The organism is Flavobacterium sp. N1719 (assembly GCF_025947045.1).
Classification (GTDB): Bacteria; Bacteroidota; Bacteroidia; order Flavobacteriales; family Flavobacteriaceae; genus Flavobacterium; species Flavobacterium stagni.
In genome coordinates this window covers 461,373-519,043 of sequence record NZ_CP109993.1, presented here as the reverse complement: position 1 = coordinate 519,043, position 57,671 = coordinate 461,373, and the positions used below count along the sequence as shown (strand labels likewise).

Sequence of the window (57,671 nt, the reverse complement as noted above, 5' to 3'; positions counted from 1 at the left end):
TAACCTATTAAACAAAAAAAACCGCTTGTTTAAGGCGGTTTCTGTAATTAATAAATTTAGTAAAGCGTGTAAAATTAATTTTAGTTTGGCATGAGTTCAAAGCTACTCTGCAAACGAATGTCTTGCGAAGAACTTCCAATCATAATATCAAAAGTTCCCGGTTCAGAAATCCATTGCAATTGATCGTTGTAAAACGACAGCAGTTCGTTGTCAATAGTAAATGTTATCGTCTTTTGTTCTCCTGGATTTAGTTTTACTTTCTGAAATCCTTTTAACTCTTTTACTGGACGTACAACGGATCCAAATCGATCTTTTAAATACAATTGAACCACTTCTTCACCCATGTATTTTCCTGAATTAGTCAATGTAAAACTAATGCTTAATTGTTCATTGGATTTCATTTTATCCGATGATAATTTTAAATCAGTATAGGAAAATGTCGTATAGCTTAAACCATATCCAAAAGCAAACTTTGGAGAGCTGGGTAGGTCAATGTAGGTGGATTTATACACCACATCATTATCATCTTTAGATGGGCGACCCGTACTAAAATGGTTGTAATACAACGGAATCTGACCTTCGTCTCTCGGAAAGGTCATTGGTAATTTCCCTGAGGGATTATAATCCCCAAACAAGATATCGGCAATGGCATTTCCGGCCTCTGAACCCAACCACCACGTATACACAATAGTAGGCATATTGTCGGCAATCCAATTGAAAATCAAAGGACGACCGGCATTAATTAAAATAACAATGGGTTTACCTGTTTTTTGTAATTCTTGAATAAATTCTTCTTGAATCCCAGGTAAATGAATGTTGCTGCGACTCTTGGCTTCACCACTCATATCATGGCGTTCTCCAATACTAACAATCACTACATCCGATTGCTTAGCAACAGCAATGGCCTCCTCAAAACCAGAACGGTTGTTTCCTTCAATGTCGCATCCTTTGGCATATAATAATTTAGTGTTTTTACCAACTTTCCGCTCCAAACCTTCCCATTGTGAAACAATGTAACTGGAATCCACTTCTTTTAAATCTACAGCCCAAAAACCGTGATTGTTGCGTTTGGGTTTGACCATCGGACCGATGAAAGCAATGGTTTTGAGATCCTTGGAAAGGGGAAGAATGTTTTGTTCATTCTTCAACAAAACAATACTTTTTGCAGCCATTTCACGCGCAACTTTTGCGTGTTCTAGATTGTTAAGTGCTTTTTCTTGTCGTTTTAGATCACAGTATTTATATGGATTATCAAATAATCCCAATTCAAATTTCTTGCGCAGGATACGTCGAACAGCATCATCAACTACCGTTTCGGGTACTTTCCCTTCGCGAACCAATTCGACCAAATAATTGCGATAGGCACTACTTTCCATGTCCATATCATTACCTGCTAGTAGGGCTTTGGCGGCAGCATCTTTACTGTCTTTAGCATAACCATGAGCAATCATTTCGTTTATCGAACTCCAATCGGATACGATAAAACCATCAAATTTCCATTTTCCTTTTAAAATATCGCGCTGTAAGTAAGCATTTGCAGTGGCTGGAATTCCGTTCAAATCATTAAATGAATTCATGAATGTGGCCACACCTGCATCAACAGTTGCTTTAAATGGCGGTAAATAAGTTTCCCACAACATACGGTTGCTCATGTCAACCGAGTTATAATCACGACCACCTACGGCCGCACCATATCCTACAAAATGTTTCGCGCAGGCCATTACGGACGTCACATCACCAAGTTGGTTACCTTGAAATCCTTTCACACGAGCATAGGCTATTTTAGAACCTAAAAAAGTATCTTCTCCCGCACCTTCCATTACGCGTCCCCAACGTGGATCACGAGCAATATCTACCATAGGAGCAAAGGTCCAATGCACCCCACTTGCTGCCGCTTCTGTAGCGGCTATTCGAGCAGATTGCTCAATCAAAGGCAAATCCCAACTCGCCGCTTCTGCTAACGGTAGGGGAAATGTAATTTTATAACCATGAATCACATCTAAACCAAATAAAAGCGGAATTTTCATGCGCGATTGCATGGCTAATTCTTGGTATTTTCGCGTACGGTCGGCTCCCATAACATTGAGCATAGAGCCCAATTTCCCTTCTTTGATTTCTTTTTCTTTGTTGGGATTAATAACCAAAGGTCCGGTAGGATTGGCATCATTGGTGTATTGATTCAACTGACCCACTTTTTCTTCTAAGGTCATTTTTTGTAGCAATGCGTCAATCTTCTGCTCCGTATTTTTTTGAGCATAGGAAAGACTCGCTAGAAGTAATCCTAGGGTGATGAAACATTTTTTCATAAATAATTAAAAAAGAACCGGCTTTTACACCGGTTCTAATACGATTTATCGAACAATGAGTTTTTTAATTTGGGTAGTACCGTTCTCCATTTCAAACTGTAAGAAGTAAATTCCAGTTTGTAAATCAGCTGTGATTGCTGTTGACTCGGTTACTTTTTTGATTTTTTGTCCATTGATAGCATATACTGTTACTGCTTCAAAGTTTTCAGAAACCTGAAGGTTTTCTCCTTGTCCAATTGGATTGGGAGCAATAGCCAAAGTAGTGCTGGTTGTAAATTCGTTAGCACTCAAGGCATTGGTTGTAAAATATACATTGTCCACGAAAAGTGTACCTGAACCAAAAGGAGTACTTACTAAAATGTATTGGTTGATGTCGTTCAAACTTGTCATACCGGCAGCTGTAAAATCAGCCAAAGGGATATGTAATTGATTCCATGAACCTGAAGTTAGCGGCAAATTGATTTGTGCTTCGGTATCGCCATTGGCTCCTTGGAAACCATCACCTAAGAAACTCACCAATTTTACGCCTAATGTGGTAATGTTTGGTGTCCATACATCCAAGTGTAAGTAAGTCATGCCACTCGCATTCACAGGAGTTGTAGTTGTTTCAATACCATTAAAACCTAAATTGAAATAACGTTTGGTGTCATTTCCTTGAATGGTTGTTTGCTCATATCCAGACTGACTCCAACCGGTATTCCAAGTGTCCACATTAACGTTTGTATACGCATTACTAAATAATGAAATTACGTTGGTGTGCGTTGGAGTAGGAGCTGCTGTCAATGGTGTGTCGTTGGTTAATGGATTTGTAGTGAAGTAGAAATTATCTACAAATAAGATTCCTGAACCAAAAGGTGTACTTACCAAAATAAATTGGTTAATGTCATTTAAACTTGTCATACCCGCCGCAGTGAAATCTGCCAATGGAATATGCAATTGATTCCATCCACCAGAAGATAAAGGAATGTTCAATTGTGCTTCTGTATCTCCGTTTGCTCCTTGAAAACCGTCTCCTAAGAAACTTACTAATTTGATGCCTAAGGTTGTAATATTTGGCGTCCAAACATCAATGTGTAAATAAGTCATTGTCCCTGCATTTATTGGAGAAGAAGTAGCTTCAATACCATTAAATCCTAAGTTGAAATAACGTTTTGTATTGTTTCCTTGAATAGTCGTTTGTTCATATCCTGATTGACTCCAGCCCGTATTCCATGTATCTACATTTACATTCGTGTATACATCACTAAAAAGTGAAATTACATTGGTGCTGGTTGGGTCTGGTGCGGCAGTGCTCGGACTGTTATAAAAATAATTAATAGTATATGTTGCGGTTGTTGAACCATTAGCTGCTGTAACTAGTACTGTCGCAGTTCCTGGAACTGCAGTGGCTTGCACAATTGAGGTTACCGTTGCATTAGGGTCAGATTTGGTTGTACTCGTAATTTGAGGTACGGCACTTCCACCAGGGATTCCATAATTGTAAGTAAAGGCACTTGGATTAAAAGAAGGTAAAGTTGTCCCGTCTACTTTTAAATCACTTAAAGTTGCATCATTTCCAGCGGCTACGGCTGTTTTCCAAAAATAAATGTTATCCAAGTAAATGTTACTTGGAGAAACTCCAGCTTGGCCATCAAATTTTAATTGAAATACAGAATTCCAAGACATGCCTGTAAAAGCAGCTTTCGGTAAATCAACACTGCTCCAACCTCCACTAACAATAGGAATAGATACCAATGTCTCTGGGGCACCTGAGCCACTATTATCAATTGGAGAAACTTTAACGACAGTAGCATTACTTGTCCAAATGTCAATATGCAAGTACTCCATAGCAGAGGCGTTTTGCGGGTTTGATGCAAAGTCTGTTCCTTGGTAATTGAAATTGGTATAAGCCAAAACTAAATTACCAGTACCTGGGTCATACGAAGTATTTACACTTCCTGATTGGCCCCAAAAGGGATTGTAATTAATACCTGAAATATTGGTGTAAGCATCACCAAAAATTGAAATCACGTCTCCTGGATTTCTACTAGGAGGTGTAGGGGCGTTATTTGTAGGCTGGGCAAAAGCCACACTACAAATGAAACAAATCAATAGCGTAGTAATTTTTTTCATATCCTTAAATTAATTTATTGTTGTTTATAAACTCGTACGTAATCAATAGTCATTTTTTGTGGGAAAGGGGTTTGGTTGGTAGGGAATCCCACATAATTTCCACCAACGGCTATGTTGAATATCAAGAAAAATGATTGGTCAAAAACCCATTCTCCTGTCACTTTGCTTCGATCAATCCGTTGGTACATATAATCATCAACAAAAAAGTCAATGGATGATTCATTCCATTCCACGGCAAAAAGATGAAAGTCGTTATCAAATCTTCCATTTTGTAATCCATACGATTTTGTAATCGCGTTACCGGCAGAATATCCAGGTCCATGAAGTGTACCGCTGATGATTGAAGGTAACTGACCTTTAAGTTCCATGATGTCAATTTCACCACATTGCGGCCATGAAACAGTATTAATATTGGAACCCAACATCCAAAAGGCTGGCCAAATACCTGGTCCGTATGGCGTTTTTAATCGGGCTTCAACACGTCCATACTTGAATTCTTGTAACCCTTGTGATTTCAAACGTGCAGAAGTAAAAGGCGCACCATTGTAACTTTCTTTTCGGGCTGTAATTACCAAGTTCCCGTTTCCATCTTGTTGAATATTTTCAGGGCGACTGGTATAGTACTGCAGTTCTTGATTACCCCAGCCAGAAGCTCCAATATCATAGGTCCAGTTGGCAGCATTGGGTGCCTCACCAGAATTACCATTGAATTCATCACTCCACACCATTTGCCAATTTTTTTTCTCCAATTGTTGTGATTTGTCGGTTTCACAACTCCAAAGTACAACTGCTGTTAGGCTAAGCACCAAAAAGGATAAAATATTATTTTTCATAGATTTTTATTAATTGTGAAATAGAATATTGTCAAGGTAGATATCACCGTTTCCGTCAAACTTTAATTGAATTACATTCGAGAGATTGACAGGGCTGAATGCACTCAAAGGAATATCTACCGTATTCCATCCTGATGTTGGAACAGTTAAAGTGTAGGCGGTTTCCACAGGCCCAGGACTGATTAGGTACACTTTCAATGAAGTTGAATTTGCTGTCCAATAATTCAGTCGTAAGAAACCCATACTGCTTACGTTTTGATTACTGCCCAATTGAATGCCTTGGTAGTTCAATCCTGTATATTTAAGTGTATTATTCCCACTTATTTGTTGTTGGGAAACGATGGTGCTTTGACCCCAGTTCGGATTCAAATTAGTGCCAGCAATGTTAGTATAAGTATCACTAAATACCGAGATTACATTTCCTGCACTAAACGTTGGAACAGGCGCTGAAGTATTCGGCACTGTTGCATTTTGGAAGAAATAAACATTATCTACTAAGACGTTAGGTAAAGTTCCTGAGAAAATAAGTTGGGCTAAATGCGCACGACTCGTTAAACCAGTAAACGATGATAAAGGGATGTTTAAGCTGATCCAGTTTTGAGAACTCAATGAGCTTGCTGGTACAGTGATTTCATGTTCAGAGTCATCACCACCAGAATACACGCCATTCGCACCAAAATCAACCAATTTAATTTTAAATTGAGTTCCAGCATTCACCGCATCAGGTGTCCAAATATCCAAGTGGAACGTCGTCATCGCGGTGGCATTGATTACAGGAGAGGTAAATTCAACTCCTACAAAATTTAAACTTTTATAACGAATCGTATTGTTTCCTGCGATTTGGATAAAACTTTGTTGTGCTGTAGAGAATTGCCAACCTGTATTCCAAGTATTAATAGGTACATTGGTGTAGGCGTCGCTATACATGGATATTACGTTTGCACTGTTCACAGTTGGCGTAGGTGCAGGACTTGTTGGTAAAATAGCGGGTCCAGTAACCGTAATCTGTAAACTTCCATTGGTGTTTAAATTACCTAAAGATGCACTTACAGTAGCAGAACCAGTTCCTAAAGCGGTTACTTTTCCAAAAGCATCAACGCTGGCAATAGTTGAAGCTGAAGAAGAGAAGGTAAAATAGTTTGAAGTACATCCTACTGTGGTGTCCGTACCATTGGGTAAGTTAAAAGTTGCCGCCATATTTTGGATGGTATACACATCGTTGGTTTCTATGCTTAAGGTTTTGTTTTGACCGTTTTCGATAGAACCATAACCTTGACCCAGTGTTCCAAGATTTTCAAATTTTACTTCATCAATCCAAATGGTATAGCCAAACCCATTTTCAGGACCTTCTGAGTAATAAAACATCCCTCGTTCTGCTTTTAATTTAGCAGCATCCGGAATTGGAATGTATACTTTTCGCCAATTAGTATTCACAATAACATTGTTCAGACTTACCATGTATTTGTTTTCGCCCAAATCATTTCCAAAGCCCAAAACATCGATTGTGGCAGGCTGTGAAGCTTTTATCCAACAGGATAATACATTATATCCAGACAAATCCCGAGGTGTTGAGGTGAAATACGTTCCGCCTGCATAAGCGCCTTGTGGATCGTTTACGTTTGGAACTTCAATGCGCATGGAGGCTGCGCTATTATTATACGTTACATCGCTGTCTACCTGAAAAGCATCCAATTTAGATCCGCCAAATGCTGCATAATTTAGACCCGCACTGAACGTGTCTCGAAATACATCGGGGTTATTGGAATAGGTTGCTTCACTAAGTTCATTGATGTCTCTTTCACATGCAGTGAATAGCATCAATAATGCTCCGAGATAAATTGATTTCGTTCGCATACTATTTTTTATAAGTTAATTTGGATGTAAGTTCTAATTTCCCATTCTTTTCCATTATCAAATCCAATAGCCGTTGGGTCAGGCACAAAGTTGCCATTGGCATCCACAACAGTTGTTGGATTGTATCGAGGAGAATATTGGTTTAAAGTACGGTAGGTGCCACGAATTCCGATTTTGGTACCGGGTAAGCTAAACCAATTGTTTTTACCTAATTCAGTAGATAAATCAACTATTTGCTGAACTGGATACGTCAAGTTAAAGTCACGATGGTAGTCAAATGGCCCCCAATCGTTCCATTTTGAGATATAGTTGAGTTTCACTTTTTTATAGATCACGCGAATATCCATACCTACGCGTTTAAGTGTTCTTGCGTCACTTCCGTTGGATTGAGCCGTTCCTCCGTACATATTGCTGATTATTCCTAAAGAGGGATTTAATTTGGAAACGATTCTAACTTTGGCTTCCCATAAATCCTTTGCCGGTGGTGCTCCGTTAAACACAAATGTAGTTCGTCCATTAGCTAATATTCCGATTGCAGCATCTTGTGTAGTGGGTAAATGACGGTAAACGAAGCCTGCACTACACGCAAATTTTGCATCTTCTTGAATATCATTGTCCCATTCATACATCCATGTACCCGGAGTTGGGTCATAAGTGAGTAAAAGTTCTCCCGCTACGGTTTCACGGTTAACGCGCACTACGAATGGGTCTTCTAATATGTTTCTTGGACGAGCAGGAGCAGGTGTGTCGGCGGAAATCGGACCCTCAATTGGTTTTTGCCATAAAAAGTTGGGTGCAATTTGTAATTTTCCGATGGAATACGTAAATCCGCTCAAGAAATTATATTGGTTTCCGCTGCCACTGTCTTTAAGGGTCCAACCCGTAAATGTTTTAGTGTAATCGGCACCACCATTAGCTACTAATCCCATAATGGCACCTTGTCCATACCAATTAAAACGCCCTCCTGTATAGGTAAGCTTAATTTTACCGCCCCAATTATCTTTACTGTTTATCTGGTCTTGGTAAACAGAAGTAACACCATTAACTTCACGTGTGAGTTGGAAACTTCTATTGTTTAAAGGTTGGCCTGCCCAAATTCCTCCCAAATCCACACTGATTTTACCAATTTTTCGGTTAATATGTAAAGTTGCTTTACGAGTTTTGGGTTGAGGAACTGCAAAGGAGCTATTCACATTTGTCGCTTGCTCTAAATCCTCATGAAACATTCCTGAAAAATTGAAATTGGCAATCGATTTTGAATATTTAACTAACAATGCTGGGTTAGCTCCCCACCATAATTGTGGACCGTAAGCCACTTTTAATCCACTCATAAATTTTTTACCTTCAATTTCAAATCCAGATGGAGCTAAGCCATTATAGATGTCTATATTTGGACCGTAATTCGCCTCAGGGTATAGTCCGAAGAAATCGCCTTCATAGCCCCAGTGGTAATGACCTGTACGATAAAATCCATTTAAATTAAAATACTTTTCGTTCCAGCTAAATTTAGCTCGGTACACTTGTACACGTTCTGGGTCGCTTACCAATTTTTCACCATCTGTAGTTTCTACAGTCATTTTTCGACCTCTATTTTCGTAAAAAATCTCATCAATTGGATTTTCAGCAACATTTCCTAAAATATTCAATTCTACATTGGCAGATATATTAGAAGCAGGTTTCGCTTCGACACCCACAAAGAACGACTCCATATGGTCAAATCCAAGTTTATTTGGGTAAGTATTGGTTTGTGGGTCATCTTGTTTAGGAGTTGTAATCAAACTACCGCCGGTGTTGAATGTGGTGAAATTTGCTGTAAATCGGCTCAAACGTATTTTTTGATCACCCTCTTCCTTTGGTTTTGTTATTTGGTATTTTAATCCGGCATCTGTCAAGGATATCGATTTAATATTTTGATCGAGTTCAGTGGCGTTTTTAGAAACCGATTTAGATTGTAAACTGTACAATTCTTTTAATGCATAATAAGCACTTCTTGGATATAACGTATACAATCCGTTTTCATCGGCCACTCCTTTGGCACAAATACCAAACCATTCTTCATTCATGTTATTTTCACCTTTTACAAAATCGAAAGCATAAGCACCATTCGACCAAGATGCATTGGTGTCATGGGTGTCTAAGCCTGTGGTTTGACCGAATTTCCACCATCCGTCACTAAATTGGAAGGTACAGCCTCCAATACAATTATTGCTTTTACCGTAGCCATAAGTATTGTTAAAGATTTCTTGCCAATTGGAGAGTAGTACATCGGCTTGTGCTTTATCATCTTCTTTGTTTTGAATTGTGTTGTAGGCATCCGAGCCAAATTCAGTAAAAAGAATTGGTTTTTTTAATTTGGATTTGACTTCTTCAAAAGCATTGCCAAACGATTTGCCACGGTACATATTGGTGCCGAATATATCTACTGCACCACATTTAGAGGCAATGATATCCAAAAACTGTAAATCACCATTACACATTGCAACGGGATGGTTGGTGTCCAATTTTTTCATTGCTAAAGCAGCTTGATTGAACAGTTCATACATCGCTATTGCTTTTCTAGTTGATTTGCGGTTTTCAAATGGAATATTTTCCGTTTCAGCACCTTCCCAAAACAAGCCGTAGTTATTTTCATTACCTAAAAGATAGCAAAGAAGTCCGGGTGTTTGTTTGTTTTCATTCACCATAGCTACAACTTCAGCTAATAATTGTTTTTGTACTGCTGCATTGGCATAATCGGTATTGGCTTGCCAAGCGCCACCTACTGTAAGCCCATATCGGCCAAAAGAATGATTTAGAATGGTATAAATTCCGTATTTTTCATAGATATAGGTAATCCATTTTGGTGGGACACCTGTGTATTGACGAATGGTGTTCACTCCCATATCGCGTAACAATGACATTTCACTATCAAGCGCTTTTATAATGATGTCATCAGGTTGTTTCCATAGACTGTAATTGTAATTGGTTCCTGTTGGAAAATAATCCCAATTCATCCCTTTGATTACAAAATCAGTTCCATTGACAGTTAGTTTATCTCCAGATGCATCAGAAACAATTCGCACATTCTTTTGTTGGGCAAATCCAGTTACACATGAAATACATAGGGCTAGAAATACGATTTTTTTTACCATAACTAATACGTTGCTTTTTTCATCTGTTCGATACTAAATGATTGGTTTTGTATTTGACTAAATTATTTCAAAAAATTATTGCAGATTCGAAAAATACCACTACAAAAAATATACATTTTGTGTTTTTTTTGTGAAAGCTTGGTAAAAGCCCGTATTTACGGCTATTTAAGAAAACGTTGTAGTTAAATTGAGTGATGAAATTGGTTTAAAATTCATCAAACTTTACAGAAAAATGTCGTTTTGATGTGGTAATGTTGAGTTTTTATGACCATTAAAAGCTCAAAATATAATTAACTAAACCATCATCATGAAGCAAATTGAGTTTTTTACGCAAACGATATCGTTTAATTTCCACACTTCGAATGGAAATATTTAACATGGGGGCAATTTCTTTTGAAGATAAATTCAAACGCAAATAAGCACACAATTTAAGATCACTGGGAGTTAATACAGGATGTAACGCTTTTATCTTTTTCAAAAAATCTTTATCTACATTATCAAAAGCTTCTTTGAATGTATTCCAAGAATCGTCTTTCGAAAGGGAATTGTTGATGGTTGAAATAACCGATTTCAAATTTTTAGAATCAGCTACTTCTGCTGTTTTTTTCAAATCCTCTTGAATGATTTTCAAAAGCTCATCCTTTTTAATTAAAGACAAAGTTGAAACTGCTAGTTCTCTATTTTTTGCATCTACATCATTACTCAATTGTTCGTTTCGTAATTGCATCAATTGTTTTTCATTTTCAAGTGCTGCGATTTCGAGTAAACGGTTGTTCTCTTCAATCAATTTTTCGCGTTGTTTTTGATAATAACGCTGATAAGATTTGTTGATGTTGAAGGAAAGAATAAGAAATAAAACAATATAAATCACTAGTGCTAGATTGGTAGCATACCAAGGTTTTAAAATGGTAAAAGAATATGTTGCACTGTTTTCAGAGAGAGTATTGGCAATTTTAGCTCTTACTTTAAAAGTATAGTCTCCTGGTTCTAAGTTTTTAAATACAACGGAAGTTTTGGCATTCCATTCACTCCAATTTTTTTGTAACCCCTCTAACTTATATTGGTAGGCGACATCAATAAATCGATTGTATTGCGGAACAGTATAATTAAATACGATATTATTTTCATCATGATCAATTTCGCCTTCTTCAGTTAGTATTAAATGGGTATCTATTTTTTTGTTTTCAACGGTATTTACAGTAACTGAAGTTAACGTGATGGGATGTGATTTTACTTTAAAATCATTTAAATTAATGATAAAATATCCTTCTGTTTTACCAACCAAATACCTATTATTTGCGATTGGACTGATATTTTCATAACCTGCCATTGGATTTGTAATCACTGATGGAATGGGAATGCGGTGGTGTTTCAATTGGGTATTGAAATTGCCCGCTGTAAAGTAATAGATATAACTTTTTGTAAAAAGCCACATTTTATCACCTTCTACGGTGAGTTTACCGGATGTATAGTCGTTATTTGTGAAAACAGCACTAAGTTCTACATTCTTAACAAACTTTCCATTCGTTTCATTAAGGGTGAAAATACCTTGCTTTCCTGCAAAATATAGGATGTTATTAAATTTTGCAAGCCCCATATTTTTCCCCTTTTTTGGAGTATTTAATATGGTAACTTTTGAAATCTTTGAAAAGTCGGGTTGGATAACCACTTTGATAATCCCTTTGTATTCGTGTCCAACATAAACCGTATTCTTTCGATCACTTTCGAAATAACGCGATGAAATATTAAAACCTTCAATTTTATTTCTGAATACCCAAGTAGTGCCTTTTTTTTCTAAAATTGAAAGTCCGTCATAATTACCTTGCATCAACCAATTGGGATGGCCATTAACAGTATTAAAGCGCCATGTGCCCGAGCCTCGGTAAATACTTTCTACATTTCCTCCATTTACGAGAAAAGTTCCCTGATTATGTCCGCAAAAGAGTTGATTATTATAAGCGAATAAAGTCCAAACTTGTCCGTTTGTCCCACGAACCATTTGAAAATTACCCCCTGTAGCATGATTTCGGTAGAATAATCCTTGATTTGTACCCAGATAAATATAATCTCCAAAACGAATAGAAGCATACACTGTTCCCAAGTAGCCAGAATCGTCTTTGTAACTTCGTATAGGTGATTGAAGATTGATACAATCGATGCCATTGTCAAGTCCTAACCAAAGATTATTGTCTTTGTCTTCGTTTAACGACAAAACGGTGTTGTTGCTCAGGCCTAAATTTTGGATAATATGATGGCGAATTTTTCCATTCCGGTCTAAAATATAGATTCCGTTTGAAATCGTGCCCAGAGCAAATCCTCCATCTGATAGCTTTTTGGCCGAGAAAATCGAATGGGCATTCAGTTCGGCTTGAGACTCAAAATTATAGGATTGTAATGTGCCGTCCTTTAATTTAAAAACACCTGCTCTTTCGGTTTGCAATAGAAGGCCGTCATCAGCGGAATAAATTTCAACAATTCTATTGTTAAGAATACGTTCATCTTTACAAACTAATTTACTTTGCCCGTGAACAATTTCATATAAACCTTCACCTATTCCTTGAAAATAAATGGAGTTGTTAATTTTGAAACAACGAAAAATAAACGGGTGTTTTTCTATAAATTGAAAAGTCCCTTTTTGAGTATCATAAACATAAATGCGATTGAAGGATTGAAATAGTACCCGGTCATCCATTTGGATAATATTCCAAAATTGTTCATCTTCAATCAGTTTTTTTTTAATTGTATTGGAAAGAGAGGTGTAACGTAATTGGCCGCTACTTTGTCGACTCCAATAGCCAAATTCCATGTAACATCCTGTGTAAATTCGCTCTCCAACTACCTTTACAGAGCGCATTATGGTTTCGTTGGGCGAGGGATAAAGGGTCCATTCAGCACCATTAAACTCGAGTAATCCTTCGTTATTTGCAAAATAGATAAAGGCATTCTGACCTTGTGCAACCATCCAGTTTTGGTTGCCTGCTTTGTAAAGTGTTGAAGGATATTTTATTATTGGTGGCAACTCTTGCGCCCATAGCGCGGTAGCCACGACGGACAAAAGAGAAAAAAATGCGACCAATCTAATTTTCATAACTTTAGTTTTGATTCCATAAAGATATAATTTCCTAAGGAATGTCAGAATGGATTTTAAATTCCATTAATTAAGGTAAAAAAGAGAGCGTACTAACAACAGGAAAATGGTCTGAGGGGAATCGGCCGTTTTTCAGTTTGACGAGAATCGAACTTTCAAGAATTTTGAAGTGATCTCGTGTAACCCAGATATAGTCAATATAGGCAGTAGCTGGACGTTTAGGGTCAAATGCATTGAACGTGCCGTCGGGATTATTGGAATGAAGCGAATGCCAGGTATCTATCCATTCATTTTTTAGAAGTTGCCAACGCTCATGATCAGGAGTACTATTAAAATCTCCAATATAAATCACGGGTTCTTTTTGTAGATTGAGTTGTTGTATCTGTTCTAAAGTTAGTTTCAAACTTTCTGTTCGGGCTTTTTCACCTACATGATCCCAATGGGTGTTAAAGATCCAACATCTTTTTCCAGTCGTTCGATCTTCCAAATGCGCGAAAGTGCAAACCCGATTACAGGCGGCATCCCAGCCCCGAGAGACTTTTTCTGGGGTTTCTGATAGCCAAAACGTACCGCTATCTTTGACCATAAAACGTTCTGTTTTGATGTACAAGCAACTGGCTTCACCGGTTAAATTTTCTTCTCTTCCCACACCAATTTTTAGATATTTTTTCAACCCTTTTTGAAGGTATTCTACTTGATTGGGTAGCGCCTCTTGAACTCCGAGCACATCCGGATTTGTTGTTTGAATTTGTTCCAACAAAAATGCTTTTCGATAATCCCAGCGGTTTAGGCTATCCGAAGCTACATCCAAACGGATGTTGTAAGTCATGATTTTCACTTTCGTTCCTTGAGCAAGGCCAATTTGCGAATGGATAATAGGTAAACACCAAATGAAACGGAGTAGCCATCGCATCATACTTTTGGATTTAAGTTGGGAATCATTATACACTCTTAATCACATAAGTCACAATCCCCCAAATGATCAATTCATTTTCTTCGGTAATTTTTATGGGAGGAAAAACCGGGTTTTCGGGCATTAAGTAGACCGCATCTTTTTCCTTATGGATCCGTTTTACCGTAAACTCACCGTCGATAAAACAAACGGCAATTTTATTATTCGTCGGTTCCAAACTACGGTCAATAACCATAATGTCACCATCATCAATACCCGCACCAATCATTGACGTCCCACTGGCTTTCGCGTAAAATGTAGCTTCACGGTTGCGCACCAGTACATGGTCCAAACTGATTTTCGCTTCATCAAAGTCAGCAGCCGGTGAAGGAAATCCCGCTTTGATCCCGCCTGCAAAATACGAAACGCCTTCACTGGCGGTGAAGTCCGGAATAAAAAACGTAAGCTTGGTTGGTTCTAGCGACATTGTACGGTGATGATATCGTTAATATTGGTTGTAAATTTAGGCGATAAATAGTTCTGTTTCATCTTCCAGGTCCGATTCAAGTCGTGCATCCCCAACCGAATTTTTCGTTCGCCCGTTTTTTTGAAATACGTATCCATGACTTTCATCAAGGCTTCATGCTTCGGATTCTCGTCTTGAAACAAATTGTATTGTTTCTGATTTTCTGGGGTAATCGCCGAAACAATCACGCCCGTTTTTTTATATTCTTCACCCTCACGATAGAGCTGTTCAATCATTTTTGTCGCCACTTTTCCCAAGGTTATACTGGAATTCGTCGGGAAGGGCAGCGTTTCTTGCGCATAAAAGTTGTACCGTCCGTTGTCTGGATTGTGAAATTTGTCTTTTCGTAAATACACGGTCACCACTTGACAATTGGAATGTTGCTTGCGTAATTTTTCACCACAAACCGAGGCAAAGGTAGAAACGCGTTCTTTGAGTTCGTTTAGATTGGCAATGCGTCCTTCAAAGCTTCGGGTCACGGCAATGTGTTTTTTGTCTTTGGCTTCTTCCATTTCCAATACCGATTGGCCGAGAAGTTCTAACCGTAAGCGATTCCCTACAACACCCATTTCCTTTTGGATAAAGACTTCGTGCTGCGGTAGCGTAAAGTCATAGGCCGTCAGAATGTTTTTTGCCTTCATCTTTTTCGTTAGGCGAAAGCCAATTCCCCAAACGTCTTCAATTTTGGTCCACTTCAGTGCTTTGATTCGTTTTTCTTCGGTATCGATAACATACGAACCACCCGTGCGGTCTGGGTATTTTTTGGCAATTTTATTGGCGATTTTGGATAACGCTTTCGATGGGGCAAACCCGACACAGATGGGAATGCTCAACCATTTTTGAACGCGTTTGCGCATTTGGATGCCATACTCCTGAAAATCGGTTATGGGCATTCCGTCAAAATTGAGAAAGGCTTCGTCAATGCTGTACACTTCGACATGGGGCGTAAAACCTTCTAAAATTTTCATCACCCGACTACTCATGTCGCCATAGAGCGCATAATTGGAAGAAAATACATGAATACCGTGTTTTTTGATTAAATCCCGACATTCAAATTCGGGAGCACCCATGGGTATGCCCAAGTCTTTTGCTTCATAACTGCGCGCAATCACGCAACCGTCGTTATTCGACAAAACCACGATAGGTTTCCCGATTAACTGCGGCTGGAACACCCGTTCACACGAAGCGTAAAAGTTATTGCAATCCACTAATGCATACATGGGATAAAATTAGGAATTCGATCCCAAAAGTGAAGTTGGAACAAGCGTTAAATTTCACGATTGTTCATAAAAAAAGGCTGCCCTTTAGAGACAGCCTTGTATAGAGAGTTTTGTGTTTTATTTTAATAAATCAAACATGCAGCCTGGGTAAATTCCCATCCCGATGTTTAATGCGATTGCCAAAACAGCCACAACGGTGTACACCCATGGGAACGTAGTCGTTTCTGCATCTGCGTCTTTGTTGTACATCGCCAAAATCAATTTGAAATAGTAGCCAATACTAATGATCGAACTGATAACTCCGGCAATAACCGCTACTAAATAACCCGCTTCAATCGTTTGTGTGAACAAAGAAAACTTCGCGAAGAATCCAGCAAAAATCGGAATACCCGCCATCGATAACAATGACATGGTTAACACCGCTGCCAAAACAGGATTCGTTTTTCCTAAGCCATTAAAGTCGGATACATTTTGAGTCGCTTTATTTTTAGTCACCGAAGTAATCACGGCAAACGAAGCAATTCCGGCAAAGGCATAAGCTGCGGTATAGTAAAATAAAGTACCTGCTGCGGTAGTCAAACTTAACAATGCCAACAACATAAAGCCTGCGTGTGAAATCCCTGAAAAGGCCATCATACGTTTTACGTTTTCTTGACGAAGTGCCAACAAGTTACCTACAGCCATCGTTAAGATCGCAATGGCCACAATTACAACTTGGAACAAATGCGGCATATTGGCATTCAAAGACGTAACTAATTTATAAAGCGTAGCCACAGCAACTACCTTGGCTAAGGTACTCATCGTGGCGGTAACTAAGGTAGGCGAACCTTCGTACACGTCTGGAGCCCAGAAATGGAAAGGTGCCGCTGCAATTTTAAACAACATCCCAATCAAGATCATGGCGATACCAAAGTAGAACCAAACAGGTAAACCCGCACCTTGAGATAAAGCATAAATTTCAGCCACATCAAAATAGCCGGTAGCTCCGTAAACCAAACAGATCCCGAAAAGAATAAATCCAGAGGCAAATGAACCCAATAGGAAATATTTCATCCCCGCTTCGTTACTTAAAATGCTCAAACGGTCACTTCCCGCCAAGATATATAAGGAGATAGAAAGGATTTCGATACCCAAGAAAAACATCGATAAATTTCCGAAAGAAACCATAGCTACGGCTCCTGCTAGTAAGAAAATTTTAATAGCAATAAAATCTGAAAACTTTGACGGTTTATCTTTATAAAAATCACCGCTCATCGCAAGGATGAAAATCGTCAATACGATAAATAAGCTGGAAAATGCAACCGAGAAATTGTTCACAATTACCATGTTGTTGTACCACGCAGAAGGATGGTCAAACTCGGAAACCGTGATTCCAAGAATGGCGATTAGTCCCAATACTGCAACGGGAACGATGGCTTTTCTCAGATTGATGATTTCAGCAAAAAGACAGAAGATGCCTAAACCTGATATAGCAATTAATGTATTCATTCGTATGACGTAATTAAGAACGGTTTATTTGAGTTAGAATTTCCTGAATACTTGGATTCACTAAATCCAAGAGGGGTTTTGGATACAATCCAAAGAACAAAAGGAAGGCAATAAGCGCAACCATTACCACAGTTTCACCCACAGTTACATCGGCAAAAAGTTTAGCGTTGGTTTCACCCAGCATCACATTTTGGAACATTTTCAACATATAATACGCTCCTAAAATGATAGTAGTACCTCCAATAACCGCATACCAAACATTGATTTGCGATAAGCTATACAATACGGTGAATTCCCCAACGAAGTTGTAAGTTCCTGGTAAAGCAACAGAAGCCAACACCAAAATCATGAATAAGGAAGTGAATTTCGGCGTTTGTGTGCGAATACCACCCATATCGGCAATTGTGCGTGTTTCATAACGACGGTAGATGATTTCAGCCGCATAGAACAAACCAACGATGACAAAACCGTGCGCAATCATTTGAGAAACGGCACCGCTTAATCCATCATAGGTAAGTGTATAACAACCTGCGGCAATTAAACCAACGTGTGCTAAAGACGAATACGCCAATAATTTCTTCAAATCCTTTTGGCGTAAAGCCACAATAGATCCGTAGATAACACCTGCAATGCTCAAACCTAATACCAATGGCATATACGTTTTAGCCGCTTCAGGGGCAATGGGTAACTGCCAACGCATTACGCTGTACAATCCCATTTTAAGCATAATACCCGAAAGTAACATGGTACCTACAGTCGGTGCTTTTTGATACACCTCGGCCTGCCAAGTATGGAAAGGAATAACCGGAATTTTAATCGCATAGGCTAAAAAGAACGCGAAGAAAATCCAAGTTTGTTCACAAGAACTTAATTTCAATTGGTACAAATCGGTCAATAAGAAACTTCCCGCTTTGTGGTACAAATACGCAAAAGCCACCAACATGAACAACGAACCTCCTAGTGTATAAATAAAGAATTTTAAAACCGCTTTTTTACGTTCTTCGATAGCATCATTACCCCACAATAAAGCGATGAAGTAAATCGGAATCAAAGCCAATTCCCAGAAGATATAGTATAACAACCCATCCGCAGCCAAGAAGGTTCCAGCCATAGCAAAAGCCATGAAAAGAACTAGCGCATAAAAGTTTTTGGCACTTTTGAATTGATTAGCAAACGAGGATAAAATAATTAACGGCGTTAGTGCTGTGGTCAATAAGACCATGGCCAAAGATAATCCGTCCACTTTTAAAGCAAAATAGGCTTTGGGAGCGGATATCCAAGGATACGAAACATTCAGCGAACTAAACTGTTGTACGGTGGTTAATAGGTAAACGGTCACTCCTAAAGCAGCTGCACTGAATAGCAAAGCGACTTTGGAAGCCAATTTATCTCCCGCAATAAAAGTAATTACGGCACCTACGAAAAGTAATAATAATAGTGTAGTAACGTCCATCAGTTAATTATTTATTAGCTAAAAACAAATAGATGAAAATCGCGCTGAATCCAATCACAAAAGCAAAAAGATACAAACCGATACTTCCATTTTGTACTCGACTTCCCAAACTTCCTAAGCCATTAGCTAAAGATCCTAAACCATAAACCAAACGGGATAAAGCAGGTTCTAAGGTTTCACTGAAGAAGTTGGACAATCCATTAATAGGTTTTACGATTAACGCCATATACGCTTCATCGACATAATATTTATGGTATACTGTTTTGGCAAAACCATCGATATCTTGGTCTTCTTTAGGTACATAACCTCCTTTAAGGTATTTGTTGTACGCTAAGCCAATACCAATCAATCCACCCGCAACTGCAATGGCCATCAATATATATTCTGTGGTACCTAAATGGTGTTCGGCATGATGCGCTTCACTGAATAAAGGAGCGAGGTAATGGTTCAACCAACTGTTTCCAAACGGTAAGCTGATTAATCCACCCACTAATGATAGAATAGCTAAAACAATCAATGGGAACGTGATTAAGCCCGGACTCTCGTGTAAATGATGTTTCTGTTCTTCGGTACCGCGGAAATCTTTGTAAAAGGTAAGGTACATCAAACGGAACATATAGAAAGCCGTCATGATAGAAGCTAACGAAGCAATCATCCACAAAGGAATGTTGGCGTGGAAAGCCGTCATCAAAATTTCATCCTTAGAGAAGAAACCAGAAAACGGTGGAATTCCTGAAATAGCCAAGGTAGCAATCAACATCGTCATAAAGGTGATGGGCATAATTTTACGCAATCCACCCATTCTTCGCATATCTTGTTCGTGATGCATGGCGTGAATCACCGAACCCGAACCCAAGAACAAACACGCTTTGAAGAAGGCATGTGTGATTACGTGGAATACCGCTACGTTGTACGCTCCTAAACCTAAGGCTAAGAACATTAAACCTAATTGTGAAACGGTTGAATACGCCAATACTTTTTTAATGTCATTTTGTAAAAGTCCGATCGAAGCAGCTACTAAAGCCGTTACCGCACCAACAATTGCAATGATATTTTGAACAAAAGGTGTAAGATCAAATAAGAAATTCAAGCGTGTAATCATAAAGATACCTGCTGTTACCATCGTCGCTGCGTGAATCAACGCCGAAACAGGAGTTGGTCCTGCCATCGCATCCGGTAACCACGTATATAAAGGTAATTGAGCTGATTTTCCAGTTGCTCCAATGAATAAACACAAAGCGGCTACGGTTAATTTAGCGGTATCTGCATTACCTGCAGTGATGGCTGCTTTTAATTGGCCATAATCCAATGTAGAGAACATCGATCCTAAAATGAAAATCCCTATTAGAAACCCTAAATCCCCAATACGGTTCATAATAAAGGCTTTCTTTGCCGCATCGTTGTAATCTTGGTTTTTATACCAGAATCCGATTAATAGGTAAGAACAAAGTCCAACACCTTCCCAACCAATAAACATGATTAAGATGTTGCTCCCCACAACCAAAGTGATCATGAAAAATACAAACAAATTCAAGTACGAAAAGAACTTGTGCATGTTTTCATCATCGTGCATATAGCTGATGGAGTAGAGGTGAATCAACGAACCAATTCCGGTAACAAACAATAGCCACAAAAGCGACAATTGGTCCAATAGAATACCAAAATCCAATTTGAAATTACTCACGGATATCCAATCAAACAATTTCACCGCAATCGGTTTTGCTGTTTGATTTACTTGTAAAAAGAAGTAAACGCTCAGTACAAAAGACAAGGCAACTGCAACTGTACCTAAAGCACCGGCCATTCCTTTTCCTGCTTTTTTACCGAAAAAAACATTTACTAAGAACCCAACAAATGGGGCAAGCAATACTACTAATACTAAATTCTTCTCCATTAGGGCTTATCCTTTTAAGTTCTTCAAATTAGCGATATCAATCGAACCGATATTTCTGAAAATAGCAACCAAAATTGCTAATCCAACGGCAACTTCTGCAGCGGCCACGGCCATTGAGAAGAATACAAATACTTGTCCTTCGGCATCTTGGTGATACGTGGAGAAGGCAACAAATAATAGGTTAACTGCATTCAACATGATTTCAATCGACATGAAAACAATGATGGCATTACGACGGTACAACACTCCGAATACGCCGATACAAAATAGAATCACCGACAGGAAGATGTAGTTTTCGATACCAATATGATTTAAAATATTCTCCATGATTAGTTCGCGTCTTTTTCTTTTTTAGATACTAATACAACTCCCAACATGGCTGCTAATAATAAGATAGAAGCGAATTCGAAAGGAACCATATATTCGTTTAACAATACTTTACCCAATGTTTTGATGGATTGGAAGTCTTCACCTGTATAATCGTATTCACCCATAATTGGTTTGGTATCGGTGAATACATAAACCAATACAGCACTCAATACAATAAACACGATAATGGCTGCATAGCGCGTCATACGTGGCTTGTGCACTTCATCCTCTTTGTTCAAATTCATCAACATCAGGGTGAAGAGGAAGAGTACCATAATGGCTCCCGCATAGACTATGAGTTGGACCAAAGCCAAAAATTGGGCATTGAATAACAAATAATGACCCATAATCGAAACCATACAAATTACTAAGTAGATGGCACTGTGAATTGGGTTTTTGGTGTAAATGGTCAAGAAAGCTGTGGCTAATGTTACTGCCGACAGAATGTAGAAAATAAGTAATACTGTTGACATGATTAATTTAATTTTTGAGTGTTAGCCATCGCCACTTCAAGCGGCATTACCAATTTATCCTTACCATAGATAAAGTCTTCACGATCGTACTGTGCGGGAACGAGTTCTTTTGAAATCGTCAAATAAATCGCGTCTTTTGGACACGCCTCTTCACACAAACCACAGAAAATGCAACGCAACATGTTGATTTCATAGATTTCTGCATACTTTTCTTCACGGTACAAATGTTCTTCGCCTTTTTTGCGTTCTGCTGCTTTCATTGTGATGGCTTCAGCAGGGCAAGTTAGTGCACATAAACCACAAGCCGTACAATTTTCACGACCCTGTTCGTCACGCTTTAAAGTATGTTTTCCACGGTAAACCGGACTGAATTCGCGAACTTGCTCCGGGTAGTGAATTGTTGCTTTTTTACGGAAAAAGTGTTTAATCGTGATCAACAATCCTTTGATGATTGCAACCAGATACAAGCGCTCCCAAAAGGTCATTTCCTTATTGGAAACTTGCTTTTTCTTTCCAGAAAGCGATATGTTTTGAATGGATGTAGCCATATTTTGTTTCTTATTTAAAAGCCAGAATACAAACTCCTGTAATCATGATGTTAATAATCGAAAGCGGGATTAAAATCTTCCAACCCAAATTCATCAATTGGTCATAACGGAAACGCGGAATCGTCCAACGCACCCACATATAGAAGAAAATGAAGAAACAGATTTTAGCGAAAAGGACCCCAATTCCTACTAATGTAGCGGCATTGGTCCCCCAATTCGCGCCTACCCAATCCATGCCTGGGTAGTTGTAACCTCCAAAGTATAAAACTGAAATTAAGGTAGAAGAGATGAACATGTTAGCGTATTCAGCAAACAAATAGAATCCCATTTTCATCGAAGAATATTCCGTGTGGTATCCACCAATAAGCTCACTTTCACATTCTGCTAAGTCAAAAGGTGTACGGTTTGTTTCTGCAAAGGCACAAATTAAGAAAATCAAGAAACCAACAGGTTGGTACCAAATGTTCCAATTCATTCCGTGTTGTTGTACCGTAATATCGTGTAAGCTTAACGATCCACTCATCATCAACAAAGCAATGATGGATAGTCCCATAGCTACTTCGTAAGAAACCATTTGAGAGGCCGCACGTACAGCTCCCATTAAGGAGAACTTATTATTTGAAGCCCAACCCCCAATCATGATTCCGTAAACTCCCACTGAAACAACACCAAAAACATACAAAATCGAAACATCGATGTCTGTGGCTTGTAATTGGATAGTGCGTCCGAACAATTCTAATTTGTCTCCCCAAGGAATTACAGCACTTGTAATTAAAGCTGTCGCCATCGCGATTCCAGGCCCGACAAAGAATAAAAATTTGTTGGGTGTATTGGGTTCGAATTCTTCTTTAGCAAATAACTTCAAACCATCGGCAAGCGGTTGTAATAATCCACCCCATCCTGCACGGTTGGGTCCGACACGGTCTTGTAAAAAGGCCGCTACCTTACGCTCTGCCCAAGTAGAATACATAGCCATCAACATGGTAACCGCAAAAACGACTACGATGAAAATACTTTTTTCAATAATTAATGCACTGTCCATGTTATTTCTTTACTTGAGTTCCGTCAATCTTTTCATTATAATCAATGTCGGCCATACTGATTTTTTTGCGGTCTTCATCGCGACCCATCAAAATACCTTTTTCCGTATTAATCACAACTTTATCCATTTTACGGGTATAGTTGTTGACATTGATTACCGAATCTTTTTCGAATTTACGAGGTCCTTCAATGGTCCAATCCGAAACTTCTTTTTTGTCATAACGACAGGTGTTACAGATGAAATCTTCCACTTCATGGAATTCATCTTTGCGTGCCGTTACCCGTTGAATTTCGTTACCAAACATCCAAACTGTTACCTTACCACAACAACCTGGAGTGGTACATTCACGGTGTGCATTGAAAGGTTTGTTAAACCAAACACGTGATTTGAAACGGAAAGTTTTATCAGTTAAAGCACCCACAGGACAAACGTCAATCATGTTTCCTGAGAATTCATTGTCGATAGCTGCAGAAACCATGGTCGAAATTTGAGCGTGATCACCACGATTTAAAACTCCATGAACGCGATAGTCGGTCAATTGTTCAGCCACTTGAACACAACGTTGACATAAAATACAACGGTTCATGTGCAACTGAATTTTATCACCAATATTTTCAGGTTCGAAGGTGCGTTTTTCTTCAATGAATCGCGTTTGTGCTTTTCCGTGTTCGAAACTCAAATTTTGCAAATCACATTCCCCTGCTTGGTCACAAACGGGACAATCGAGCGGGTGATTGATTAATAAAAATTCAGTTACGGCTTTGCGTGCTTCGGTTACACGTTCTGAAGATTTACTATTTACTTCCATGCCGTCCATACAACCCGTCACACAAGAAGCGACTAGTTTTGGCATTGGAGTAGGATTAGCGTCACTACCTTTGGTTACTTCCACTAAACAACAACGGCATTTACCGCCTGTGCCTTTTAGTTTGGAATAGTAACACATGGCTGGAGGAACGACATCGCCTCCAATCATTCGGGCAGCCTGAAGAATGGTGGTCCCAGCTTCTACCTCGATTTCGTGTCCGTCTATTGTTACTTTCATCTTTTGTAGGTTGTCTATTGGAATCCGATAAACTCGTTTTCCATTTTATACAATACTAATTATACGTTTTGTGGAGCCACTAAATGACGCACCTTATCAAAGGGTTCGTGAGTAAAGTGATCTCTGTTTTTGATTTTTTCAGGGAAACGAACATGGTATTCAAATTCTTCTCTGAAGTGACGAATCGCAGCAGCTACAGGCCATGAGGCAGCATCTCCTAAAGGACAAATGGTATTTCCTTCAATTTTGGATTGGATGCTCCACAATAACTCAATATCTTCTTCACGACCTTGGCCGTTTTCGATACGCCATAATACTTTTTCTAACCAACCGGTTCCTTCGCGGCAAGGCGTACATTGACCACAACTTTCATGGTGGTAGAAACGTGCAAAATTCCAAGTGTTGCGAACGATACAAGCGCGGTCATCGTATACGATAAATCCACCCGAACCCAACATGGATCCCGTGGCAAATCCACCGTCTGACAAACTTTCGTAAGTCATCAAACGATCGTCCCCGTTGGCTGTTTTATAAATTAAATGAGCGGGTAAAATTGGCACCGAACTACCTCCAGGTACTAAAGCCTTTAAAGGTCGGTCGGTTTCCATACCGCCACAATATTCGTCTGAATTGATAAATTCTTCAACAGAAATCCCCAATTCAATTTCGTAAACCCCTGGTTTTTTGATATTTCCTGAAGCTGAAATTAATTTGGTTCCTGTTGAACGTCCGATTCCGATAGCGGCATAATCCGCACCTGAATTATTGATGATCCATGGCACAGCGGCAATGGATTCTACATTGTTAACTACGGTTGGGTTAGCCCACAAACCGCTAATCGCAGGGAATGGTGGTTTCAAACGTGGATTTCCGCGTTTTCCTTCCAACGATTCAATCAATGCCGTCTCTTCCCCACAGATATAAGCACCTGCGCCACAATGTACGTGTAAATCCAAGTCGTAACCCGAACCTTGAATATTCTTTCCTAACCAACCTGCAGCATACGCTTCTTTAATCGCACGCTCTAAGGTTTTGAACACCCACATGTATTCTCCACGGATGTAGATATAGGATAGATTTGCTTCCAAGGCAATACTTGATGTAATCATTCCTTCAATTAACAAGTGCGGAATGTATTCCATTAAGTAACGGTCCTTGAATGTTCCCGGTTCCGATTCGTCTGCATTACAAACCAAGTGACGTGGTTTACCCGACTTTTTATCGATAAAGCTCCACTTCATTCCTACAGGGAATCCAGCACCTCCACGACCACGTAATCCCGAAGTTTTTACTTCTTCGATGATGGCTTCTGGAGTCATTTTCAAGGCTTTTTCCACGGAGGCATAACCGCCTTCACGACGATATACTTCATAGGATTTAATTCCCGGAACATTGATTTTGTCCAATAATATCTTTCTTCCCATGCTCTTATTTATCGTAAAAAGTTATATCACCGGTTTTACAGTCGTCGATAAGCTGATCGATTTTTTCTTTGGTCAAATGTTCGTGGTAATAGTCGCCCAACTGTAACATCGGCGCATAGCCACAAGCACCCAAACATTCCACACCTCGAACTTCAAACAATCCGTCAGCGGTAGGTTCAGCGATGCCTACATTTAATTTTTGACAGGTGTAATCCATCAAATCTTCTACACCGCGTTGACAACAAGGTGAGGTTTGACAGAATTCCAACATATATTTTCCTACTGGTCTTTGGTTGAACATGGTGTAAAAAGTCACCACTTCATAGACTTCGATAGGTTTAATTTCTAATAGTTCGGCTACTTTGTTTTGTAGCTCGATACTCAGCCAATTGTCATGGGCATCCTGAACTTCGTGTAAAACCGGAATCAAAGCCGATTTCTTTTTGTCTGCAGGATAATGACTGACCAACTCGTTGATACGAGCCATCAAGGCATCGGTAATATTTATTTCCTGAGTATAATGGTGTTTTTCCATAGTTGTTAAGCGTCTAATTCGCCCGCAATTACATTTAAACTGGATAAAATCACAATCGCATCCGAAAGCATTGCGCCTTTAATCATTTCCGGATAAGCTTGATAATAGATATAACAAGGTCTTCTGAATTTTAAACGATACGGCGTACGACTACCGTCAGCGATTAAATAAAAACCTAATTCACCGTTTCCGGCTTCTACCGAATGGTAAATTTCTTCCACAGGTACAGGAACTTCACCCATCACAATTTTAAAGTGATAAATTAAGCTTTCCATATTGTGGTATACGTCTTCTTTTGGAGGAAGGTAATAGTCTGGAACGTCAGCGTGGTACGGACCTTCAGGTAATTTGGCCAAGGCTTGACGAATAATCGACAAACTTTCCCAAACTTCGGCGTTACGCACACAAAAACGATCGTAAGTATCACCCGATTGTCCAACAGGGATATCAAATTCAAAATCTTCGTAAGAAGAATACGGTGCTGCTTTACGTACATCATAATCGATACCTGCTGCACGTAGGTTCGGACCTGTAAATCCGTATTGCATAGCACGTTCAGCAGAAATCGGACCCACATTTACTGTACGATCAATGAAAATACGATTGCGTTCAAAAAGGTTTTCGAATTCTTTCCAAACGGCTGGGAACTCTTCCAAAAATGCATTTAATTTTTTGAAAGCCTCTTCGGACCATTCGCGTTCAAATCCGCCAATACGTCCCATATTGGTGGTCAAACGTGCACCACAAATTTCCTCATAAATCTCATAGATTTTTTCACGGAATTGGAACACATACAAGAAACCTGTATAGGCACCTGTATCAACACCAAGAATCGAGTTGCAAATAATATGGTCAGCAATACGCGCCAATTCCATTACGATAACACGTAAATATTGGGCACGTTTTGGGACTTCTATATTAAGGAGTTTTTCAACCGTCATCCACCAAGCCATGTTGTTGATCGGCGACGAACAATAGTTCATACGGTCTGTCAATACATTGATTTGGTAAAAAGCACGGTTTTCGGCAATTTTTTCAAAAGCACGGTGGATGTAACCAATAGTAGGTTCGGCATCCAAAATACGCTCCCCGTCCATCAACAAGATGTTTTGGAAAATCCCGTGGGTGGCAGGGTGGGTCGGACCTAAGTTCAAGATCGAAAGTTCGCTACCGTCTTCATTACGGCGACTTTCAATGATCTTGGCATAACGATGCTCCGGGGTTAATAATAAATCGGACATGTATATGTGTGAGTTATATTAGCAATTAACTGGTGTTCTTCCGAAGAAACGGTCGTCTTTATCGGTACGGCCTCCGTCTTCCATGGGGAATTCCTTACGCAACGGGAAGGATTCCATTTCATCCATATTCAAAATACGCTTCAATTGGGGATGACCTTTGAAATCAACACCATAAAAGTCAAACGCTTCACGTTCCATCCAATTGGCAGATAAAAATAAATCCGTGATGGTGTCAATTACAGGGTTTTCATTCAAATAGGCACGCACACGAATACGTGTATTCTCTACCCAATTGTGCAATTGATATACCACCGCAAATTGATGGTCAGCATCGTTGTCTGGGTAATGTACCGCGGCTAAATCAGTTAAGAAATGGAAATTCAACTCTTCCTCTTCTTTCAGGAATTGAATAACCGCATGAATAGTAGAAGCGTTGGCTTCAAATGAAAAAATATCACGTTGCATTTCAAAACGAAATACATTTTCGCCGAATTGTTGTGTGAGTTTTTCCTGAATGTGTACGGTTTCTAAAGCCATAATTACAGGTTATAAGAAGCTAATAATTCTTTATATTCCGGTGAGTTTCTGCGACGAACGGATTCGTTTTTCACCAATTCTTGCAATTGCATTACACCCTGAACAATTTGTTCTGGACGCGGTGGACAACCGGGTACGTATACGTCAACCGGGATTACTTTGTCGATTCCTTGTAAAACAGAATAGGTGTCAAAAATACCGCCTGAAGTGGCACACGCGCCAACAGCAATCACCCAACGGGGTTCGCTCATTTGCTCGTATACTTGACGTAAAATTGGCGCCATTTTTTTGGAAATCGTACCCATTACTAACAACATATCGGCCTGACGAGGAGAAAAACTCACACGCTCAGAACCGAATCGCGCTAAATCATAATGGGATGCCATGGTGGCCATAAATTCGATACCACAACAAGATGTAGCAAAAGGAAGCGGCCATAAGGAATTGGCTCTTGCTAAACCTACCACATCATTTAATTTGGTTGCGAAGAATCCTTCGCCTGTAACTCCATCCGGTGGAGCAACCATTTTTGTTTTATTTTCTTCCATAGCTTTTCAAAATTATTCCCATTCTAAGGCTTTCTTCTTGATGATGTAGAAGAAACCTACCAATAAAAGGGACATGAAAATTACCATTTTAATCATTCCGTCATAACCCAACTCTTTGAAGTTCACTGCCCAAGGGTACAAGAAAATAACTTCAACGTCGAATAAAACGAAAAGAATGGCAACCAAGAAATATTTTACAGAGAAAGGAATACGTGCATTTCCAATCGATTCAATACCACATTCGAAGTTCTTGTCTTTGCTTTGAGAATGGCGTTTTGGCCCTAAAAAGTTGGACCCAATAATCGTTAAAGCCACGAAGGCAACGGAAATCCCGACCTGAATCAGAATCGGTAAAAAGTCAGTTTGTGTAGACTGCATACTGCTACGTTTTTAGACGTTTTTAAAATAGCCACAAATATACATCGCAATATTGAAAACGCAAAGGTGTAAGGGGTGTGATTACCGATAAAATGACCTTTTTCGTTTATTTAAATTAATTCTAAATAACTGAAGTTGAGTCCAAAAAAAAACACCCCAAAAAATGAGGTGTTTTCATACGGTAATCAGAAATCTATATATTTTAGTTTTCAAGAATTACTACATTGGTGGCTAATTTTCCTTTGCGTCCGTCTTCTTCTTCATAAGATACTCGATCGCCTTCTTTTAAGCCTTCTCCTTTTAAACCGCTTGCGTGAACAAAAATGTCTTTGCCGGTTTCGTCATTCACAATAAATCCAAATCCCTTGGATTCATTAAAAAATTTAACTTTTCCTGTTTGCATTGTAATGGGTAATAATTATTTAATAATGCTAAAGTTAAAATTAATAATTGGACCAACAAATTTTTAATGTTAAAAAAATAAAAACTTTACAAAAAAATATTTTTAGAATTGAAAAGTGCTATAAAGTTTGTGGTTTATTTTTAATAATTTAACAATAAAAAATCGCGCCTTTTAAAAATATGCTAAAAGACACGATTCAATTGTATATCTATTTTGGATTTAAGCTAATCGAATATGTAATTCTTCTAACTGACCATTGTCTATTACTGAAGGAGCATCGATCATAACATCACGACCTGAATTGTTTTTTGGGAAAGCAATAAAATCACGAATGGTTTCTTGGCCCCCTAGAATAGCCACTAATCGATCCAAACCAAATGCTAATCCACCGTGTGGTGGTGCGCCAAATTGGAAGGCATTCATCAAGAAACCAAATTGGGACTCGGCTTGTTCTTTCGTAAATCCGAGTAATTCAAACATGCGTGCTTGTAATTCCTTATCGTGGATACGAATCGATCCGCCGCCAATTTCATTCCCGTTTAACACCATGTCGTAGGCATTAGCACGCACTTTTCCAGGTGCTGTGGCGATTAATTCAAAATCTTCAGGTTTGGGTGAGGTGAAAGGGTGGTGCATCGCGTGGTAACGGCCACTTTCTTCGTCCCATTCTAACAATGGAAAATCAACAACCCATAAAGGAGCAAATTCGTCCGGTTTGCGTAAGCCCAAACGTGTCGCCATTTCCATACGTAATGCCGATAATTGGGTACGGGTTTTGTGAGCAGCTCCCGACAATACCAAAATAAGGTCGCCCGGTTTCGCTCCCGTTGCTTCCGCCCATTTTTTCAAATCGTCTTGATCATAGAATTTGTCAACGGAAGATTTTAAAGAGCCATCGGCTTCGTATTTCACATAAACCATTCCGAGCGCGCCAATTTGTGGACGTTTTACCCAATCAATCAACGCGTCAATTTCCTTCCGCGAATAGCCTGCGCAGCCTGGTACCGCAATTCCAACTACCATTTCTGCATTGTTAAATACCGCAAAGTCTTTGTGTTGGGCTACGGCATTCAATTCGCCAAATTTCATTTCAAAACGAATGTCGGGTTTATCATTGCCATACGTTTTCATCGCATAATCATAGGTCATGCGCGGAAACTCAGCAACATCAATACCGCGTAACGTTTTTAATAAATGACGGGTTAATCCTTCAAATACATTAAGAATATCTTCTTGTTCCACAAAAGCCATTTCACAATCGATTTGTGTAAACTCAGGTTGACGGTCTGCACGTAAATCTTCATCGCGGAAACATTTTACAATTTGAAAATATTTATCCATGCCGCCCACCATCAATAATTGTTTGAAGGTTTGTGGTGATTGGGGTAGGGCATAAAACTGTCCCTCGTTCATACGGCTTGGCACTACGAAATCACGAGCGCCTTCTGGAGTTGATTTGATCAAATAAGGGGTTTCCACTTCGCAAAAATCCAAATCTGATAAGTATTTTCGGACTTCCATTGCGACTTTGTGGCGGAACAATAATGCGTTTTTTACAGGGTTACGACGAATATCCAAATAGCGGTATTTCATTCGTAAATCTTCGCCACCGTCGGTTTCGTCTTCAATTGTAAAGGGCGGCAATTGCGCTTCATTGAGCACGGTCAATTCGTTTACTAAAATCTCAATATCACCCGTAGCCATATTTGGGTTTTTTGACTCGCGTTCGATCACAGTTCCTTTTACTTGAACCACAAATTCGCGTCCTAAGGATTTTGCCATTTGAATTACAGCTGCATCCGTGCGTTGTTCGTCAAAAATTAACTGGGTAATTCCGTAACGGTCACGTAAATCGGCCCAAATCATAAATCCTTTATCACGTGTTTTTTGAACCCAACCGGCCAAAGTTACTTCTTGTGCAATATGTGTAGCGTTCAATTCGCCACAGTGATGACTTCTGTACATGGTAATTTTATTTAGTAAAAAACGAATTCTTGGGTGCAAAAGTAACGAAAACTAAACGAATTGCCTGAGAAAAAATTGGCAGTAAAAAGTGATTTTGTATTGCAAGATTTAAATCGCCTCACACGACAAAACTTTGTTAAATTCTATTTGAGGTGGGATATTTCATTATATTTGGGTAACTAATTTTGAAATAAAAACCATGAAAAAAATGATGACTCTACTTGCTCTGACTTTTACGGTCCTGACTTGGGCGCAAGAGCAAGTAAAATTTACAGCGGATATTCGAAACAAAACCGCGGATGTGATTACCATTAAAAACAATATGGGAAAGGATATCCAACAAATTAAAGCCAACGACAAAGGGATTTTTGAAGCAACATTTGGAGTAGCTGAAGGAATGTATTATTTGTTTGATGGTCAAGAATATGCTTCATTGTATTTGAAAAATGGCTTTGATTTAACCGTGAAATTAGATGCTAAAAATTTTGATGAAACCCTATTGTTTTCGGGTAAAGGAGCTTTAGAAAATAATTATTTAGCCGACAAAATGCGTTCCAGTGAACAAATGGAGGAAACATTCATGAAGTTAACTACAGACGCTGAAGTGGATAAATTTTGTGAAGATCAAAAGAACGAAGGTTTTAAAAAATTAGAATCGGGAAGTTACGATGCCAAATTTGTCTCTCTGTCCAAGTTAATGTTGGTCCAAGAATTAATGCAATTAAAAAAGTATTACAAAGAAAACAAAGAGAAAGCCAAATTGAACGGTTCTCAAGCACCAGCCTTTGAATATGTTGATGTGAATGGGAAGAAGGTGAAGTTGGATGATTTTAAAGGAAAGTATGTTTATATTGATATATGGGCAACTTGGTGCGGACCTTGTCGTGCAGAAATTCCCCATTTGAAAAAAGCAGAAGAGAAATACCATGGCAAAAATTTAGCTTTCGTAAGTATCTCTGTGGATGTGGATAAAGATTTTGAAAAATGGAAAAAATTTGTGGCCGATAAAGAATTAGGAGGCACACAATTATTTGCAGACAAAAACTGGGAATCTGATTTTATGAAGCATTTTGGAGTTACTTCAATTCCACGATTTTTGTTGATTGACCCACAAGGGAAAGTGCTTTATGCCGATGCTAATCGCCCATCTGATCCAAAATTGGTTGAAATTTTAGATAATTTGCTGAAATAAGTAATTTTATAAAAATCTTTGAAACCGTCAGTATTTACAAGTGCTGACGGTTTTTTTATGGGTTATCCAATGTTAAGTTTTACTTCAATGTTACCAAATTGTTATGTAATTGTTTGGTTTGTGTAAAAGAGTTCGATACATTTGTGTATCAATAATTTGTAAATCCTACTAAAATGAAAAGATATATCGCAATGGCAGCTTTGTTAATCGGTGGATTAGCTACTGCGCAACAAAACAAACCGGTGTTGGAAGAAGTGAATGGTATGGTGAAAGTAACCTACTATTATGAAAACGGAAAAGTTCAACAAGAAGGTTTTTATAAAGAGGGTAAATTAGAAGGCAAATGGATTTCTTACGATGAAAACGGAAATAAAACCGCCATCGCTGAATATACAGACGGAAATAAAACCGGTAAATGGTTTTTCTGGTCGGATAAGAATTTATCAGAAGTAGATTATACACAAGGCGCAGTTGCTGAAGTTAAGGTATGGAACCGTGAAGCTTTAGCAGGTAAAAACTAAAAGGAAATTTAATTCAATAAAAAAGGGACGTTAGCAATAACGTCCCTTTTTTATTTAGGCTTCTGATTGTAAGCGCGCTGCTCTGCGATCGCGCAAACGGTATTTAATGCGTTTCACTAAGAAGAACATTACCGGAACAATCACCAAGGTTAAAATGGTAGCATAGGTTAATCCAAAGATAATGGTCCACGCTAACGGTCCCCAGAAAATTACGTTGTCCCCACCAATAAAGATATGTGGATTCAAGTCGGTAATTAACGAGAAGAAGTCAAAGTTTAATCCAATGGCCAACGGAATCAAACCGAGTACTGCGGTTAATGCCGTTAACAATACAGGACGTAGACGCGATTTCCCTGATTCAATGATGACTTCTTTAATTTCATCTAAAGTCAAATCATCGTGCGTCTCAGCACCTTTTTCTTCAACTTTTCGATCCATTAATAAAACAAAGAAGTCCATTAATACGATACCGTTTTTCACTACAATACCCGCCAGTGAGATAATTCCCATCATGGTCATTAAAATCACGAAGTCCATATTGGCGATTACATAACCGTAGAACACCCCGCTAAAACTCAATAGTACCGTAAAGAGGATTACCAATGTCTTCGAAATCGAGTTAAACTGCAATACAATAATGATGGTAATACCTGCAATGGCAAGCAAGAAAGCAATATTCAAGAACGTTTGGTTTTTACCTTGTTCTTCTTGAACTCCTGAGAAGCCATAGGTGATGTTTTTAGGCAACTTATAGCTTTCCATTTGTTGTTTGATTTCTTTGGTAATCGCATCACCATTGAAACCGGTCAACACATTCGAGTAAATCGTCATTACGCGTTTGTGGTTCTTACGCTTAATCATATTAAACGTCTCCGTTTTCTTGGTATGCGATACCGCAGCGATAGGCACTTGCATGATTTGTCCGTTGTTCGGATTACGGAACGTCATCGATTGATTGAACAAGATGTTTTCGTTTTTACGTTGGTCATCTTGCATACGCATCACGATGTTGTAATCGTCATCACCTTCTTTGTAGGTCGAAATTTCTTGACCGTAAACCGAACGGCGTAAAGTGAAACCCACTTGACCCGTTGAAATCCCTAAACTTCCTGCATTGGCGCGGTCCACTTGAACTTCAAGCTCCGGACTGTTTTTATTGATATCTACTTGAAGTTTTTCAATTCCTTCAATGTTTTTCGAATTGATGTAAGCAATAATCTTTTGAGATTCTGCCAACATTTCATTGTAATCTTCACCTTTCAATTCTAAACTGATTGGGTATCCTGCTGGAGGGCCGTTGGAATCTTTTTCAACCGTAACCGTTGCACCCGGAATTCCTTTTACCAAACCGCGGATTTCTTCCAATAGATTAGCTGTATTCACACCGCGTCTGAATTTAAACTCACGGAAATTTACGGTTACTTTTCCTTTGTAAGGGGTTTCATTGGCAGAACCAGCATCCACATTGGGATTACCTGCGCCCACACCTACTTGAGAAACGATAGATTCAGCAAGATAATTTTCATTATCCGATTTGTCAATGTATTTGTCTAGAATCTTAATAATTTGTTTTTCAACAAACAGCGTTGCTTTGTTGGTTTTGTCAATGTCCGTTCCCTGAGGATATTCAATGTAAGTAATGACCTGATTCGGAATATTATCTGGGAAGAATAAAACTTTTCTCGGGAATACTCCCACCAATACAAAGGATAAAATCAACATTCCGATGATACCGAAAAAGGCATACCACGCTTTTCTTCCGGTAAGGATTTTAGCTAAAAACACTTTGTATTTTTCTTCCATTCTTGGGAAGAAGCTGTGTTGGAAATCTTGTGTCCATTGGTAAATTTTCACATGATACGCCCACATCATACCCAAAACCAAAACAGCAATGTGTCCCATAGATTTCAAGAAAACACCACCTGTAGTGTAACCAGCTACTAAGAAAATTACGGCAGCTACTCCTATATATAGGGTGTTTCTTCGAATGCTCTTTTTGGAAACATTTCGGTCTTCAATATCCATCGAACCACCCGTCATGGCAGCATTCACAACCATAGCCACAAACAAAGAGGCACCTAAAGTTACCGATAACGTCATTGGGAAGTAAATCATGAATTTACCCATAGTGCCCGGCCATAAGGCAAAAGGCAAGAACGCCATTAAGGTGGTTGCTGTTGAGGAAATTACGGGCCATGCAATTTCGCCAATCCCCAATTTTGAGGCTTGGATTCGCGACATTCCTTTCTTCATGTTGGCAAAAACGTTGTCAACCACCACAATACCGTCGTCTACCAACATTCCCAGTCCCATTACCAAACCAAACAATACCATCGTATTTAAGGTTTTACCCATCGAAGCCAACAATGCAAAAGCAATGAACATTGACAACGGAATGGCTGCTCCTACGAATAACGAGTTGCGTAATCCCATGGTAAACATCAACACAATCATTACCAAGATAATCCCGAAGATAATGTGGTTGGATAATTCATTCACTTGGTGTTCTACGCGTGACGATTGGTCACTCGTAAACTCAATCGATAAGTTTTTTGGCAAATAATTGACCTGGGCTTCTTTTACCTTTTCACGGGCTTGTTCGATCGCCGAAATCATGTTTTGTCCAGAGCGTTTTTTCACATTCAACATCACCACTTCTTTACCGCGTTCACGGGCATAGGTGGTACGTTCTTTTTCTTTAAAACTAATAGTAGCGATGTCTTTCAAATAAACAGAACCTCCGAAAGATTTTACAATGATGTTGTTCAATTCCGCTGGATCTTTCATTTCCCCGATGATACGGATGTTGTTACGGGAACCTTGCGAAATCAAATTTCCTCCAGAAAGCGTCATGTTTTCGTTGCGAACAGTATTTTGAATGTCGTCAAAACTCACTTGAGCCGCCGTCATTTTGAAGATATCTACCGCAATTTCCACTTCTTTATTGTCCACACCCAAGATGTCCACCTTTTTTACTTCGGGAACTTCTTCGATATCGTCTTGAAGTTTTTCTCCAAATTTCTTCAACTGTTGGGCCGTGTAATCGCCTTTTAAGTTGATGTTTAGAATCGGCACTTCTTCAGAAATGTTCAATTCAAATACATTGGGTTCCACTTTACTTCCGTTATCCAAATTGGGCCAGTCGGTATCCGCTTTGGCATTGTCAACTTTGTCTTTGATTTTTTGTTTGGCCAATTCGATGCCAATTTTATCATCAAATTCAACAATGATCATCCCGTAATCCTGGAACGAACTCGACGTAATTTTATTAACCCCACTAATGTTTTTAAATTCTTTTTCCAGTGGTTTAATGACTAATTTCTCTACATCTTCTGCGGAATTCCCGGGGAATACAGAGGAGACATAGACTTTGTTTTCAATGATTTCAGGGAAATCTTCTCGAGGCATCGAGATGTAGGAGTAAATTCCTGCCACCACGATGATGAAGGTTAGGATGTACACCGTAACTCGGTTGTCCACAGCCCAACTGGAGATGCTAAATTCTTTGTTATGTTTGCTCATTTTTCTTTTATGAGTTTATGTTAATGTTTCTTAGTTTAAGAGTGTAATCGTTTAAGAGTGTAAATGTTTAGTTTATGAACTTTTGAGTTTAGCGGAATGTAAATGATTAATCATTAATGAAAGTTCTCTGATTTTAACTCGAATATCAGTGTAACTATCTTCCGTTATCCAACTAAAATCTTTGGATATAATTATTAAATTCAAAAGTTCAATGGCTGAACTGTAAGCAATTTCATAAAATCGAGCGGCATCTTTTGAATGTAATCGCGAACTTCCTTCAGCAAGATTACAAGCAATTGAGACGGCACTTCTCCGAATTTGTGAGGTTATTGCATAAAGTTCCTCTTTTGGAAAATCATGTGTCAATAGGTACATTTCTTTACTTAATACTCGAGCTTTTTGCCAAGCTATTAATCGTTCAAAATTAAATTCTTTCATTTTTATGGCATTTATTAGGTTTAATTGGCTTTTATACTTTTTTGATTTTAAACAAATACACTTATACACATTTACACTTTTCCACTAAAAATTCAATTTCATTCCTTCTGAAATCGTATTCACACCGTCTGTTACAATCAATTCCTCAGCAGCTAAACCACTTAAGATTTCAGTGAAATTATCCGACGATTGTCCTGTTTTTACAACCACTTTTTTCGCTTTAGCGGTTTTTCCGTTGACTTCTGAAGCTACATAAACATAACTTTCACCATTCGCGTCTTTTTGGATAACATTCGTAGGAACTACTAATGCTTTTTTATTTACATAATCAATGATGCGTAATTTCGCCACTTGATTCGGACGTAGCAATCCTTGTGGGTTGGGTACAGTTACTTCGATACCGAAACTACGGTTGCTTGGGTTGATGAAATTCCCCACTTGGCGCACTTTTCCTTTGTAGGTTTTTCCTAATGAAGTTAAGAAAACATCCACTTCGGTACCCACTTTTAATTTGCCTACATAAGTTTCTGGAACAGTTGTAGAAACATACATGTTGCTCACATTTACAATGCGCATTAAACCTTGAGCGCTTGGCGAAACAACTTGACCTTTTTCAACAAAAACTTCATCAATGGTTCCTGTAAAGGGAGCGCGAATGATCGTTTTCGCCAATTGTGCTTTCAATTGTGCTACTCCTTTTTGAGCCGTAATCATATTGGTTTGGGCTTGCAAATACTGCATTTCCGATCCAATTTTTTTGTCCCAAAGATTTTTTTGACGGTCAAAATTGGTTTTTGCTAAGGCATATTGATTTTCCAAGCTCGCCAATTGTTGGCTCAAACCGGCATCGTCTACGCGACCTAATACTTGCCCTTTGCTCACGCGTTGACCCGCTTTCGCATTAAGTGACACAAGGGTTCCGCTGAATTCGGGTTGAATTAAGATGTTTTCTTTAGTGTCCACATTACCTTGCACTTCTAAGTAATGGTTAAATACGGTGTCTTTTACCGCTTGAACACTAACTAACGCTTCGTCTACTTTAACGTTCATTTCAGTCAAAGCTGCGTCGATCTTGTTGATGTCGGCTTGCAAAGCGGCTTTTTTTAACTGCAATTCTTTTGCATTTTTAGCTTCAATTAAGGCGTCAATGTTGCCCGAAGCGTCTTCTTTTTTACCACAAGCAACAAGTAGCGTTGTGGCCAAAACAAGGGTGATATATTTTTTCATGGATATAGGGAGTATTTATTTAGTTTTTATTGAGTAATTTTTCTAAAGCCGCTCTTTTGGTAATCACGTCTACCATGGCTTGTAAATACGTTTGTTGCGCCGTGTACAATTGACGTTGCGCGTCAGTAAGGTCAAAACTCGAGGTCAAACCTTCTTTGAATTTCACTTGGTTTTTCGATTCGATGCGTTCTGCCAAATTCAAATTGTTTTTGGAGGTGCCCAACTGTTCCAAACTGAACTCATAATCGCTTTTCGCTTTTTCAAATTGTAGTTTTAACTTTTGTTCCGTTTCTGTTAGTCGAGTTTTCGATTGCTCCACAGCAATTTTTGCTTGTTGGGTTCGAGCACTTCGCCCTAAACTGCTGAAGATTGGAACAGTTAATCCAACACCTAAATTGGAATAATTAAACCACTGTTGGTCTGAATTAAAAAACGTGAATTTATTTCCGAAGGAATTGGCACCAAAGTTTACTTGTGCACCTAATGACGGTAATGCTTTACTTTTTTCCAATTTCAACAACAACTCAGAACTGGTTAAGGTATTTTGACCAATTTGATAATCAATGTTGTTTTTCACCTCAAATTGTTCTTTTAAAATCGCCAAATCCATGTTGGTTTGGGTCAGATAATCTAGTTTATCTTTTAATGTAAGTTGGTCTTCCAAGTTCACCCCCAATACTAATTTTAGCATATCTAAGGCGATACGTTTTTGGCGTTTTACATTTTCCAAAGCGCTATTCACTGAAGCTAATGTGATTTGTAACTGCTCCACATTTTCTTCTTCCGTAAATCCGTTTTTGTAAATTTCACGGGTATCGTTTAAAGTTTTTTCTAAAGCCGCTTTGTTGCGTTCGAAAATCACGATACTTTCATCCGCTAAAAGCACATTGCCATACGAAGTAGTCACGATTTCGCGCAACTCTTGGTTGGTTTTTACTTTCGCATTTTCGGAAATTTTTAAATAGGTTTTGGCGGATTGTAAACCTACTAAATAGGAACCGTCAAAAATCAACTGACTTAGCGTTAACGCCGCATTCATATTGTGTTTGGTTCCAAAAGTAACCGGAATGAATTCGCCCGGTTGTCCTCCAAAAAATTCAGCAGGAATTAACGATTTCTGTAATTTAAAATTGTCTTGATAGTTGACACTTCCACTGATTTGAGGCAACCCCATTGTGGTGGTTTCCCATTTTTTCTTTTTGGCCGCCTCCACATCACGGTTGGCATTGATCGCCGAATAATTATGCTGAATAGCATGATCAATGGCTTCTTTTAAAGAAAACGCATACGACTGCGGCTGTTCTTGCGCCATGAGTGCCATCGGGAGCATGAGGAGAATTGCATAGAGTTTAGTTCTCATGAGATTGATGATTAAGTATGGATTGATAATTGTTTTTCTAATTCTACTAAGCCCGCCGATGTAGCGATGGCTCGGGTATGGTATTCTAAGGCTTTTGCCTCCAATTCGTAAGCGTCTTTTTCAAGCATGGTATTTCCGTTGATGTCAAAAATCAGCGTATAATAAAATCGTACGGCGGCTTCAATATCGACATTGTCGCGGTACAAACCTTCGGCAATACCTTTTTCAATATTGCTGCGAAACATGTGGCGACAATCTTCCATTTCATTGACAATCAATTTGTCATAAATTTCAGGATAGTGCTTTTTCAATTGATAAGCAGGTGAATGATCAAAGGTTTGAAACATTTCTTTGAACATGTTGCGCATTTCAAAATTCTCTTCAATAGCATTGTAGTTGCGGGCAACCACTTCGTCCATTAGGGTGTGAATTTTTTGATGAATGACTTCTGTGCCTTCTTCAATCAACGCTTCTTTGTTGCTGAAGTATTTGTAAATCGTTTTTTTCGAAATACACATCTCACAGGCAATATCATCCATTGTAACACTTTTGAAGCCTAACTTCAAAAACATCTCCGTTGCCTTTTTGATGATTTTTTCTTTCATAATTATTGCGCTAAAGCGTATTGAGTAAATTCCAAATGAGCGGTCAAATTAATGTGTTGTCCTAATGGAAATCCATCAATCATAATGGGTTCGTGATCGTTCCAACCAAACTCTCGTTTGGTCAATATGCCATAAATTTCAAATCCGGCCTTATTGATCCCGTTGTCTTGGGTCAATGATGTCAACACAGCTTCCATTTCAACCATCTTACTCACATTGTTCATCGTGAGTATACCTTTTATGAAATTGATATTGGCATTGATTTTTTGAAAACCAACCGACTTGAAACTGATTTTTGGGGAAAAGGTCGAACGTTGGTTTGGACTCAAGTCCAAATCAAATTCGATGGTCGCGTCGGTTAACGCATCATTTTCTATGTGAATGGATCCTTGTGTTGAGGTAATGGTGCTGTTCAAATAACGCCCTACTCTTCGTCGGGGTTTGATGAGAACATCAGAAGCAGCTGTGTCTATGGTCCAAAATGCATGTTGCATAAGTGTGTCCTTTTTACGATTTCGGCTACAAATGTAAAATGGAAACTTTTAATACTAAAAAAGTTTCCGCGTTCTTAACAGAAATTTAACGTTGGACATTTTTGAAGAATTTATGAAGTGTTTCGTGACAGAATTCCTTAGTTTTGTCGGAATTAATTTTGAAGCACATGCAGTCTTTAGCGCATTATCAATCACTTATCGCGGATTATTTTGAAACTTCATCCGTAGTGAAAGAGCCAAAAAATCTCTACGAACCCATTCAATATATTCTTTCCTTAGGTGGCAAACGGATTCGTCCCGTACTCACGTTGATGGCGACTGAGGTTTTTGGTGAGGATTGCAAAAAAGCCTTAGCAGCCGCTACTGCTGTAGAAGTGTTTCATAATTTTTCCTTAGTGCATGACGATATCATGGATGATGCCCCGCTGCGTCGTGGTCATGAAACGGTACATGAAAAATGGAACATCAATACAGGCATCCTTTCCGGTGATGCCATGCTGATTTTAGCCTACCAACATTTTGAAGAATATGAACCCGCTGTATTTCGGGATTTGGCCAAATTGTTCAGTAAAACGGCGATCGAAGTCTGCGAAGGACAACAATACGATGTCGATTTTGAAACCCGCGATGATGTAACCTTGGACGAGTATTTGAAAATGATCGAATACAAAACCGCTGTACTCGTTGGTGCTGCCCTGAAAATGGGCGCTATCGTGGCGCAAACTTCCAAAGAAAATGCCGATTTAATCTATGATTTTGGTCGAAATTTAGGCATCGCTTTTCAGTTGCAAGACGATTATCTCGATGCCTTCGGAGATCCCGAAGTGTTTGGAAAACAAGTGGGCGGTGACATTATTGAAAACAAAAAAACAGTGCTTTACCTCAAAGCGCTGGAGTTTGCCAATGAAGCTACCCGCGAACAATTGATGCAGTTGTATTCCATCCAACCTGTTGACCCAACGGATAAAATAGAATCCATTAAAGGACTTTTTGAAACAACAGGCGCCGTAGCCGCAACACGTCAAGCTATTGAATCCTACACCGCAAAAGCTTTTCAATGTTTGGATCAGTTGCAAATTAGCAGTGAGGCCAAAGCGATCTTGCACGCTTTCGGATTACAATTAATGGGTCGAAACGCCTAAACCAGTGGCCAAAGCCAGTTTTCCATCCCATCGGTTTTTTGTTGGAATCGCTATTTTTTTCTTTGTATTTACCCCATTCGCACTAGCCCTCGAATCGGGAAATTTTTTCGCCCAGGGTCGCGAATGGACCAACGGTTTGGTCATCGTTTATTTTATGGGATTGGTTTGCCTTGTTTCCCAACCTTTGCGCTGGTTAATGGTGCACATGGTTTGGCTTTCTTATTTGGGCGAACTCTTGTTTTGCGAACTTTTACATTGGTATTCTTACCGTACGACAGGCATTCCATTATATGTGCCTTTCGGACATGCACTAGTGTATGCAACAGGGTATATTTTAGCGCAACAACCGGTGTTCATTTGGCAAGAGCGTTCCATTCGTGAAATTTTCATTGTGCTATTTTCTAGCGCATTTTTAGGAGTTGGACTTTTTTTTAAGGATTATTTTACGCTGGTTTTAGGATTGTTGTTTTTTCTTTTACTTCGAAGAAAACGATGGCAAAATTTGTACTTTTTCATCGCGGTTTGTGTTATCTTTATCGAACTCGTAGGCACCTATTTTCAATGTTGGACCTGGAAGCCCAACGTTTGGGGATTGCCCACTTGTAACCCGCCCATTGGGGCTGTATTTTTATATGCTGGCGGTGATGTGTTGCTCGCCAAAATAGTACAAAAAGTAAATAAAATAAACGTGTAAAGAATGCTATTGAAATGCAATTTATAGCCCCCATATCAACCGATTTATTGCTCGATGAGGCGACTCGAGACGGCCTTTATCTCAAGCTCATTGAACAAATTAACAAGGATTTTAATTTTGCCAACGAAGCGGTAGATTTTCATGCATCGACTACTCCCCATGAATTGAAAATTCAGTTGCATGAAAAAGTCTTTCGACTCATTCAACACAAATATGCCGAACTCTTAAATCTGCTCTACATTATTGATGTTCCCGAAGACAATCTTAAACAACTTGATGGTACAGATACCGTGGAATTGGCCGAACAAATTGCTTTTTTAATTTTAAAAAGAGAATGGATGAAAGTGTGGTTTCGTGCCCATTATTAGAAAAATACCCGCACAAAAGGAATTAATGCATCTCCATACACACCTTTATCTTTTTCAAACAAAACATTGTACCGAAATCCGATGGTTACGTTTTCAAAGCGATACCCCGCTCCTAAAAACAATCCCGTATTCCAAAAATGCTCAGAATAATTACTCTGTTCGCTTTTATAATGCACGCGTAATTGTTCCAATTCCACCGAAAGTTGGACCTGTTCAATGGGTTGTACCAGTCCGATCAAACTGCCTCCATACATTTTAGATGAAAACAAATTATCCTGATTTAAAACACTGTACTGCAATCCCGCACCAGCAGCAAGGTATTCATTAAAGTTATAAATCGCCGAGGGAGCCACAACCACATTGGTGAATCCGTTGCCAATTGCTAATCCAAAAGTACCTCCAAATTGTACCTGATCCCAAAAATTAGTTTTTTTCACGTCTTGTGCATTCACTGAAAAACTTAAACAGAAAAGTAAGAGGATTTGCAAAGGATTTGTTAAAATTTTAGCAAGTTTCTTTCTCATGATTTGGTATATATTTATTTAGCGATATAAATGTAGTAAAATCGTTGAAAGATTATTATAAATATCATACTTTTGCACTAATTTTTTGAAATACAAGTATACATACCCAAAAATATCATGGATAGGTTTTCCTTTTTAAATGCAGCACATACTCAGTTTTTTGCTGATTTATACGAACAATATCTTGCAAATCCAGACAGCGTTGAGCCCAGTTGGAGAGCGTTTTTTCAAGGATTTGACTTTGCTTTGGAACACTACAGTGACGAAGCGAATACCGGCGAACAATTGGTGGTTTATGCCAATAGCGAAGGCGGTAATGCAGCGGCTTCCGAGAAGTTGCAAAAAGAGTTTAATGTTTTAAAATTAATCGATGCGTACCGCACTCGTGGTCACCTGTTCACAGAGACCAATCCCGTGCGTGATCGTCGAACCTACAGTCCGAACCTAGACATCGAGAACTTTGGTTTATCGGCCTCTGATTTGGATACGGTTTTTGATGCAGCCAAAGTGTTGGGTCATCAACCTTCTACTTTGAAAGAAATTTTAGCGCATTTGAAAAATGTATACTGCCAACACATTGGTATCGAATACATGTACATGCGCCGTCCAGAAGTGATTCAATGGATTCAAGATCGTTTGAACATCAACGATAATTTACCCAACTTCAATGCTGATGAAAAGAAGCATATTTTGGGGAAATTGAACGAAGCGGTTTCTTTTGAAAACTTCTTACACACAAAATATGTTGGGCAAAAACGTTTCTCCCTTGAAGGTGGAGAAAGTTTGATCGCCGCTTTAGATGCAGTTATCGATGCTGCAGCCGACAAAGGAGTAGAGCAATTTGTGATGGGAATGGCCCACCGCGGGCGTTTGAACGTGTTGGCCAATATTTTTGGCAAACCTACCCAAGATATCTTCTCTGAATTTGACGGAAAAGATTACGACAAAGAATATTTCGATGGCGACGTAAAATACCACTTGGGGTTAACTGCTGAACGCAAAACCAAAAATGGTAAAAAAATCAACATCAACTTAGCACCCAATCCTTCGCATCTTGAAACCGTAGGTGCCGTGATTGAAGGAATTACCCGTGCAAAACAAGATAAATATTATGCCGACGATTTCTCGAAAGTATTGCCCATCGCCGTACATGGTGATGCTGCGGTAGCCGGTCAAGGAATCGTGTATGAAATTGTACAAATGTCGCAACTCGACGGGTACAAAACGGGTGGAACCATTCACATTGTGATCAACAACCAAGTAGGTTTCACCACCAATTATTTGGATGCTCGTTCGTCAACCTATTGTACCGATGTGGCTAAAGTAACCTTGTCTCCTGTATTGCACGTCAATGCGGATGATACGGAAGCCGTAGTACACGCGATGTTGTTTGCACTTGATTTCCGTATGCAGTTCCAACGCGACGTGTTCATCGACTTGTTGGGTTACCGTAAATACGGTCACAACGAAGGGGACGAACCCCGTTTTACCCAACCCGTATTGTACAAAATCATTTCCCGTCATAAAAATCCGCGTGATATCTATGCCGAGAAATTGATTACGCAAGGTATTGTCGATGCGGCGTACCTGACCAAAATCGAAAATGAGTACAAAGCGAAATTGGATGAAAACCTCCAAGAATCGCGTAAAAAAGATAAAACCATCATCAAACCGTTCATGCAAGACGAATGGAAAGGATTCGTGCAAGTATCGGATGATGAAATGTTGAAAAAAGTAGACACCAAATTTGACCGCAAGAAATTGGATCAAATTATCGAAACGGTTTCTACCTTACCTTCTGACAAAAAATTCATTAGCAAAATCCAAAAAATTGTTTCTGATCGTAAAACCATGTACGATAACAATGCCTTGGATTGGGGAACGGCTGAAACCTTGGCATACGGAACCCTTTTGATGGAAGGATACGACATCCGTGTTTCGGGTCAAGACGTAGAACGCGGAACGTTCTCGCACCGTCATGCGGTTGTAAAAGTAGAAGATAGTGAAGAAGAAGTAATCTTATTGGATACCCTAAAAGACAAAAAAGGGAAGTTCCATATTTACAACTCCTTCCTTTCCGAATACGGTGTTTTAGGATTTGACTATGGTTACGCTTTAGCCAATCCGAATGCCTTGACCATTTGGGAAGCGCAGTTTGGGGATTTCTCTAACGGTGCCCAAATCATGATTGACCAATACATTTCTTGTGGGGAAGACAAATGGAACAACCAAAACGGTATCGTACTTTTGTTGCCACACGGTTATGAAGGACAAGGAGCCGAACACTCGTCAGCACGTATGGAGCGCTATTTACAATTGTGCGCGCGCCACAACATGTATGTTGCCGATTGTACGACACCAGCCAACTTCTTCCACTTGTTGCGTCGTCAAATGAAAACGAAATTCCGCAAACCGTTGGTGGTTTTCTCACCAAAAAGTTTGTTGCGTCACCCGTTGTGTGTGTCCACCGTTGATGAATTGGCAAAAGGCCATTTCCAAGAAACGATTGACGATAACACCGTGGATAAGAAAAACGTAAAAACCGTTGTATTCTGTACCGGTAAGTTCTATTACGATATCTTGGCCGAACGCGAAAACTTGGGCCGTAATGACGTCGCTTTGGTGCGTATCGAACAGTTGTTCCCGCTTCCTGTTGACCAATTGAAAGAAATCATCGCTTCTTATCCAAATGCCGATGATTACGTTTGGGCTCAGGAAGAACCAAAAAACATGGGAGCTTACGGCTATATGTTGATGAATTTTGATTTAGTACCTTGGCGCTTGGCTTCGTTGAAAGCTTATGCCGCACCAGCAGCCGGTAGTCACACCCGTGACCGTCGTCGTCACGCCGATGCGATCCGCATGGTATTTGATAAAAATTTATTCCGTTCCTAATTTTTTAGGAGCTATTTCCCGCTTTCCGCAGTATCTTCCCACCTTACAGGATGGCAAGGATACTTGCTGCAATCGGGGCTAGGGCAACCTGCAATTAATAACGTTCCATTAAAGAACAACACATACAATACAAAACTTTTAAACTAAAGGATTATGATTTTAGAAATGAAAGTGCCTTCTCCGGGCGAATCGATTAAAGAAGTGGAAATCGCTACATGGTTAGTCCAAGATGGTGATTATGTAGAGAAAGACCAAGCGATCGCTGAGGTAGACTCGGATAAAGCCACTTTGGAATTACCGGCTGAGGCCAGTGGAATTATCACATTAAAAGCATCAGAAGGGGATGCAGTTGCTGTAGGCGCTGTAGTTTGCCTTATTGATACCGCTGCTGCAAAACCTGCAGGTGGCGCTCCCGCAGCAGCTCCTGCTAAAGAAGAAGCAAAACCAGTAGCAGAAGCGCCCAAAGCGGCTCCTGCACCAGCACCCGCTCCAGCACCTGCTGCGACCTATGCCGCACAAACGCCTTCGCCAGCTGCGCGTAAAATTTTAGAAGAGAAAAACATGCAACCCTCCGATATCGTAGGTACAGGTAAAGGTGGACGCATTACGAAAGAAGATGCTATCAATGCCGTACCTTCTATGGGAACACCAACAGGTGGTAACCGCGGTTCAGAACGTACTAAATTATCCATGTTGCGTCGTAAAGTAGCGGAACGTTTGGTGTCTGCGAAAAACGAAACCGCTATGTTGACGACGTTCAACGAAGTAGATATGACCAATATCTATGCGTTGCGTGATCAATTTAAAGATGAATTCAAAACTAAACACGGTTTAGGTTTAGGCTTTATGTCGTTCTTTACCAAAGCCGTTACCCGTGCATTACAATTATATCCCGATGTGAACTCGATGATCGACGGTCAAGAAAAAGTATCGTATGATTTCTGTGATATTTCTGTAGCCGTTTCCGGACCTAAAGGGTTGATGGTTCCTGTTGTTCGTAACGCAGAAACTTTATCTTTCCGTGGAGTAGAAGCTGAAATCAAGCGTTTGGCGATTCGTGCACGCGATGGTCAAATCACCGTTGATGAAATGACGGGAGGAACGTTTACTATTTCCAATGGTGGAGTTTTCGGAAGTATGTTGAGTACGCCTATTATCAATCCTCCGCAATCCGGTATTCTAGGAATGCACAACGTAGTGGATCGTCCTATTGTGCGTAACGGTCAAATCGTGATTGCACCGGTAATGTATGTAGCCTTATCGTATGACCACCGTATTATCGACGGACGTGAGTCGGTTGGATTCTTGGTGGCCGTTAAAGAAGCCTTAGAAAATCCAGTAGAGATTTTAATGAATAATAACCCTAAGAAAGCTTTAGAGCTATAGGGTTTCTACCGTCCTCGGATGAGGCGCCTCTATATGTAAAAATCCCAAACTCGAAAGGTTTGGGATTTTTTTGTTAAACCGTAAAATATGTTAAAGATGTAAGAGTGAAATCTGTATTTTTAGACTCAATATTTATAGCTAGAGTTATAATAATAGTTTAACTCAGAAAAGTGTCACGTTGCCTCAAAATGAATAGCCATCCGTTTCAATCTTGGATTAATGATTTCCTACAAAGTATGCAAAATTGCATCAAAAGCAGTATACTACTTGGCATTGTCCTCTTTTCAGGTCAGGGATGGGCACAAGAATTGACCAATCAAGAAGAACAAGAAATTCGCTCCATTCAACAATGGCTTGTTACCCAGCCTTATCTTGCATTTCAACACGCCCAAAAAATGACAACTTCATCCCGAGAAGTGGTGCGTGATTGCGGACATTATTATGTGGCCAATTATTATTATAACATTTCCGATTACACGAAAGCAAGACAGATTTTACAGACACTTCTGAAAAAAATTGCACAAGATAAACCCATACACGTGCACCAGCGCTATAGGGATTTAGTGCGAATGTGTGTCAATAAATTATTCTATATCCATAAAAATCTAGGCAACTATAATCAAGCTTTAGCCCTTTTAAAGTTCTATAAGAGTAGTATTCCAGAAGATCGTTATCACGAGCAAATGGCCATCGCAAAAGTAGCTATGGGGGAATATGAAGAGGGAATAGCTTTATTAAAACAGAATCTTCAAACCTCCAATTATTTATTGCATGCAGAAGGCGAGAAGAAAGTCATGCACAATAAATTTTATGCAGACAAATTAAACGAGATTGGAGAAGCCTATCAAAAATATTATGTGCAAAAGCAAAAGGAAGTTTTGTTAGATTCAGCGGATCATTATTTTGGAGCAGCAAATGCATTAATGCTTCGGGATCGTTTTCAAATCCCGTATACCCAAGCGTTATTATATATGCATAAAGCCAAAAGTGCTGCATTGAAAGGCGATTATGAAACGGCATTACAGTATTATTCAAAACGGCATGCGTTTCCAGAAATTCGACAAAATTTGCGTACGGTTCAAATTTTTGACTTGGGGATGGCCGATTGTTATTTTCATTTGAAGCAACCCGAATTAGCCTTGCAGTATGCGCAGCAATTTGTCAAAAACTACCAAGTAACTAAGGTTTCTAAAGAAAATTTGCTGATCGCTTATACGCTTATTTCTCAAAGTTACAAGCAAATCCATAATTCTGAAAAGGCTTTTGAATATGCGCAAAAATGTTTGGCACTGATCAAAGAAATGGATGCCATAAAACATCAATCTCTTGATTTTTTGCATGATTATGATTTGGATTCTATAAAAAAGAATTCGGATGAAGTTATCGCCGATAGAAATGCATTTATGTATATCATGATTGGCCTGGCGCTACTTTTACTTGTGGGATTGACCGGATTTTATTTTTATCACCGAAAACAAAAAGAAAATCATCAACGGTTTTTGGCCATCATTCAACGGTTGAAAGAAGTGAAGCAACCTTCTTTGCATTCAACCCAAGTAACAGAAGCGTCTGTTGAAAATAAAGCAATGGACCCTGAATTAGTAGAGAAAATACGGTCGGGCTTGTTACGTCTTGAAGCTAAAGAATTTTATTTGAAATCGGATTTTAAATTGGCTACCGTGGCCAAAAAACTCACTACCAATACCGCTTATTTGTCCCAATATTTTAACCAAGTGTTGCAAAAATCATTCACCGACTATACCCAAGAATTGCGTGTTGAGTATGTTTTGCAAAAGTGGAATACTTCTTCTCAATTCCGCAATTTTACCCTTCAAGCCATTGCTGAAGAAGTGGGGTATAAAGATGCCAATACCTTTGTACGGGTATTTAAAAAGCAAACCGGACTTACACCAAACTACTATCTTGAAAAACTTAAAATAGCTGATTAAGTATTTAGAAATCAATAGTATATGTTGTTTTTGTGTTTTGATAATTTATAAATAGTCCAATTTATTAATTGTAGGAACAGATCAATCCACATAGATTTGACTTTGTAAACTAAGAGAAATGCGTCAAGGGATCGTGTTTCATCCTGGATTTTTTCTGTGGAATTGACACGTGATTTCACAAAGCTTTTTTAGTCTTGAATGCAAAATTCAATACTCGTTTTAAGTTGCTTACCATTATCTTTCAATTATAACTTTATTTAAACTTCATGAAAAAACTTTACTTGTTTGTATGGCTATTGTTCAGCTGCATAGCTCTCGGACAAAATTACAATTGCACGATTTACAACACTTCCAATTCCGGAATTGCCAGTAATTATGTTGGCGACATAAAAACAGACGCCAACGGATTATTGTGGATTTCCTCCTTCAGTGGTGTTTCCACTTTCAATGGCGCTACATTTACCCAATACAATACAGGGAATTCGGGGATTGCCTCCAATGCCATTCTCGAAATCGAAATTGATAATTTGGGGCGAAAATGGATGGCCACACAAAACAATGGAATCGTTTTGTTGAACGGAACCACTTGGACCAATTACACGAGTTCTAATTCCGGACTCCCAAACAATGCAATTGTGGGTATTGCTGTAGACAGCAACAATAATTTATGGGTTGTTACAACTTCCGGACTTACCCGATTCAACGGCACTACTTGGACGACATATAACGCTTTGACCGCAATAAATTCGATAGAAATTGATTATGCAAATGGTATTTGGGTCACTCAAAATGGTGTTTTATACAAGTTTAACGGTACCGATTTTAATTTCGTTGCACAAGGCACGGATAAATTATTAAAAACCTACGGCGATCTTATCTATGTGGCCGGTTTTGATAGTTTTGTGATCTACACCATTGATGGAACATTTTTTAACAATTATTATACAAACAATTCGTGTTTGGCAGGTATTCAATTGAATGCATTGGATATTGATAGTAACAATAAATCATGGATTGCATTTCAAGGAAATGGTATTCAAAATTTCACCGATTGTGTTACCTATAATACAGCCAATTCAGGCTTGCCAGACAATTATTTTAGTGCACTAAGAACGCAATCAAATGGAGTTATTTGGGCTGGAACCTTACAATTGGGCTTGGTAAAAATGACACCAAGCACCACTACATGTAATCCTCCAACCAATTTTTCATCGACTAATATCACGTCTTCAACAGCGACTTTAAATTGGACGGCAGCTACGCCTGCACCGACCACTTATTTGTATTTGTATAATACTTCTCAAACTGTTGGTGGAATAGACGGAAGTACAGTTTCTACATCAGCTAACTTAACAGGTTTATTGCCGAATACGGATTACCATTGGTGGGTTGCTTCGGTTTGTGGAAACACTCAAACGAATTGGGTGTATGGTGGATTTTTCACCACAACACCAGTAACCTGTTTTTCCCAATTGAGCTGTGCCGCATTAGGAGCAGCCGCTATCAAATCGGATGGTTCATTGTGGGCTTGGGGTTCGAGTGTCAACGGTTCTCTTGGTGATGGCACTAACACTAGCCGTAATTATCCCGTACAAATTGGCACTGAAACTACATGGCAAAGTGTATCTGAAACTGCTTTTTCTGGAATGGCAATTAAAAATGACGGCTCCCTTTGGGGCTGGGGACAAAATATTGGGAACATCAATTCTACCTCGCCAAGTGCTGTTGTATCACCCGTTCGCATTGGAACCGACAACAATTGGCAATCGGTTGCTGCGGGTACGGGCCATACGGCGGCGATAAAAACCAATGGAACACTTTGGACTTGGGGCTCGAATGGCTACGGTCAACTGGGATTGTCGACTAGTATAAATTACTTTGAACCCACCCAATTAGGTACAAGTACATGGACAACCGTTTCTGCAGGTTATGATTATACATTAGCGATTAAATCCAACGGCACACTTTGGGCTTGGGGTTATAACAATAAAGGGCAGTTGGGTAATGGAACGTTGAGTGACAGTAATACACCCGTACAAATTGGTACAGCAACCAACTGGTCTAAAGTATATGCAGGAAATGGAAGTTCGTATGCTTTAAAAACTGACGGCACACTATGGGCTTGGGGTGACAATCAATACAGCCAATTGGGTGACGGAACGGCAACCAACCGAACTACACCGGTGCAAATTGGAACCGCAAATGATTGGCAACAACTGGGTGTTGGAGGCGCACATGCTGTAGGTAAAAAAACGAACGGGACCATTTGGGCCTGGGGAATGAATAATTATACGCAATTGGGCAATGGTACAAACGTTAGCAGTAGCACGCCCATACAAATTGGTACAGCAACCAATTGGTTAACCATAGACGCGGGTGTTTCCACCACTTCTGCCATCAAAACCGATGGGACAATGTACGTTTGGGGTCGCAATAATTTGGGCCAATTGGGTGACGGAACTACATCACAGCGCAGTGTGCCCATCCCAATCAACTGTCCGACCACTAGCTTAGGCACGGATGAGGTTGTTGTTTTAACCAATGAAATAAAAGCGTATCCCAACCCGATGAATACTACGTTAACCATTGCTGGGGAAGTTGAAATTCAGTCGCTGGCAGTGTACAATGTGTTGGGTCAAGAAGTGCTTGCCAAAACAAGCAACGCACAAGCAACTACACTGGATGTTTCCCAATTGCCTTTAGGAACGTATTTAGTAAAAGTAAAAACGGCCTCAACGGTTCAAACGTTTAAAGTAATCAAACAATAATCCATTTTAAGCCATCTAAAATAATTCTCCCAAACTCAAAAGGTTTGGGATTTTTTTATGGTGGAGACGACTTGTTTAGCGCAACTTTTGGGTAACGTCAATTTATCGCAGAGAATTTCTTTTCTTTGTAGCATGCGTGAGCGATAGGAGCAAGTATCCTGCCGGACGAAAGGGAGGCAGATACTGCGGATAGCGCGACCCCACCGCAGGAACGGGAAAGGACAAAAAAACATCTTGGTGGGGACACGCCCAAAAACAAAAAAACATGCAAAAAAACAAATCAGCGGCGATCGGATTCATTTTTATCACGATGCTCATCGATATTACGGGTTGGGGAATTATTATTCCGGTGATCCCAAAACTCATTCAAGAATTGATTCACGGCGATGTGAGTGAAGCTTCTAAAATTGGGGGTTGGCTGACGTTTGCCTATGCCATTACGCAGTTTGTATGCGCACCATTGGTGGGGAATTTAAGCGATAAATTTGGACGCCGCCCCATCATTTTACTTTCCCTTTTGGCGTTTTCGATGGATTATGTGTTGTTGGCTTTTGCGCCCACGATTACGTGGTTGTTTGTTGGGCGAATCATTGCCGGACTCACGGGCGCGAGTATTACGACGGCCTCGGCCTATATTGCCGATGTGAGCACGCCTGAGAATCGCGCAAAAAACTTTGGAATGATTGGCGCCGCTTTTGGCTTGGGCTTTATTATTGGTCCGGTTTTGGGCGGATTGCTCGGTGCTTATGGAGCGCGGGTGCCATTTTATGCGGCTGCGGTGTTGTGTTTGCTCAATTTCTTATATGGATTGTTCATATTACCCGAATCGCTGGCCCCAGAAAACCGTCGGGACTTTAGCTTAAAACGGGCAAATCCGATTGGCGCCTTTTTAAATTTACGCAAGTATCCAGTGTTGATTCCGTTGGTAATTTCCATGTTTTTATTGTATGTGGCTTCGCATGCGGTGCATAGCAATTGGAGCTTTTTCACGATGTATCAATTTGGATGGAAAGAACGCATGATCGGAATTTCGTTGGGCGTTATCGGATTGTTAGTCGGATTGGTGCAAGGTGGCTTAATTCGTTGGATTAATCCCAAATTAGGCAATGAGAAAAGCATTTATTTGGGTATGTCGTTGTATACACTAGGCATGTTTTTGTTTGCGTTTGCAACCGAGAGTTGGATGCTTTTTGTCTTTTTAATTCCGTATTGTTTGGGCGGAATTGCGGGTCCGGCCATGCAGTCGGTGATTTCAGGAAAAGTTCCTGCCAATGAACAAGGCGAAATTCAAGGTACGCTCTCGAGTTTGATGAGTGCCTCAGCCATTGTGGGTCCGCCCATGATGACCTCGCTCTTTTATTTCTTCACGCATAAAGAAGCGCCGTTCCAATTTGCAGGTGCGCCTTTTATATTGGGTGGTGGGTTGATGATGGTGAGTACGGTGATTTCTTATGTTACCCTTCGCAAGAAAGGAAATTCAATGCAAGTATAAGCGAAAATTGGCATAATCAATAATCGCATTTCCCAATAATAGCACATCGGCACCAATAATGCCATCAACGGCTTTTACGTTGTATTGGGCTAAGGCGGTATTCACATGGGTGAGATCGAAAACCACAAAGGGAAAATTAGGCTGTTTCCAGCGCCCAATTTGCAAGAGATTATCCAAAGATTGTTCGGTGAACATGCCCGTGGCACCCGCTCCTGATGCTTTGGTAGCCGAATGTTGGGTTTCCAATTGGAATTTGGCCACACTGTCAAATCCGAGGCAACTATTACTCGCGCCTGTATCCAAAATGAATCGGCCTTTGACACCGTTCACTTTGGCTTGCAGCACCAAATGTTGGGTTTTACTCACTGAGAAAGCAATGCTTTTGTAGTGCGCTTGTTGCAGAAAGGCGGGCAGTTGTTCCATAATTCACTGAAAAATCAAGGGCAAGGTTAGTGAAATTTCTTGAATCTAGAAAGGTTTCCTTCGTACCTTTGCGTCCGAAATTTACGGCCATGATTTTAACCGATACCCATACCCATTTGTATTCCGAAGAATTTGGAACCGAACGCGATGCGATGATGCAGAGGGCTTTTTATGCCGGTGTTCAACGCTTGTTTGTACCGTCAATCGATTCTTCTTATACCCAAAAAATGTTAGATTTGGAGGCGCACTATCCCCACAATGTCTTTTTGATGATGGGCTTGCATCCGTGTTATGTTAAACCCGAAACATTTGAAAAAGAGTTGGCTTGGGTAGAAGAGCAATTGAATGCACATACGTATTATGCGGTGGGCGAAATCGGAATCGATTTGTACTGGGATAAAACAACCTTGGCGATTCAACAAGCGGCTTTTCGCCAACAGATTCGCTGGGCCAAAGCACGAAAATTACCCATCAATATCCATTGCCGAGATGCTTTTGATGAGGTCTTTGACGTATTGGAAAGTGAGTCTTCTGCTGAGCTATTCGGGATCTTCCATTGCTTTACAGGCGATTTTGATCAAGCACATCGAGCCATTGGGTTGGGAATGAAATTGGGAATTGGGGGAGTAGCCACGTTTAAAAACGGGAAGATTGATCAGTTTTTGAATCAAATTGACATCGAACATATTGTTTTGGAAACCGATGCACCGTATTTGGCACCTGTTCCGCATCGAGGTAAGCGAAACGAGAGCAGTTATACCGTATTGGTTGCCCAAAAATTAGCCGAAATTTACGGTTGTACTGTAGCGGAAATTGCCGAAAAAACAACTGAAAATTCCAAAAATATCTTCGGAATATAACACGGAATTCACGGAAAAGTCATTATTTTTTTGTTCTTTTGTTTTCCTAATCAAACAAAAACACATGCAAAAGTTCGATGCCATTCGTCCGTTTTACGATGCGGAAGTCAATGCGGCACTTCAGGCGGTTTCCAACCATCCGATGATGAAAGCATTAATGAATTTTGCCTATCCCCAAGTGGATGAAGAGGTTTGGAAAGCCCAATTGATGCGCACCCATTCCATTCGTGATTTTCAAATTAATTTTGCCTATCAAGCGGTACAGAAAGTGTTGGAGAAAAGTTCGGACGGCTTAACTACCTCTGGATTTGAAAAATTAGAACCCAATACATCGTACTTATTTATCTCGAATCACCGGGATATTATTTTAGATACATCAATTTTGAATGTTTGTCTTTTTGATCACGGTTTGGTGATGACCGCTTCGGCTATTGGTGATAATTTGGTTAAGAAAGATTTTCTAAAAACGCTTTCTAAGTTGAATCGAAATTTTTTGGTACAACGCGGACTGCCACCCCGTGAATTATTGGAGAGTTCGAAACTCATGTCAGAATACATCGCACAATTATTGTTGCGAGAGAATCGTTCCGTTTGGATTGCTCAACGCGAAGGGCGCACCAAAGACGGCAATGACGCTACGCACAGCGGGGTGTTGAAAATGTTGGCGATGGGTTCGGATGAGAAAAATATCATGAACTATTTCAAACGCATCAAAATAGTTCCCGTTTCCATTTCTTACGAATACGATCCTACCGATGCTTTAAAAATGCCGCAGTTGATGGCTGAGGCCAAAGAGGAGATTTATATCAAAGAGAAAAACGAAGATTTCATCACTTTGTTGAGTGGCATTATCGGTCAGAAGAAGCGTATTCATTTGCATGTGGGTAAAGTTTTGGATGAGGAAATTGACCAAATTTGTGCTGAAAACGACAATACCAATAAACAAATTCAGGCCTTGGCGCAAGCCATTGATGATTCGATTTTACAATCGTATAAACTATGGCCTACGAATTATATCGCCTACGATTTATTGCATCAAACGAATACGTATGCTGCGGAATATACAGAAGCTGAAAAGTCGTTATTTGAACGTCGTTTAGAAATGCGAATTGATGTTCATAATGAAATGGTGCGCGATAGCTTTTTGGCGATGTATGCTAATCCGGTCATTAATCAAATGAAATACCGTCATGCAAGCCAAGCCTAAGATATTGTTGATCTACACGGGCGGAACCATCGGGATGATGAAAGATTTCAAAACCGGTGCGCTGAAGGCTTTTAATTTCAGCAAATTACTTCAAAAAATTCCCGAAATAAAACAATTGGATTGTGCCATTGAAACCGTTTCATTTGCCCAACCCATTGATTCCTCCAACATGAATCCGGAGCGTTGGGTCGAACTGGCTTCTCTCATTGAAACGCACTATCACGATTACGACGGCTTTGTCGTATTGCACGGTTCAGATACGATGTCGTATTCAGCGTCTGCATTGAGTTTTATGTTGGAAAACCTTTCCAAACCTGTCGTGTTTACAGGTTCTCAATTACCTATTGGGGATTTGCGAACGGATGCCAAAGAGAATTTGATTACCGCTGTTCAAATTGCTTCTTTGCAACAAAAAGGTAAGCCTGTTATTCAGGAAGTATGTTTGTATTTTGAATATAAATTGTATCGTGGTAACCGAACGTCCAAGATTAACGCCGAACATTTCAATGCGTTTACCTCTCCCAATTACATGCCGTTGGCAGAATCAGGCGTGCATTTGATAGTGAATCATCATTTGTTAATGAGTTCCAACAAGAAGCCGTTGCAAGTGCATAAAGAGTTGGATTCCCATGTGGTCATCATAAAAATGTTTCCAGGGATAAATGAATCAGTTTTGGATTCGTTGATTTCGATACCAAATTTAAAAGGTGTAGTGTTGGAAACCTACGGTTCGGGGAATGCGCCTACCGAAGATTGGTTCATCAATGTACTGAAAAAAGCCGTAAAAAAAGGATTGCACATTGTCAATGTGACCCAATGTTCAGGTGGAAGTGTGAATATGGGCCAATACGAAACCAGTACCATGTTGAAGAAAATTGGTGTGATTTCTGGAAAAGATATTACAACAGAAGCGGCGGTAACCAAGCTGATGTATTTGCTGGGCCAACAAGTTGCACCCAAAGTATTCAAAACCATTTTTGAAACCCCCATTCGAGGGGAAATGATTTCCTAAAACATTTTGATAATTCCAGAAAATATACCACTTTTGCAGTCCAAATTAGAGAGGTGTCCGAGTGGTTGAAGGAGCAAGCCTGGAAAGTTTGTATGTGGGTAACTGCATCGAGGGTTCGAATCCCTTCCTCTCTGCAAGACAAGGGCAGGCCGGTGGCCTGCCCTTTTTGTATCCGAAAACCCCAAAAGCTATGCTTTTGAAGGGTTGTAGGATACAAAAAGGGCACAGTGCGAAGCACTGCCTTTGGTTTGTACCGGAATCCATTTTGGGGATCATGTCAGTAATCC

45 protein-coding genes, 1 tRNA gene and 1 pseudogene are annotated in these 57,671 nt (G+C 39.6%); 14 read left to right on the top strand and 33 right to left on the bottom strand.

Features of this window, described 5'->3' with window-relative positions; translation table 11 throughout:
* Positions 1 to 80: 80 nt before the first annotated feature.
* From OLM45_RS01995 to aspS, 25 genes are all read right to left on the bottom strand, one after another.
* Positions 81 to 2,306 (bottom strand): glycoside hydrolase family 3 N-terminal domain-containing protein, encoded by a 2,226-nt coding sequence (locus tag OLM45_RS01995; protein WP_264511518.1) that lies wholly within the window; start codon positions 2,304 to 2,306, stop codon positions 81 to 83.
* A 45-nt stretch (positions 2,307 to 2,351) separates the two neighbouring features.
* Entirely contained in the window at positions 2,352 to 4,418 is a 2,067-nt protein-coding gene (locus OLM45_RS01990) for a T9SS type A sorting domain-containing protein (RefSeq protein ID WP_264511517.1), read from the bottom strand.
* 14 nt (positions 4,419 to 4,432) lie between these two features.
* Positions 4,433 to 5,251, bottom strand: a complete 819-nt coding sequence (locus tag OLM45_RS01985) for a glycoside hydrolase family 16 protein (protein WP_264511516.1) — start codon at positions 5,249 to 5,251, stop codon at positions 4,433 to 4,435.
* Between the two features lie 9 nt (positions 5,252 to 5,260).
* Complete coding sequence (locus OLM45_RS01980; protein WP_264511515.1) at positions 5,261 to 7,105, bottom strand: Ig-like domain-containing protein; 1,845 nt, start codon at positions 7,103 to 7,105, stop codon at positions 5,261 to 5,263.
* Positions 7,106 to 7,113: 8 nt separating this feature from the next.
* Positions 7,114 to 10,236 (bottom strand): glycoside hydrolase family 2 TIM barrel-domain containing protein, encoded by a 3,123-nt coding sequence (locus OLM45_RS01975; RefSeq protein ID WP_264511514.1) that lies wholly within the window; start codon positions 10,234 to 10,236, stop codon positions 7,114 to 7,116.
* A gap of 271 nt (positions 10,237 to 10,507) precedes the next feature.
* On the bottom strand, positions 10,508 to 13,324 hold the full coding sequence (locus OLM45_RS01970) for a triple tyrosine motif-containing protein (RefSeq protein WP_264511513.1): 2,817 nt from the start codon (positions 13,322 to 13,324) through the stop codon (positions 10,508 to 10,510).
* Positions 13,325 to 13,394: 70 nt separating this feature from the next.
* The gene (locus tag OLM45_RS01965) at positions 13,395 to 14,240 is read right to left on the bottom strand and encodes an endonuclease/exonuclease/phosphatase family protein (protein ID WP_264511512.1); all 846 of its coding nucleotides are present in this window, start codon (positions 14,238 to 14,240) and stop codon (positions 13,395 to 13,397) included.
* Between the two features lie 25 nt (positions 14,241 to 14,265).
* A complete protein-coding gene (locus OLM45_RS01960; protein WP_264511511.1) occupies positions 14,266 to 14,703 on the bottom strand; it encodes a LexA family protein in 438 nt (145 codons plus the stop codon).
* Positions 14,694 to 15,962 (bottom strand): Y-family DNA polymerase, encoded by a 1,269-nt coding sequence (locus OLM45_RS01955; RefSeq protein ID WP_264511510.1) that lies wholly within the window; start codon positions 15,960 to 15,962, stop codon positions 14,694 to 14,696. Before OLM45_RS01955 ends, OLM45_RS01960 begins: the two co-directional genes overlap by 10 nt.
* A gap of 117 nt (positions 15,963 to 16,079) precedes the next feature.
* Positions 16,080 to 17,450, bottom strand: a complete 1,371-nt coding sequence (locus OLM45_RS01950; RefSeq protein WP_264511509.1) for an NADH-quinone oxidoreductase subunit N — start codon at positions 17,448 to 17,450, stop codon at positions 16,080 to 16,082.
* 13 nt (positions 17,451 to 17,463) lie between these two features.
* Positions 17,464 to 18,903 carry a complex I subunit 4 family protein gene (locus OLM45_RS01945; protein WP_264511508.1) on the bottom strand — a complete coding sequence of 480 codons (1,440 nt, stop codon included), beginning with the start codon at positions 18,901 to 18,903 and terminating at the stop codon, positions 17,464 to 17,466.
* Positions 18,904 to 18,910: 7 nt separating this feature from the next.
* Entirely contained in the window at positions 18,911 to 20,797 is a 1,887-nt protein-coding gene (nuoL, locus tag OLM45_RS01940) for an NADH-quinone oxidoreductase subunit L (protein WP_264511507.1), read from the bottom strand.
* Positions 20,798 to 20,803: 6 nt separating this feature from the next.
* Entirely contained in the window at positions 20,804 to 21,124 is a 321-nt protein-coding gene (gene nuoK, locus OLM45_RS01935; protein WP_129460525.1) for an NADH-quinone oxidoreductase subunit NuoK, read from the bottom strand.
* A 2-nt stretch (positions 21,125 to 21,126) separates the two neighbouring features.
* Positions 21,127 to 21,639 (bottom strand): NADH-quinone oxidoreductase subunit J, encoded by a 513-nt coding sequence (locus tag OLM45_RS01930; protein ID WP_129460526.1) that lies wholly within the window; start codon positions 21,637 to 21,639, stop codon positions 21,127 to 21,129.
* Between the two features lie 2 nt (positions 21,640 to 21,641).
* Positions 21,642 to 22,187 (bottom strand): NuoI/complex I 23 kDa subunit family protein, encoded by a 546-nt coding sequence (locus tag OLM45_RS01925; RefSeq protein ID WP_129460527.1) that lies wholly within the window; start codon positions 22,185 to 22,187, stop codon positions 21,642 to 21,644.
* Between the two features lie 10 nt (positions 22,188 to 22,197).
* Complete coding sequence (gene nuoH / locus OLM45_RS01920) at positions 22,198 to 23,229, bottom strand: NADH-quinone oxidoreductase subunit NuoH (RefSeq protein WP_264511506.1); 1,032 nt, start codon at positions 23,227 to 23,229, stop codon at positions 22,198 to 22,200.
* A gap of 1 nt (position 23,230) precedes the next feature.
* Positions 23,231 to 24,274 (bottom strand): 2Fe-2S iron-sulfur cluster-binding protein, encoded by a 1,044-nt coding sequence (locus OLM45_RS01915; protein ID WP_129460529.1) that lies wholly within the window; start codon positions 24,272 to 24,274, stop codon positions 23,231 to 23,233.
* A gap of 59 nt (positions 24,275 to 24,333) precedes the next feature.
* On the bottom strand, positions 24,334 to 25,698 hold the full coding sequence (nuoF, locus tag OLM45_RS01910; RefSeq protein ID WP_129460530.1) for an NADH-quinone oxidoreductase subunit NuoF: 1,365 nt from the start codon (positions 25,696 to 25,698) through the stop codon (positions 24,334 to 24,336).
* Positions 25,699 to 25,702: 4 nt separating this feature from the next.
* Positions 25,703 to 26,233 (bottom strand): complex I 24 kDa subunit family protein, encoded by a 531-nt coding sequence (locus OLM45_RS01905; protein ID WP_129460531.1) that lies wholly within the window; start codon positions 26,231 to 26,233, stop codon positions 25,703 to 25,705.
* Positions 26,234 to 26,238: 5 nt separating this feature from the next.
* Positions 26,239 to 27,474, bottom strand: coding sequence for an NADH dehydrogenase (quinone) subunit D (nuoD, locus tag OLM45_RS01900; RefSeq protein ID WP_264511505.1), 1,236 nt, complete (start codon positions 27,472 to 27,474; stop codon positions 26,239 to 26,241).
* Positions 27,475 to 27,492: 18 nt separating this feature from the next.
* Positions 27,493 to 28,011 (bottom strand): NADH-quinone oxidoreductase subunit C, encoded by a 519-nt coding sequence (locus tag OLM45_RS01895; RefSeq protein WP_264511504.1) that lies wholly within the window; start codon positions 28,009 to 28,011, stop codon positions 27,493 to 27,495.
* A gap of 2 nt (positions 28,012 to 28,013) precedes the next feature.
* Complete coding sequence (locus OLM45_RS01890) at positions 28,014 to 28,559, bottom strand: NADH-quinone oxidoreductase subunit B (protein WP_264511503.1); 546 nt, start codon at positions 28,557 to 28,559, stop codon at positions 28,014 to 28,016.
* Between the two features lie 12 nt (positions 28,560 to 28,571).
* Entirely contained in the window at positions 28,572 to 28,937 is a 366-nt protein-coding gene (locus OLM45_RS01885) for an NADH-quinone oxidoreductase subunit A (RefSeq protein ID WP_264511502.1), read from the bottom strand.
* A gap of 202 nt (positions 28,938 to 29,139) precedes the next feature.
* Complete coding sequence (locus tag OLM45_RS01880) at positions 29,140 to 29,340, bottom strand: cold-shock protein (RefSeq protein WP_129460536.1); 201 nt, start codon at positions 29,338 to 29,340, stop codon at positions 29,140 to 29,142.
* Positions 29,341 to 29,559: 219 nt separating this feature from the next.
* A complete protein-coding gene (gene aspS, locus OLM45_RS01875) occupies positions 29,560 to 31,305 on the bottom strand; it encodes an aspartate--tRNA ligase (RefSeq protein ID WP_264511501.1) in 1,746 nt (581 codons plus the stop codon).
* A 199-nt stretch (positions 31,306 to 31,504) separates the two neighbouring features.
* On the opposite strand from aspS, the gene OLM45_RS01870 reads away from it, so the two are divergent.
* Entirely contained in the window at positions 31,505 to 32,497 is a 993-nt protein-coding gene (locus OLM45_RS01870) for a TlpA family protein disulfide reductase (RefSeq protein WP_264511499.1), read from the top strand.
* Positions 32,498 to 32,670: 173 nt separating this feature from the next.
* Positions 32,671 to 33,018, top strand: a complete 348-nt coding sequence (locus OLM45_RS01865; protein WP_264511497.1) for a toxin-antitoxin system YwqK family antitoxin — start codon at positions 32,671 to 32,673, stop codon at positions 33,016 to 33,018.
* A 54-nt stretch (positions 33,019 to 33,072) separates the two neighbouring features.
* On the opposite strand, the gene OLM45_RS01860 is transcribed toward OLM45_RS01865, so the two are convergent.
* The 6 genes from OLM45_RS01860 to OLM45_RS01835 form a co-directional block, all read right to left on the bottom strand.
* The gene (locus OLM45_RS01860; protein WP_264511495.1) at positions 33,073 to 36,540 is read right to left on the bottom strand and encodes an efflux RND transporter permease subunit; all 3,468 of its coding nucleotides are present in this window, start codon (positions 36,538 to 36,540) and stop codon (positions 33,073 to 33,075) included.
* A gap of 72 nt (positions 36,541 to 36,612) precedes the next feature.
* The gene (locus OLM45_RS01855; RefSeq protein WP_264511493.1) at positions 36,613 to 36,978 is read right to left on the bottom strand and encodes a four helix bundle protein; all 366 of its coding nucleotides are present in this window, start codon (positions 36,976 to 36,978) and stop codon (positions 36,613 to 36,615) included.
* Between the two features lie 84 nt (positions 36,979 to 37,062).
* Complete coding sequence (locus tag OLM45_RS01850; protein WP_264511492.1) at positions 37,063 to 38,205, bottom strand: efflux RND transporter periplasmic adaptor subunit; 1,143 nt, start codon at positions 38,203 to 38,205, stop codon at positions 37,063 to 37,065.
* A gap of 19 nt (positions 38,206 to 38,224) precedes the next feature.
* The gene (locus tag OLM45_RS01845) at positions 38,225 to 39,565 is read right to left on the bottom strand and encodes a TolC family protein (RefSeq protein WP_129460542.1); all 1,341 of its coding nucleotides are present in this window, start codon (positions 39,563 to 39,565) and stop codon (positions 38,225 to 38,227) included.
* A gap of 11 nt (positions 39,566 to 39,576) precedes the next feature.
* Positions 39,577 to 40,170, bottom strand: coding sequence for a TetR/AcrR family transcriptional regulator (locus tag OLM45_RS01840; RefSeq protein ID WP_264511490.1), 594 nt, complete (start codon positions 40,168 to 40,170; stop codon positions 39,577 to 39,579).
* Positions 40,171 to 40,172: 2 nt separating this feature from the next.
* Positions 40,173 to 40,664, bottom strand: coding sequence for a YceI family protein (locus tag OLM45_RS01835; protein WP_264511488.1), 492 nt, complete (start codon positions 40,662 to 40,664; stop codon positions 40,173 to 40,175).
* A 167-nt stretch (positions 40,665 to 40,831) separates the two neighbouring features.
* Between OLM45_RS01835 and OLM45_RS01830 the strand changes: the two genes are divergently transcribed.
* From OLM45_RS01830 to OLM45_RS01820, 3 genes are read left to right on the top strand one after another with little or no spacing between them, the layout of a single operon-like run.
* Positions 40,832 to 41,806, top strand: coding sequence for a polyprenyl synthetase family protein (locus OLM45_RS01830; protein ID WP_264511486.1), 975 nt, complete (start codon positions 40,832 to 40,834; stop codon positions 41,804 to 41,806).
* 4 nt (positions 41,807 to 41,810) lie between these two features.
* On the top strand, positions 41,811 to 42,500 hold the full coding sequence (locus tag OLM45_RS01825) for a hypothetical protein (RefSeq protein WP_264511484.1): 690 nt from the start codon (positions 41,811 to 41,813) through the stop codon (positions 42,498 to 42,500).
* A gap of 14 nt (positions 42,501 to 42,514) precedes the next feature.
* Positions 42,515 to 42,868 carry a hypothetical protein gene (locus OLM45_RS01820; RefSeq protein ID WP_264511482.1) on the top strand — a complete coding sequence of 118 codons (354 nt, stop codon included), beginning with the start codon at positions 42,515 to 42,517 and terminating at the stop codon, positions 42,866 to 42,868.
* On the opposite strand, the gene OLM45_RS01815 is transcribed toward OLM45_RS01820, so the two are convergent.
* Positions 42,865 to 43,392 (bottom strand): hypothetical protein, encoded by a 528-nt coding sequence (locus OLM45_RS01815; protein WP_264511480.1) that lies wholly within the window; start codon positions 43,390 to 43,392, stop codon positions 42,865 to 42,867. The genes OLM45_RS01820 and OLM45_RS01815 overlap by 4 nt on opposite strands.
* A 117-nt stretch (positions 43,393 to 43,509) precedes the next feature.
* On the opposite strand from OLM45_RS01815, the gene OLM45_RS01810 reads away from it, so the two are divergent.
* From OLM45_RS01810 to OLM45_RS01790, 5 genes and pseudogenes are all read left to right on the top strand, one after another.
* A complete protein-coding gene (locus tag OLM45_RS01810; protein ID WP_264511478.1) occupies positions 43,510 to 46,287 on the top strand; it encodes a 2-oxoglutarate dehydrogenase E1 component in 2,778 nt (925 codons plus the stop codon).
* A 153-nt stretch (positions 46,288 to 46,440) separates the two neighbouring features.
* Positions 46,441 to 47,673: a 2-oxoglutarate dehydrogenase complex dihydrolipoyllysine-residue succinyltransferase gene (odhB, locus tag OLM45_RS01805; protein ID WP_264511476.1), complete on the top strand. Its 1,233-nt coding sequence runs from the start codon at positions 46,441 to 46,443 to the stop codon at positions 47,671 to 47,673.
* Positions 47,674 to 47,909: 236 nt separating this feature from the next.
* On the top strand, positions 47,910 to 49,622 hold the full coding sequence (locus OLM45_RS01800; protein WP_264511474.1) for a helix-turn-helix domain-containing protein: 1,713 nt from the start codon (positions 47,910 to 47,912) through the stop codon (positions 49,620 to 49,622).
* Positions 49,623 to 49,888: 266 nt separating this feature from the next.
* Positions 49,889 to 52,390 carry a T9SS type A sorting domain-containing protein gene (locus OLM45_RS01795; protein WP_264511472.1) on the top strand — a complete coding sequence of 834 codons (2,502 nt, stop codon included), beginning with the start codon at positions 49,889 to 49,891 and terminating at the stop codon, positions 52,388 to 52,390.
* A 256-nt stretch (positions 52,391 to 52,646) separates the two neighbouring features.
* Positions 52,647 to 53,882: pseudogene (locus OLM45_RS01790) on the top strand (TCR/Tet family MFS transporter); the annotation flags it as partial.
* On the opposite strand, the gene OLM45_RS01785 reads toward OLM45_RS01790, so the two are convergent.
* The gene (locus OLM45_RS01785) at positions 53,868 to 54,305 is read right to left on the bottom strand and encodes a retropepsin-like aspartic protease (protein WP_264511470.1); all 438 of its coding nucleotides are present in this window, start codon (positions 54,303 to 54,305) and stop codon (positions 53,868 to 53,870) included. The pseudogene OLM45_RS01790 and the gene OLM45_RS01785 sit on opposite strands and share 15 nt — an antisense overlap.
* 89 nt (positions 54,306 to 54,394) lie before the next feature.
* Here OLM45_RS01785 and OLM45_RS01780 point away from each other — a divergent pair, with 89 nt between their 5' ends.
* From OLM45_RS01780 to OLM45_RS01765, 4 genes are all read left to right on the top strand, one after another.
* Positions 54,395 to 55,165, top strand: a complete 771-nt coding sequence (locus OLM45_RS01780; protein WP_264511468.1) for a TatD family hydrolase — start codon at positions 54,395 to 54,397, stop codon at positions 55,163 to 55,165.
* A 64-nt stretch (positions 55,166 to 55,229) separates the two neighbouring features.
* Positions 55,230 to 56,372, top strand: coding sequence for a 1-acyl-sn-glycerol-3-phosphate acyltransferase (locus OLM45_RS01775; RefSeq protein WP_264511466.1), 1,143 nt, complete (start codon positions 55,230 to 55,232; stop codon positions 56,370 to 56,372).
* A complete protein-coding gene (locus OLM45_RS01770; protein WP_129460560.1) occupies positions 56,356 to 57,384 on the top strand; it encodes an asparaginase in 1,029 nt (342 codons plus the stop codon). The genes OLM45_RS01775 and OLM45_RS01770 overlap by 17 nt, the downstream gene beginning before the upstream one ends.
* A gap of 47 nt (positions 57,385 to 57,431) precedes the next feature.
* Positions 57,432 to 57,518 (top strand) — tRNA-Ser (locus tag OLM45_RS01765).
* The last annotated feature ends 153 nt before the right edge of the window (positions 57,519 to 57,671 follow it).

What these genes read in the sequence shown, in the direction of transcription:
- OLM45_RS01770 (WP_129460560.1), top strand. Translation starts at nt 56,356, where the DNA reads ATGCAAGCCAAGCCTAAGATATTGTTGATCTACACGGGCGGAACCATC.
- OLM45_RS01835 (WP_264511488.1), bottom strand. Translation starts at nt 40,664, where the DNA reads ATGCAACATGCATTTTGGACCATAGACACAGCTGCTTCTGATGTTCTC.
- OLM45_RS01970 (WP_264511513.1), bottom strand. Translation starts at nt 13,324, where the DNA reads ATGAAAATTAGATTGGTCGCATTTTTTTCTCTTTTGTCCGTCGTGGCT.
- OLM45_RS01845 (WP_129460542.1), bottom strand. Translation starts at nt 39,565, where the DNA reads ATGAGAACTAAACTCTATGCAATTCTCCTCATGCTCCCGATGGCACTC.
- OLM45_RS01815 (WP_264511480.1), bottom strand. Translation starts at nt 43,392, where the DNA reads ATGAGAAAGAAACTTGCTAAAATTTTAACAAATCCTTTGCAAATCCTC.
- OLM45_RS01855 (WP_264511493.1), bottom strand. Translation starts at nt 36,978, where the DNA reads ATGAAAGAATTTAATTTTGAACGATTAATAGCTTGGCAAAAAGCTCGA.
- OLM45_RS01810 (WP_264511478.1), top strand. Translation starts at nt 43,510, where the DNA reads ATGGATAGGTTTTCCTTTTTAAATGCAGCACATACTCAGTTTTTTGCT.
- OLM45_RS01945 (WP_264511508.1), bottom strand. Translation starts at nt 18,903, where the DNA reads ATGGACGTTACTACACTATTATTATTACTTTTCGTAGGTGCCGTAATT.
- OLM45_RS01925 (WP_129460527.1), bottom strand. Translation starts at nt 22,187, where the DNA reads ATGGCTACATCCATTCAAAACATATCGCTTTCTGGAAAGAAAAAGCAA.
- OLM45_RS01880 (WP_129460536.1), bottom strand. Translation starts at nt 29,340, where the DNA reads ATGCAAACAGGAAAAGTTAAATTTTTTAATGAATCCAAGGGATTTGGA.
- OLM45_RS01780 (WP_264511468.1), top strand. Translation starts at nt 54,395, where the DNA reads ATGATTTTAACCGATACCCATACCCATTTGTATTCCGAAGAATTTGGA.
- nuoF (WP_129460530.1), bottom strand. Translation starts at nt 25,698, where the DNA reads ATGGGAAGAAAGATATTATTGGACAAAATCAATGTTCCGGGAATTAAA.
- OLM45_RS01785 (WP_264511470.1), bottom strand. Translation starts at nt 54,305, where the DNA reads ATGGAACAACTGCCCGCCTTTCTGCAACAAGCGCACTACAAAAGCATT.
- OLM45_RS01860 (WP_264511495.1), bottom strand. Translation starts at nt 36,540, where the DNA reads ATGAGCAAACATAACAAAGAATTTAGCATCTCCAGTTGGGCTGTGGAC.
- OLM45_RS01885 (WP_264511502.1), bottom strand. Translation starts at nt 28,937, where the DNA reads ATGCAGTCTACACAAACTGACTTTTTACCGATTCTGATTCAGGTCGGG.
- OLM45_RS01775 (WP_264511466.1), top strand. Translation starts at nt 55,230, where the DNA reads ATGCAAAAGTTCGATGCCATTCGTCCGTTTTACGATGCGGAAGTCAAT.
- OLM45_RS01930 (WP_129460526.1), bottom strand. Translation starts at nt 21,639, where the DNA reads ATGTCAACAGTATTACTTATTTTCTACATTCTGTCGGCAGTAACATTA.
- OLM45_RS01800 (WP_264511474.1), top strand. Translation starts at nt 47,910, where the DNA reads ATGCAAAATTGCATCAAAAGCAGTATACTACTTGGCATTGTCCTCTTT.
- OLM45_RS01830 (WP_264511486.1), top strand. Translation starts at nt 40,832, where the DNA reads ATGCAGTCTTTAGCGCATTATCAATCACTTATCGCGGATTATTTTGAA.
- OLM45_RS01890 (WP_264511503.1), bottom strand. Translation starts at nt 28,559, where the DNA reads ATGGAAGAAAATAAAACAAAAATGGTTGCTCCACCGGATGGAGTTACA.
- OLM45_RS01820 (WP_264511482.1), top strand. Translation starts at nt 42,515, where the DNA reads ATGCAATTTATAGCCCCCATATCAACCGATTTATTGCTCGATGAGGCG.
- OLM45_RS01980 (WP_264511515.1), bottom strand. Translation starts at nt 7,105, where the DNA reads ATGCGAACGAAATCAATTTATCTCGGAGCATTATTGATGCTATTCACT.
- odhB (WP_264511476.1), top strand. Translation starts at nt 46,441, where the DNA reads ATGATTTTAGAAATGAAAGTGCCTTCTCCGGGCGAATCGATTAAAGAA.
- nuoD (WP_264511505.1), bottom strand. Translation starts at nt 27,474, where the DNA reads ATGTCCGATTTATTATTAACCCCGGAGCATCGTTATGCCAAGATCATT.
- OLM45_RS01985 (WP_264511516.1), bottom strand. Translation starts at nt 5,251, where the DNA reads ATGAAAAATAATATTTTATCCTTTTTGGTGCTTAGCCTAACAGCAGTT.
- nuoH (WP_264511506.1), bottom strand. Translation starts at nt 23,229, where the DNA reads ATGGACAGTGCATTAATTATTGAAAAAAGTATTTTCATCGTAGTCGTT.
- OLM45_RS01905 (WP_129460531.1), bottom strand. Translation starts at nt 26,233, where the DNA reads ATGGAAAAACACCATTATACTCAGGAAATAAATATTACCGATGCCTTG.
- OLM45_RS01795 (WP_264511472.1), top strand. Translation starts at nt 49,889, where the DNA reads ATGAAAAAACTTTACTTGTTTGTATGGCTATTGTTCAGCTGCATAGCT.
- OLM45_RS01960 (WP_264511511.1), bottom strand. Translation starts at nt 14,703, where the DNA reads ATGTCGCTAGAACCAACCAAGCTTACGTTTTTTATTCCGGACTTCACC.
- aspS (WP_264511501.1), bottom strand. Translation starts at nt 31,305, where the DNA reads ATGTACAGAAGTCATCACTGTGGCGAATTGAACGCTACACATATTGCA.
- OLM45_RS01895 (WP_264511504.1), bottom strand. Translation starts at nt 28,011, where the DNA reads ATGGCTTTAGAAACCGTACACATTCAGGAAAAACTCACACAACAATTC.
- OLM45_RS01915 (WP_129460529.1), bottom strand. Translation starts at nt 24,274, where the DNA reads ATGAAAGTAACAATAGACGGACACGAAATCGAGGTAGAAGCTGGGACC.
- OLM45_RS01955 (WP_264511510.1), bottom strand. Translation starts at nt 15,962, where the DNA reads ATGTATGCATTAGTGGATTGCAATAACTTTTACGCTTCGTGTGAACGG.
- OLM45_RS01870 (WP_264511499.1), top strand. Translation starts at nt 31,505, where the DNA reads ATGAAAAAAATGATGACTCTACTTGCTCTGACTTTTACGGTCCTGACT.
- OLM45_RS01975 (WP_264511514.1), bottom strand. Translation starts at nt 10,236, where the DNA reads ATGGTAAAAAAAATCGTATTTCTAGCCCTATGTATTTCATGTGTAACT.
- OLM45_RS01990 (WP_264511517.1), bottom strand. Translation starts at nt 4,418, where the DNA reads ATGAAAAAAATTACTACGCTATTGATTTGTTTCATTTGTAGTGTGGCT.
- OLM45_RS01965 (WP_264511512.1), bottom strand. Translation starts at nt 14,240, where the DNA reads ATGATGCGATGGCTACTCCGTTTCATTTGGTGTTTACCTATTATCCAT.
- nuoK (WP_129460525.1), bottom strand. Translation starts at nt 21,124, where the DNA reads ATGGAGAATATTTTAAATCATATTGGTATCGAAAACTACATCTTCCTG.
- OLM45_RS01950 (WP_264511509.1), bottom strand. Translation starts at nt 17,450, where the DNA reads ATGAATACATTAATTGCTATATCAGGTTTAGGCATCTTCTGTCTTTTT.
- OLM45_RS01995 (WP_264511518.1), bottom strand. Translation starts at nt 2,306, where the DNA reads ATGAAAAAATGTTTCATCACCCTAGGATTACTTCTAGCGAGTCTTTCC.
- OLM45_RS01850 (WP_264511492.1), bottom strand. Translation starts at nt 38,205, where the DNA reads ATGAAAAAATATATCACCCTTGTTTTGGCCACAACGCTACTTGTTGCT.
- OLM45_RS01840 (WP_264511490.1), bottom strand. Translation starts at nt 40,170, where the DNA reads ATGAAAGAAAAAATCATCAAAAAGGCAACGGAGATGTTTTTGAAGTTA.
- OLM45_RS01865 (WP_264511497.1), top strand. Translation starts at nt 32,671, where the DNA reads ATGAAAAGATATATCGCAATGGCAGCTTTGTTAATCGGTGGATTAGCT.
- nuoL (WP_264511507.1), bottom strand. Translation starts at nt 20,797, where the DNA reads ATGGAGAAGAATTTAGTATTAGTAGTATTGCTTGCCCCATTTGTTGGG.